Annotated in this window: 57 protein-coding genes (2 of these 57 running past the window's edge); 29 read left to right on the top strand and 28 right to left on the bottom strand. The window is 73.5% G+C overall.

All coding sequences use genetic code 11. The features are described from left to right. The 8 genes from FHX39_RS08405 to FHX39_RS08370 form a co-directional block, all read left to right on the top strand. Positions 1-112: the final stretch of an SDR family NAD(P)-dependent oxidoreductase gene (locus tag FHX39_RS08405; protein WP_183337632.1), read on the top strand. The gene continues 716 nt to the left of window position 1, outside the view; only the last 112 of its 828 coding nucleotides appear in the window; the start codon falls outside the window, past its left edge; its stop codon occupies positions 110-112. Continuing rightward, positions 109-828 carry an SDR family oxidoreductase gene (locus FHX39_RS08400; protein WP_183337631.1) on the top strand — a complete coding sequence of 240 codons (720 nt, stop codon included), beginning with the start codon at positions 109-111 and terminating at the stop codon, positions 826-828. The genes FHX39_RS08405 and FHX39_RS08400 overlap by 4 nt, the downstream gene beginning before the upstream one ends. Before the next feature lie 266 nt (positions 829-1,094). Then, on the top strand, positions 1,095-3,425 hold the full coding sequence (locus FHX39_RS08395; protein ID WP_183337630.1) for an FUSC family protein: 2,331 nt from the start codon (positions 1,095-1,097) through the stop codon (positions 3,423-3,425). After that, entirely contained in the window at positions 3,422-4,195 is a 774-nt protein-coding gene (locus tag FHX39_RS08390) for a PIG-L deacetylase family protein (protein ID WP_183337629.1), read from the top strand. The genes FHX39_RS08395 and FHX39_RS08390 overlap by 4 nt, the downstream gene beginning before the upstream one ends. A 119-nt stretch (positions 4,196-4,314) precedes the next feature. Beyond that, entirely contained in the window at positions 4,315-6,042 is a 1,728-nt protein-coding gene (locus tag FHX39_RS08385) for a CapA family protein (protein ID WP_183337628.1), read from the top strand. Positions 6,043-6,068: 26 nt separating this feature from the next. Beyond that, on the top strand, positions 6,069-6,362 hold the full coding sequence (locus tag FHX39_RS08380) for a hypothetical protein (protein WP_183337627.1): 294 nt from the start codon (positions 6,069-6,071) through the stop codon (positions 6,360-6,362). Positions 6,363-6,403: 41 nt separating this feature from the next. Beyond that, positions 6,404-7,033, top strand: coding sequence for a hypothetical protein (locus FHX39_RS08375; protein WP_183337626.1), 630 nt, complete (start codon positions 6,404-6,406; stop codon positions 7,031-7,033). Positions 7,034-7,212: 179 nt separating this feature from the next. Continuing rightward, positions 7,213-8,454 carry an MFS transporter gene (locus FHX39_RS08370; RefSeq protein WP_198423306.1) on the top strand — a complete coding sequence of 414 codons (1,242 nt, stop codon included), beginning with the start codon at positions 7,213-7,215 and terminating at the stop codon, positions 8,452-8,454. A 12-nt stretch (positions 8,455-8,466) separates the two neighbouring features. Here FHX39_RS08370 and FHX39_RS08365 read toward each other — a convergent pair whose 3' ends face one another. From FHX39_RS08365 to FHX39_RS22075, 7 genes are all read right to left on the bottom strand, one after another. Next, entirely contained in the window at positions 8,467-9,069 is a 603-nt protein-coding gene (locus FHX39_RS08365; RefSeq protein ID WP_183337625.1) for an HhH-GPD-type base excision DNA repair protein, read from the bottom strand. A 184-nt stretch (positions 9,070-9,253) separates the two neighbouring features. After that, complete coding sequence (locus FHX39_RS20650) at positions 9,254-9,853, bottom strand: MFS transporter (RefSeq protein ID WP_198423305.1); 600 nt, start codon at positions 9,851-9,853, stop codon at positions 9,254-9,256. Positions 9,854-9,871: 18 nt separating this feature from the next. Further along, positions 9,872-10,654 carry an MFS transporter gene (locus FHX39_RS20645; protein ID WP_198423304.1) on the bottom strand — a complete coding sequence of 261 codons (783 nt, stop codon included), beginning with the start codon at positions 10,652-10,654 and terminating at the stop codon, positions 9,872-9,874. Positions 10,655-10,710: 56 nt separating this feature from the next. Beyond that, positions 10,711-10,989, bottom strand: coding sequence for a Rossmann-fold NAD(P)-binding domain-containing protein (locus FHX39_RS08355; RefSeq protein ID WP_183341719.1), 279 nt, complete (start codon positions 10,987-10,989; stop codon positions 10,711-10,713). Next, positions 10,892-11,530, bottom strand: coding sequence for an SDR family oxidoreductase (locus FHX39_RS22410; protein ID WP_408631500.1), 639 nt, complete (start codon positions 11,528-11,530; stop codon positions 10,892-10,894). Before FHX39_RS22410 ends, FHX39_RS08355 begins: the two co-directional genes overlap by 98 nt. A 169-nt stretch (positions 11,531-11,699) precedes the next feature. Then, positions 11,700-12,536 carry an alpha/beta fold hydrolase gene (locus FHX39_RS08345; protein WP_198423303.1) on the bottom strand — a complete coding sequence of 279 codons (837 nt, stop codon included), beginning with the start codon at positions 12,534-12,536 and terminating at the stop codon, positions 11,700-11,702. A gap of 64 nt (positions 12,537-12,600) precedes the next feature. Next, complete coding sequence (locus FHX39_RS22075; RefSeq protein ID WP_198423302.1) at positions 12,601-13,308, bottom strand: matrixin family metalloprotease; 708 nt, start codon at positions 13,306-13,308, stop codon at positions 12,601-12,603. A 210-nt stretch (positions 13,309-13,518) separates the two neighbouring features. On the opposite strand from FHX39_RS22075, the gene FHX39_RS22070 reads away from it, so the two are divergent. Then, positions 13,519-14,676: a glycosyltransferase family 9 protein gene (locus FHX39_RS22070; RefSeq protein WP_198423301.1), complete on the top strand. Its 1,158-nt coding sequence runs from the start codon at positions 13,519-13,521 to the stop codon at positions 14,674-14,676. Between the two features lie 99 nt (positions 14,677-14,775). Here FHX39_RS22070 and FHX39_RS08335 read toward each other — a convergent pair whose 3' ends face one another. After that, positions 14,776-16,062 (bottom strand): MFS transporter, encoded by a 1,287-nt coding sequence (locus tag FHX39_RS08335; RefSeq protein WP_332836738.1) that lies wholly within the window; start codon positions 16,060-16,062, stop codon positions 14,776-14,778. A gap of 173 nt (positions 16,063-16,235) precedes the next feature. Between FHX39_RS08335 and FHX39_RS08330 the strand changes: the two genes are divergently transcribed. The 9 genes from FHX39_RS08330 to FHX39_RS08290 all read left to right on the top strand — a co-directional run bounded on the left by FHX39_RS08330 (position 16,236) and on the right by FHX39_RS08290 (position 24,137). Next, the gene (locus FHX39_RS08330) at positions 16,236-16,436 is read left to right on the top strand and encodes a hypothetical protein (protein ID WP_183337621.1); all 201 of its coding nucleotides are present in this window, start codon (positions 16,236-16,238) and stop codon (positions 16,434-16,436) included. Positions 16,437-16,522: 86 nt separating this feature from the next. Continuing rightward, entirely contained in the window at positions 16,523-17,515 is a 993-nt protein-coding gene (locus FHX39_RS08325) for a YihY/virulence factor BrkB family protein (protein ID WP_332836737.1), read from the top strand. Between the two features lie 271 nt (positions 17,516-17,786). Continuing rightward, positions 17,787-19,487, top strand: coding sequence for a nitrite/sulfite reductase (locus FHX39_RS08320; protein ID WP_183337620.1), 1,701 nt, complete (start codon positions 17,787-17,789; stop codon positions 19,485-19,487). Continuing rightward, positions 19,484-19,690, top strand: a complete 207-nt coding sequence (locus FHX39_RS08315) for a hypothetical protein (RefSeq protein ID WP_183341717.1) — start codon at positions 19,484-19,486, stop codon at positions 19,688-19,690. Before FHX39_RS08320 ends, FHX39_RS08315 begins: the two co-directional genes overlap by 4 nt. Next, a complete protein-coding gene (locus FHX39_RS08310) occupies positions 19,687-20,376 on the top strand; it encodes a phosphoadenylyl-sulfate reductase (RefSeq protein WP_183337619.1) in 690 nt (229 codons plus the stop codon). The genes FHX39_RS08315 and FHX39_RS08310 overlap by 4 nt, the downstream gene beginning before the upstream one ends. Continuing rightward, a complete protein-coding gene (gene cysC / locus FHX39_RS08305) occupies positions 20,373-20,927 on the top strand; it encodes an adenylyl-sulfate kinase (RefSeq protein ID WP_332836736.1) in 555 nt (184 codons plus the stop codon). The genes FHX39_RS08310 and cysC overlap by 4 nt, the downstream gene beginning before the upstream one ends. Further along, positions 20,924-21,868: a sulfate adenylyltransferase subunit CysD gene (cysD, locus tag FHX39_RS08300; protein WP_183337618.1), complete on the top strand. Its 945-nt coding sequence runs from the start codon at positions 20,924-20,926 to the stop codon at positions 21,866-21,868. Before cysC ends, cysD begins: the two co-directional genes overlap by 4 nt. Next, the gene (locus FHX39_RS08295; protein ID WP_183337617.1) at positions 21,868-23,265 is read left to right on the top strand and encodes a sulfate adenylyltransferase subunit 1; all 1,398 of its coding nucleotides are present in this window, start codon (positions 21,868-21,870) and stop codon (positions 23,263-23,265) included. The genes cysD and FHX39_RS08295 overlap by 1 nt, the downstream gene beginning before the upstream one ends. After that, entirely contained in the window at positions 23,262-24,137 is an 876-nt protein-coding gene (locus FHX39_RS08290) for a sirohydrochlorin chelatase (protein ID WP_183337616.1), read from the top strand. The genes FHX39_RS08295 and FHX39_RS08290 overlap by 4 nt, the downstream gene beginning before the upstream one ends. Before the next feature lie 351 nt (positions 24,138-24,488). On the opposite strand, the gene FHX39_RS08285 is transcribed toward FHX39_RS08290, so the two are convergent. From FHX39_RS08285 to FHX39_RS08275, 3 genes are all read right to left on the bottom strand, one after another. Continuing rightward, positions 24,489-24,713 carry a hypothetical protein gene (locus tag FHX39_RS08285; RefSeq protein ID WP_232530600.1) on the bottom strand — a complete coding sequence of 75 codons (225 nt, stop codon included), beginning with the start codon at positions 24,711-24,713 and terminating at the stop codon, positions 24,489-24,491. 2 nt (positions 24,714-24,715) lie between these two features. After that, a complete protein-coding gene (locus tag FHX39_RS08280; RefSeq protein WP_183337615.1) occupies positions 24,716-25,300 on the bottom strand; it encodes a hypothetical protein in 585 nt (194 codons plus the stop codon). A gap of 83 nt (positions 25,301-25,383) precedes the next feature. Continuing rightward, positions 25,384-26,238, bottom strand: coding sequence for a PPK2 family polyphosphate kinase (locus FHX39_RS08275; RefSeq protein WP_332836941.1), 855 nt, complete (start codon positions 26,236-26,238; stop codon positions 25,384-25,386). Between the two features lie 103 nt (positions 26,239-26,341). Here FHX39_RS08275 and FHX39_RS08270 point away from each other — a divergent pair, with 103 nt between their 5' ends. Beyond that, positions 26,342-27,130: a dihydrofolate reductase family protein gene (locus FHX39_RS08270; protein ID WP_332836735.1), complete on the top strand. Its 789-nt coding sequence runs from the start codon at positions 26,342-26,344 to the stop codon at positions 27,128-27,130. Between the two features lie 58 nt (positions 27,131-27,188). Next, on the top strand, positions 27,189-27,935 hold the full coding sequence (locus FHX39_RS08265; protein ID WP_332836734.1) for a class I SAM-dependent DNA methyltransferase: 747 nt from the start codon (positions 27,189-27,191) through the stop codon (positions 27,933-27,935). A 25-nt stretch (positions 27,936-27,960) separates the two neighbouring features. Here FHX39_RS08265 and FHX39_RS08260 read toward each other — a convergent pair whose 3' ends face one another. Both FHX39_RS08260 and FHX39_RS08255 read right to left on the bottom strand, forming a co-directional pair. Next, on the bottom strand, positions 27,961-28,713 hold the full coding sequence (locus FHX39_RS08260) for a sulfite exporter TauE/SafE family protein (protein WP_183337612.1): 753 nt from the start codon (positions 28,711-28,713) through the stop codon (positions 27,961-27,963). Between the two features lie 12 nt (positions 28,714-28,725). Beyond that, positions 28,726-30,255 (bottom strand): MFS transporter, encoded by a 1,530-nt coding sequence (locus FHX39_RS08255; protein WP_183337611.1) that lies wholly within the window; start codon positions 30,253-30,255, stop codon positions 28,726-28,728. 58 nt (positions 30,256-30,313) lie between these two features. On the opposite strand from FHX39_RS08255, the gene FHX39_RS08250 reads away from it, so the two are divergent. After that, positions 30,314-30,892, top strand: coding sequence for a TetR/AcrR family transcriptional regulator (locus tag FHX39_RS08250; protein ID WP_183337610.1), 579 nt, complete (start codon positions 30,314-30,316; stop codon positions 30,890-30,892). On the opposite strand, the gene FHX39_RS08245 is transcribed toward FHX39_RS08250, so the two are convergent. Beyond that, on the bottom strand, positions 30,861-31,769 hold the full coding sequence (locus tag FHX39_RS08245) for a LysR family transcriptional regulator (RefSeq protein ID WP_198423300.1): 909 nt from the start codon (positions 31,767-31,769) through the stop codon (positions 30,861-30,863). The two genes, FHX39_RS08250 and FHX39_RS08245, sit on opposite strands and share 32 nt — an antisense overlap. 72 nt (positions 31,770-31,841) lie before the next feature. Between FHX39_RS08245 and FHX39_RS08240 the strand changes: the two genes are divergently transcribed. Together FHX39_RS08240 and FHX39_RS08235 are read left to right on the top strand one after the other, a co-directional pair. Next, positions 31,842-33,095, top strand: a complete 1,254-nt coding sequence (locus FHX39_RS08240; protein ID WP_332836733.1) for an MFS transporter — start codon at positions 31,842-31,844, stop codon at positions 33,093-33,095. 10 nt (positions 33,096-33,105) lie between these two features. Beyond that, entirely contained in the window at positions 33,106-33,495 is a 390-nt protein-coding gene (locus FHX39_RS08235; protein ID WP_183337609.1) for an SRPBCC family protein, read from the top strand. Positions 33,496-33,516: 21 nt separating this feature from the next. Here FHX39_RS08235 and FHX39_RS08230 read toward each other — a convergent pair whose 3' ends face one another. After that, positions 33,517-34,446: a dioxygenase family protein gene (locus FHX39_RS08230; RefSeq protein ID WP_183337608.1), complete on the bottom strand. Its 930-nt coding sequence runs from the start codon at positions 34,444-34,446 to the stop codon at positions 33,517-33,519. 125 nt (positions 34,447-34,571) lie between these two features. Here FHX39_RS08230 and FHX39_RS08225 point away from each other — a divergent pair, with 125 nt between their 5' ends. After that, entirely contained in the window at positions 34,572-35,546 is a 975-nt protein-coding gene (locus FHX39_RS08225; RefSeq protein WP_183337607.1) for a serine hydrolase domain-containing protein, read from the top strand. A gap of 2 nt (positions 35,547-35,548) precedes the next feature. Here FHX39_RS08225 and FHX39_RS08220 read toward each other — a convergent pair whose 3' ends face one another. The 7 genes from FHX39_RS08220 to FHX39_RS08190 all read right to left on the bottom strand — a co-directional run bounded on the left by FHX39_RS08220 (position 35,549) and on the right by FHX39_RS08190 (position 43,825). Further along, a complete protein-coding gene (locus FHX39_RS08220; RefSeq protein ID WP_183337606.1) occupies positions 35,549-36,115 on the bottom strand; it encodes an NUDIX hydrolase in 567 nt (188 codons plus the stop codon). Between the two features lie 18 nt (positions 36,116-36,133). Next, complete coding sequence (locus FHX39_RS08215; protein WP_183337605.1) at positions 36,134-36,889, bottom strand: ThuA domain-containing protein; 756 nt, start codon at positions 36,887-36,889, stop codon at positions 36,134-36,136. After that, on the bottom strand, positions 36,889-38,076 hold the full coding sequence (locus FHX39_RS08210; protein WP_183337604.1) for a Gfo/Idh/MocA family protein: 1,188 nt from the start codon (positions 38,074-38,076) through the stop codon (positions 36,889-36,891). The genes FHX39_RS08215 and FHX39_RS08210 overlap by 1 nt, the downstream gene beginning before the upstream one ends. 182 nt (positions 38,077-38,258) lie before the next feature. Continuing rightward, positions 38,259-41,327, bottom strand: coding sequence for a fibronectin type III domain-containing protein (locus tag FHX39_RS08205; protein ID WP_183337603.1), 3,069 nt, complete (start codon positions 41,325-41,327; stop codon positions 38,259-38,261). 492 nt (positions 41,328-41,819) lie between these two features. Beyond that, positions 41,820-42,266 carry an RbsD/FucU family protein gene (locus FHX39_RS08200; RefSeq protein ID WP_183337602.1) on the bottom strand — a complete coding sequence of 149 codons (447 nt, stop codon included), beginning with the start codon at positions 42,264-42,266 and terminating at the stop codon, positions 41,820-41,822. A gap of 103 nt (positions 42,267-42,369) precedes the next feature. Next, positions 42,370-42,663 carry a hypothetical protein gene (locus tag FHX39_RS08195; protein ID WP_183337601.1) on the bottom strand — a complete coding sequence of 98 codons (294 nt, stop codon included), beginning with the start codon at positions 42,661-42,663 and terminating at the stop codon, positions 42,370-42,372. 55 nt (positions 42,664-42,718) lie between these two features. Next, a complete protein-coding gene (locus FHX39_RS08190) occupies positions 42,719-43,825 on the bottom strand; it encodes a DNA polymerase domain-containing protein (protein WP_183337600.1) in 1,107 nt (368 codons plus the stop codon). Positions 43,826-43,986: 161 nt separating this feature from the next. On the opposite strand from FHX39_RS08190, the gene msrB reads away from it, so the two are divergent. Then, positions 43,987-44,379, top strand: coding sequence for a peptide-methionine (R)-S-oxide reductase MsrB (gene msrB / locus FHX39_RS08185; RefSeq protein ID WP_332836940.1), 393 nt, complete (start codon positions 43,987-43,989; stop codon positions 44,377-44,379). A 75-nt stretch (positions 44,380-44,454) separates the two neighbouring features. On the opposite strand, the gene hemQ is transcribed toward msrB, so the two are convergent. The 3 genes from hemQ to hemE all read right to left on the bottom strand — a co-directional run bounded on the left by hemQ (position 44,455) and on the right by hemE (position 47,714). After that, positions 44,455-45,153 (bottom strand): hydrogen peroxide-dependent heme synthase, encoded by a 699-nt coding sequence (hemQ, locus tag FHX39_RS08180; RefSeq protein WP_183337598.1) that lies wholly within the window; start codon positions 45,151-45,153, stop codon positions 44,455-44,457. Between the two features lie 61 nt (positions 45,154-45,214). Further along, entirely contained in the window at positions 45,215-46,600 is a 1,386-nt protein-coding gene (gene hemG / locus FHX39_RS08175; protein ID WP_183337597.1) for a protoporphyrinogen oxidase, read from the bottom strand. Between the two features lie 13 nt (positions 46,601-46,613). Next, positions 46,614-47,714 (bottom strand): uroporphyrinogen decarboxylase, encoded by a 1,101-nt coding sequence (hemE, locus tag FHX39_RS08170; protein WP_183341108.1) that lies wholly within the window; start codon positions 47,712-47,714, stop codon positions 46,614-46,616. 92 nt (positions 47,715-47,806) lie between these two features. Here hemE and FHX39_RS08165 point away from each other — a divergent pair, with 92 nt between their 5' ends. From FHX39_RS08165 to FHX39_RS08150, 4 genes are read left to right on the top strand one after another with little or no spacing between them, the layout of a single operon-like run. Then, positions 47,807-48,418 carry a DUF3000 domain-containing protein gene (locus FHX39_RS08165; RefSeq protein WP_183337596.1) on the top strand — a complete coding sequence of 204 codons (612 nt, stop codon included), beginning with the start codon at positions 47,807-47,809 and terminating at the stop codon, positions 48,416-48,418. Continuing rightward, positions 48,415-49,773: an HRDC domain-containing protein gene (locus FHX39_RS08160; protein ID WP_232530599.1), complete on the top strand. Its 1,359-nt coding sequence runs from the start codon at positions 48,415-48,417 to the stop codon at positions 49,771-49,773. Before FHX39_RS08165 ends, FHX39_RS08160 begins: the two co-directional genes overlap by 4 nt. A gap of 9 nt (positions 49,774-49,782) precedes the next feature. Next, positions 49,783-50,985 (top strand): thiolase family protein, encoded by a 1,203-nt coding sequence (locus FHX39_RS08155; protein WP_183337595.1) that lies wholly within the window; start codon positions 49,783-49,785, stop codon positions 50,983-50,985. Next, a complete protein-coding gene (locus FHX39_RS08150; RefSeq protein WP_332836731.1) occupies positions 50,982-53,120 on the top strand; it encodes a 3-hydroxyacyl-CoA dehydrogenase NAD-binding domain-containing protein in 2,139 nt (712 codons plus the stop codon). The genes FHX39_RS08155 and FHX39_RS08150 overlap by 4 nt, the downstream gene beginning before the upstream one ends. Before the next feature lie 28 nt (positions 53,121-53,148). Here FHX39_RS08150 and FHX39_RS08145 read toward each other — a convergent pair whose 3' ends face one another. From FHX39_RS08145 to FHX39_RS08135, 3 genes are all read right to left on the bottom strand, one after another. Next, the gene (locus tag FHX39_RS08145; protein ID WP_183337594.1) at positions 53,149-53,829 is read right to left on the bottom strand and encodes an NADPH-dependent F420 reductase; all 681 of its coding nucleotides are present in this window, start codon (positions 53,827-53,829) and stop codon (positions 53,149-53,151) included. A gap of 185 nt (positions 53,830-54,014) precedes the next feature. Next, positions 54,015-55,943, bottom strand: coding sequence for a 1-deoxy-D-xylulose-5-phosphate synthase (gene dxs, locus FHX39_RS08140; RefSeq protein WP_183337593.1), 1,929 nt, complete (start codon positions 55,941-55,943; stop codon positions 54,015-54,017). Positions 55,944-56,078: 135 nt separating this feature from the next. Then, a protein-coding gene (locus FHX39_RS08135) for a hypothetical protein (RefSeq protein ID WP_183337592.1) crosses the window boundary here: on the bottom strand, positions 56,079-56,124 show its final stretch. It continues 326 nt past the right edge of the window; 46 of the gene's 372 nt are visible here — the last part of the coding sequence; its start codon lies beyond the right edge, outside the window; it ends in the stop codon at positions 56,079-56,081.

Below are 56,124 nucleotides of genomic sequence, written 5' to 3'. Positions count from 1 at the left end.
CACGCTGCTCGACGTCAGCGGGGGCAAGCTCGCCACGCAGCTGCCGCAGAAGGCGTACGAGCTGGCCGCCGCCGACGCGGCGTCCGACACCGAGCAGGGAGGCCCGGCGTGAGCGGCCGCGTGCTCTGGGTCACCGGCGCCGGGAGCGGCATGGGCCGAGCCGCCGCCGTCGCGGCCGCACAGGGTGGCCGCCGCGTCGCGCTGAGCGGACGTCGCGAGGACGCCCTCGCGGAGACGGCGGCGCTGGTCGAGCAGGCCGGCGGGGAGTCGTTCGTGGTGCCGCTCGAGGTCGGCGACCCGTCCGCGGTCGCCGGGGCGCACGCCGGGATCACCGACCGCTGGGGCCGGGTCGACGACCTCGTCCTCGCCGCCGGCCTCAACAGTCCGCAGCGGACCTGGGCCGACCAGTCGGTGACCGGCTTCGCCGACGTCGTCACCACGAACCTCTCCGGCGTGGTCAACGTCGTCGACGCCGCGCTGCCCGACCTGCGCGAGGCCGGTGGGCAGGTGGTCGTGGTGTCGTCGTACGCGGGCTGGCGCTTCTCCCCCGGCGCCGGCGTCGCCTACTCGGCCAGCAAGACCGCGCTCACCGCCGTGTGCCAGACGCTCAACGCGCAGGAGGCCTCGTACGGCGTCCGCGCCTGCCACCTCTGCCCGGGCGACGTGGACACCGACTTCCTGCGGATGCGGCCGCAGGTCCCGGGGGCCGAAGCCCGCGCGGTGATGCTCACCGCCGACGACGTCGCGCGCGCGGTCCTGTTCGTCCTCGACTCCCCCGCCCACGTCCGCATCGACGAGCTGGTGATCAGCCCGGTCTCGCAGACCTGACCCATCTGCGGGGATCGCCGCCTCCGGCCGGCACACCCTGCTCTCCGCGGCACACCCTCCTCGCGGCGGCACACCCTGCAGGGTGTGCCGTTGTTAGCTTGGGATGCCGGAGCAAGCAGGGTGTGCCGTCATGAGCCAGGGGTACCGAAACAAGCAGGGCGTGCCGGCTTGGGCAGGATGTGCCGGCCGGAGCCGCACAGCTCGGTGCCAGAGCGGGGCGACCGAACCTCTGTCCTCGCACCTGGCGCGCCGCTAGGTTGCTGATCATGAGCCCGCTGTCCTGGCTGCGCCGGCACGACCCGGGTCTGCGCGCGCTGCGGCGGGCCGGGCGGGTGGCGATCGTCATGCCGCTGCTCTTCGCCTTCGGCGCCCGCGTCCTGCAGAACGCCGACGTCGCGACCTTCGCCGCGTTCGGGTCGTTCGCCCTGCTCCTGCTGGTCGACCTGAACGGCTCCCGCGCGGAACGCGTCCAGGGCGTCGCCTGGCTGGCCGTGCTCGGCGCCCTGCTCGTGGCTCTCGCCACGGTCGTGTCGCGCCAGCCGGTGCTGGCGGCGGTGACGATGGCCGTCGTCGGCTTCGCGGTCCTCTTCGTCGGCGTGGTCAGCTCCGAGCTGGCGGGAGCCTCGACCGCCCTGCTGCTCGCCTTCGTCCTGCCGGTGGCCACGCCGGCGCCGCTGGGCGCGATCCCGGACCGGATGGCCGGCTGGCTCCTGGCCTCGGCCGTGGCGGCCTTCGCCGTCGCCTTCTGGTGGCCGGCGCCGCCGCGGAGCCCCCTGCGCGCGCCCTCCGCCCGGACCTGCCGGCTCCTCGCCGAACGTCTCGTCGCCGACCGTCGCGTCGCCCACGGCGAGCTGGGCCCGGCGGAGCGCGACGCGGTGACGCACCGGCTGACGACCGCGTACGGCGAGCTGCGGGACGCGTTCTACGCCACCACCAACCGCCCGACCGACCTCGGCACCTCGTCGCGGATCCTGGTCCGGCTGGTCGACGAGCTCGGCTGGCTGCTGACGGTGCTGCAGCAGCCGCCGGCGGTGGCGCCCGGTCACCGGGTCGACGACCGCGTCCTGGCCGTGAAGACCGCGGCGGCCGGCGCCCTCGCGGTGGCGGCGGACGAGCTCGACGTGATGAGCCGGGGGGCGGCCCGGGCCGAGCTCGACGCCGGGGAGGACCGGCTGCAGACCGCGATCGCCGCGCTGGTCGCGGCCGTCGACGCCCTCGAGACCGGCGCCGAGCGGCTCCCCCTCGGCGGTCCGGGCGCGTCCCACGACCTCGACGCGGGCCTGGTCGACGCGCTCGAGCCGACGTTCCGCGCGCAGGAGATCGGCTTCGCGGTGCTGGAGGTCGTCCGGAACGTGGAGCGCGCGCTCCAGGCCGAACGGCGTCCGTGGCTGCGCCGACTGCTCGGGCGCGATCCGGGCGGGACCGGCGGTGCCTTCGCCACGGCGGTCGACCGCGCCCGGACCCACCTCGACCGCCACTCGGTCTGGCTGCACAACAGCCTGCGCGGCGGACTTGCGCTGGGCGCCGCCGTCCTCGTCGCCGACCTCAGCGGCGTGCAGCACTCCTTCTGGGTGGTGCTCGGCACGCTCTCGGTGCTGCGCTCGAACGCCCTGAGCACCGGGCAGACGGCCCTGCGCGGGGTGCTCGGGACGGTCGTCGGCATCGTCGTGGGCGGGCTGGTCGTCACGCTCGTCGGGACGAACCAGGCGGTGCTCTGGATCCTGCTGCCGATCTCGATCCTCGTCGCCGGGCTCGCGCCGGCCGCGATCTCGTTCGCCGCGGGGCAGGCGGCCTTCACGCTGACGCTGACGATCTTCTTCAACATCATCCAACCGGTCGGCTACCGCATCGGCCTCGTACGCATCGAGGACATCGCGATCGGCTGCGCGGTGAGCCTGGTCTTCGGGGTCCTCTTCTGGCCGCGCGGCGCGGCCTCGGCGCTGGGCCGGGCGCTCGGGGAGGCGTACGAGACGACGGGCGACTACCTCGCCCGGGCCGTCCGCTACGGCGTCCACCGCTGCGAGCGCGGGGTGCCGTCGCTGCCCCGACCCGTGCCCGAGTCCACGCGGGCCGCGGCCGCCTCGCGCCGGTTGGACGACGCGTTCCGGGAGTACCTCGCCGAGCGCGGCCGCAAGCAGTCCGACCTCGCCACCGTCACCGCCCTGGTCACCGGTGTCGTCGCCCCGCGGCTGGCCGCCGACGCCGTGCTCGCGCTCTGGGAGCGGGAGGACGGAACGCTGGGCGGCGACCGTTCCGCGGCGGGCCGCGAGCTCGGTCACGACGCCGACGTGGTCGCGCGCTGGTACGCCCGCCTCGGCCAGGCACTCTCCGGTGCGGCCCCGCCGCCGCCCCCGGCCCGTCGGGACGCGGCCTCCGACGCGCGCCTCGTCGAGGCCGTGCGGCGCGACCTCGCGGTCGACACCGCCATGCCCAGCCCGACCGCCGTCCGGATGATCTGGACCGGCGACCACCTCGACGCCCTGCGCCGCCTGCAGCCCGCCCTCCTGGGTCCGGCCACGGACCTCGCCCGGCAGTCCGAACCACGGCTGCACGGGTGGCTCCCGGCCCCCGAGGGACGACCTAGGGTGAGCGCGTGACCGACCAGGCAGGCCCCGCGACACCTCCCGACCCCCTCGCGTGGGCCGAGCCCCTCCCCGACGGCGAGGTGGAGCGCGCCCTGGTGGTGGCGGCCCACCCCGACGACGCCGACTTCGGCGCGGCCGGGACGGTGGCCGGCTGGGTCGACGCCGGCATCGAGGTGACCCTCCTCGTCTGCACACGCGGCGACCAGGGCGGCTTCGACGACACCCCGCGCTCGGAGATGCCGCTGCTGCGCGAGCGGGAGCAGCGCGCCGCCTCCGCCGCCGTCGGCGTGACCGACGTCCGCTTCCTCGACGGCTTCCACGACGGCTGGCTGGAGCCGACCTGGGAGCTCCAGCACCAGATCGTCCGCGTCCTCCGCCAGGTCCGCCCCCGCCGGGTGCTGTGCCAGTCGCCGCAGCGCATGCTGCAGCGGCTGCAGGCGTCGCACCCCGACCACCTGGCCGCCGGCGAGGCGACGGTGCGCGCGGTCTACCCCGCGTCGGAGAACCCCTTCGCCTGGCCCGAGCTCCTCGACGAGGGCCTCGAGCCGTGGAAGGTCGTCGAGCTGTGGCTGATGGCCCACCCGGAGAGCTCGCACGTCGTCGACGTCACCGACCGCTTCGACCGCAAGGTCGCCGCGCTGAAGGCGCACACGTCGCAGACCGGGCACCTCGGCGACGGGCTGGAGCAGATGCTGCGCGGCTGGAACGAGGGCAACGCCCTTCGGGCCGGACTCGCACCGGGCCGGCAGGCCGAGACGTTCGCGGTGTCGCGGATCAACTGAGCGTGCGCATCCCTCCACCCGGACCCTGCTGAACCTTTTGCAGGTCCGGCGCGTTGTCGTGTCAGACACGGGGAACGAGGGGCCAGATGCTGCGTGCGACCAGGCGACGACCAGGGCTGGTGCCCGGCCTCGCGGTGGTGCTGGCGCTCGCCGGCTGCACACCCGACGTCGAGCCGCCACGCGACGAGACGTCCACCTCGACCAGCCCTTCCCCTTCGGCCCCGCCCACGCCGCGGGAGAGCGCCGCCGCGGCCCCGGGTTCCGGCCGGTCTGTGACCCTGGCGTTCGCCGGCGACGTCCACTTCGAGGGTGGCGTCGCCTCGCTCCTCGACGACCCGGACGCAACCCTCGGACCGCTGGGTGACGCCTTGGCGTCCGCCGACATCGGGGTGGTCAACCTCGAGAGCTCGCTGACGACCGGCGGCACGCCGGCTGACAAGGAGCTCGAGGACGCCGACAACCGCTACTGGTTCCGGAGCCCGCCGGCGGCGCTGGAGCTCCTGGACCGTTCCGGGGTCGACGTGGTGTCGATGGCCAACAACCACGGCGCCGACTACGGAGCCGCGGGTCTGCGGGACAGCCTCGAGGCCGCCGAGGACGCCGACGTCGACGTGATCGGCATCGGCGACGGGCGCGACCAGGCGTTCCGTCCCTCGGTGACCAAGGTCGGCGGCACCGACGTCGCCGTCCTGGCCGCGGACGCGTCGACGCTCGAGAGCGAGGCGTCGATCTGGGACGTCGGCCGGAGCGGTCCGGGGATCGCACGGGCCGGCAGCCGGCTGGTGACGGCGGTCAAGCAGGCCGCGAAGGCGAACGACGTCGTCGCCGTCTACCTCCACTGGGGTCGCGAGAACGTCGGGTGCCCGACCGCCGGTCAGCTCGACCTCGCGTCGGACCTGGCCGCCGCCGGCGCCGACGTGGTGGTCGGTGCGCACGCCCACCAGCCCCAGGGCGCCGGCCTCCTCGGCGACACCTACGTCAGCTACGGGCTCGGCAACTTCCTCTGGTACCACGGCAACCAGGCCGACACCGGGGTGCTCCGCGTGACGCTGCGCGACGGGGCCGTGGTCGACGACGCCTGGGTCCCGGGCGAGATCCCCGAGGAGGGCGGCCAGCCGCGTGCGCTGAGCGGGAGCGACCGGACCGACGCGGTGAAGGACTGGGAGGACCTGCGCGGGTGCACGAACCTCGCGCCCGTGCTGGCGCAGCCGAAGGCGCCTGCGGCGGACGACGCGGACGCGGACGACGCGAAGGCGGCGCTGCCCGCGTACGCGTCCTCGGTCCGCCGCCTGCCGGCCGCGCTGCGCGACCGGATGGACGACAGCAGCCACACCTCGTCGCGCTGCCCCGTCGACCTCGCGGACCTGCGGCTGCTCCTGCTGACCTACGTCGGCTACGACGGCAAGGCGCACGGCGGCCAGCTCGTCGTCCACTCCGACCACGCCAGCGACGTGGTGGCCGTGTTCCGTGAGCTCTACCGCGAACGGTTCCCGATCCGTCGCATGCAGCTCGTGGACGACTACGCCGGCGACGACGACCGGTCGATGGCCGCGAACAACACCTCGGCCTTCAACTGCCGCAACGTGGCCGGGCAGAGCTCGTTCTCCGCCCACGCGTACGGGGCCGCCGTCGACCTCAACCCGGTCGAGAACCCGTACGTGACGCCCGGCGACGTCGCGCCGGACGCCGGGCGGGAGTTCGTCGAGATCGACCGTTCCGCCGGGGCCGACGCCCCTCGCGGCGCGATCGTGGCCGACGACGTCGTCGTCCGGGCCTTCGCGCGTGTCGTCTGGTCGTGGGGCGGCACGTGGAACGACCCCGACTTCCAGCACTTCTTCGTCGCCTGACCCCACCGGTTCTCTAGCGTGGGTGCATGACCTCCGACGAGTTCCCGCTCTACGGCGACCAGGCGGCCGCCGAGCCGCGCGCCGGCCACGAGCCGCTGGCCGGCCACGCCGCACCGCCCTGCCCGAACTGCGGCTCGAACGAGTTCCAGGACGGCTTCGTCGAGGGCACGTCCGACTCGCTCGTCCGCTACTACGCCAGCCAGCGCGAGTCCGGCTTCTTCGGGGTGAAGCGCTTCGGCCTCGAGCGCCGCGCGGTCATCGCCCGCCGCTGCCTCCGCTGCGACCGGCTCGACCTCTTCGCCGGCGAGGTGACGACGTGACGGCCCCGGCCCGCCCGACCGTCGGCGGATAGTTTCGCCCGATGGCGAGCAAGCATCCGAAGGGCTGGGACCAGAAGTACACCGACCCCGACCTGCGCGGCCGGCTGAAGGACGAGGTCCAGGCCGACGACAAGGGCGGCAAGCCCGGGCAGTGGAGCGCGCGCAAGGCGCAGCTGCTGAAGGCCGCGTACGAGCGCGAGGGCGGCGGCTACCTCGGCGAGAAGGACGAGACCCAGCAGCACCTGTCGCAGTGGAGCGGCGAGGACTGGCAGACGTCCGACGGCAGCGCCGACGCCTCGACCGGGTCGAGCCGGGAGAAGGGCGGCGCGTCGAAGCGCTACCTGCCCAAGGCCGCCTGGGACGAGCTGTCGGACGCCGAGAAGCGGGAGACCGACGCGGCCAAGGCGGCGGGCAGCGCGGCGGGCGAGCAGTTCGTGGACAACCCCGAGGCGGCGAAGCAGGCCGGGCAGCACGCACGCGAGCACGACGACCCCGGCCTCCCCGGCTACGCCGACCTCGACGCCAAGGAGGCGGTCAAGGCCGTCGGGCAGGTCGACGACCTCGCTCTCCTCGACACCGTCGCCGCGTACGAGCGGGCCCACGCCCACCGCAAGACCGTGCTCGAGCGCGTGGACCGCGTCCGCGACCGTCTCCGCGCCAACGCTCCCTGAGCCTGTCGAAGGGCCGCCCGACGAACGCTCCCTGAGCCTGTCGAAGGGCCTCGAAGAGGTCGGCATCTCCTCCCGCCACGCCGGAATTTCGAAGTAGAAGTCTTCGTTGACGAACTTCGGTATTCGAAAGCAGGAGGTGGGACGTGCGGGGCAGTCGGTGGGTCGTCGGGGCATCAGCGGTGGCGATGCTGGGATGGGGCACGGTGCTGCCCTACCAGTACGCGTACGCGTCGGGCACCCGCGGCTGGGGCGGCGGGGTGGCGGCCGTCGCGGCCAGCCTGTTCTCGGTCGCCGCGCTGGTCGCCGGCCCGGTCGGCGGGCGGCTGGCCGACCGCTTCTCCCCCGTGCTCGTCGCCGTCGTCACCAAGCTCGCGGCCGCGCTGGCCGCCGGCGCGCTCGTCCTGGCCGACACGCCCACGACGTTCATCGCCGGCATGGCCGCCTTCGGCTTCGCGCTCGCGGCCGGCGGCCCGGCCCAGTCGGTCCTGCTGCTGGAGCGCAGCGCCAGCACGGACCGGCGGACGACCTTCGCCTGGCTCGCCGCCGGTCAGGCGCTCGGGATGGGAGTCGGCGCCTTCGCCGCCGGCTACCTCGTCGACCTCGCGCGGGCCGACGGGCTCGACGTCGCCTTCCTCGCGGCCGGGGCCGGGTTCCTGATCTCGGCCGGCATGCTCGCCACGCTGCCGCGCGGACCGCTGACCCACCCGTCCGGCTCTCCGGTGGACCACGGTCGTGGCCAGGCGACCGAGGCGCTGCGCCTGGTCCTGCGCCAGCCCGCGCTGCGCTGGACGGCCGTGCTGACCGTCGCCCTCGCGCTCGCCTTCTACGCCCAGTTCGACACAGGGCTGCCGGCGTACGCGCTGACGATCCTGGACGTGCCCGCGCGGACCGTCGGGCTCGCCGCCGCGGTCAACTGCTTCGTGCTGATCCTGCTCCAGCTCGCCGTCGTGCGCTGGACCGCGAACCGTCCCGCCGCACCCCTGCTGATGGCCGTCGGCGCGATCTGGCTCGCCTGCTGGGTCGGCCTGGGTGCCGTCGCCTCGTTCCCGGCGCTCGCACCCGTCGTGCTCGTCAGCACCTTCGGCGTCTTCGCGCTCGGCGAGACGATGTACGGCCCCGTGCTCAACCCGCTCGTGGCCAGCCTCGCACCCGAGGGCCACGTCGGTTCGACGCTCGGGCTGTTCACGGGGCTGCAGACCGGCGTCTCCGCCCTCGGGCCGCTGGTCGCCGGCGTCGTCCTGAGCGGTGGCCACGGGCGCGAGTTCGTCGCGCTGCACGTGCTGATCAGCGCGGTCGCGATCGCGGCCGCCTGGCGGCTGCAGCGGCACCTGGCCGGACGACGGAGTGTCGTCGACCCGAAGGCCGACGAGCTGACCGACGAGTCCCTGCAGACCGTGGTCCCGGGGGCCGGCGCCGTCTGACGCCGGTAGGTTCTAGCCGGCCTTCGCCTTGGCCGCCGCCTTCGCCTGCTTCTTGAAGGCCCGCACCTTCTGCAGCGACTCCGCGTCGACCACGTCGGCGACCGAGCGGAACTCCCCCTGGTTCCCGTACGCCCCGGCGGCCTCGCGCCACCCGTCGGGCCGTACGCCCCACCGCTTGCCGAGCAGCGCGACCATGATCGACGCCTTCTGGTCGCCGAAGCCGGGCAGCGCCGCGATCGCCTCCTTGAGCGCGACGCCGTCGGGCGCGGACGCCCACAGGTGGACGGCGTCGCCGTCGTGCTCCTCGACCAGGCGCCGCGCGACCTCGTGGACCCGCTTGCCCATCGAGCCGGGGAAGCGGTGCACCGCGGGCTTCTCGGCGCAGACCGCGACGAAGTCGTCGACCTCGAGCGCGGCGATCGCCGGGACGTCGAACGTCCCGCCCATGCGCGTGGCGATCACGTGCGGCCCCGCGAACGCCTTCTCCATCGGCACCTGCTGGTCCAGCGTCATGCCGATCAGCAGCGCGTTCCCGCTGGTGGTCAGCAGGTGATCAGCATCATGATCACCAGTGATCCACAGCTCGTGCGGGGCCCGGTCGTGCGTTGCGCTCATCCCGCCATCCTGCCCGTGGTCCACCGTCGCCGCGAGTCCCCTGCCTTGTCCCTGTCTGCTCGGGTTCGTGTCGTCTGCGCGGGTTCGAACGCGCGCAGACGACACGAGATCGAGCAGACGTGGCCGTTGTCGGTCCCGGCGCGGTCTGGTGCTGGCAGAGCAGACGACCGAGGTCGCTCGTGCGTCAGGCCGTGGACGCCCGCCGGATCCGCAGGCTGAGCAGCGCGGTGGCGAGCAGGAGGGCCGCAGCGACCACGAAGCTGATGCGGAGCCCGGTGACGAAGGTCTCCGGGTGGGCGACGAAGGCACCGAAGACGGCGATCGCGACGGCCCCGCCGACCTGGCGGAACGTGTTGAACACGGCGCTCGCCGTCCCGGCGAGGTCCGCCTCGACCCCGTCGAGCACGACCCCGGTGACCGGCGGCATGGCGAGCGAGCCGCCCGCCCCGATCGGGATGGTGAGCAGCGCGACGAGCAGGGGTGAGCCGAGCTGGGCCGTCAGGACCAGCCCGAGCAGACCACCGACCATGAGCAGGAGCCCGCCGACGATCGGCAGCCGCGGGCCGAACCGGTTGGTGATCGGCCCGCTCGAGAGGTTGCCCACGACCGCGAACGCGGCGGACGGCAGGAAGGCGAGCCCGGCGCGCAGCGGGCTCAGCCCGAGGTGCTGCTGGAGGAACAGGCTGGAGACGAAGACGTTGCCGTAGTTCCCGACCATGAACGCGAACCCGACGGGCAGGGCGATGCGGAAGCCGCGGGCGTGGAAGAGGCTGAGCGGCATCATCGGGTGGTCGCTCCGGGCCTAGACCAGGACGAATCCGGCGAGGCCGAGCACCGCCACACCCAGGGCGACGACCACCTGCAGGTCGCCGAAGCCGCGGTGACCGCCGTCGATGAGCCCGTAGACCAGCGCCGCCAGCGCGACGACGGCGAGCACCTGGCCGGGCCCGTCGAAGCGCACCGTCCGGGTGGCCGAGGGCTCGACCCGGGTGAGCAGCGCCAGCATCGCGAGGCAGACCGGCACGTTGATCAGGAACACCCAGCGCCAGTCCGCGGTGGTGAGCAGTCCTCCGAGCGGCTGGCCCACGAGCCCCGCGACGGCACCGCCGACCGCCCAGACGCCCAGCGCCCGGGCCCGGGCGGGTCCGTCCGGGAACGCCGCCCGCACCAGCGCCATGGAGGCCGGCAGCATGACCGCCGCCCCCACGCCCTGCACGCAACGCGCGGCGATGAGCGCCTCGGCGCTCGGCGCCACCGCGCAGGCGACGGACGCGAGCCCGAAGACGACGACCCCCAGCGCGAACGCCCGCCGGGCCCCGATGCGGTCCGCGAGGTTGCCCGCTGAGAGCAGCAGGGCCGCGAACAGCAGGGTGTAGCCGTCGATGATCCACTGCTGGCCGGCGGTGCCCCCGCCGAGCTCGCTCTGAATCTTCGCGAGCGCGACGTTGACGATCGAGATGTCCAGGGTGATGAGGAAGAAGCCCGCCGAGGCGACGGCCAGCACCGTACGGGCGTGCGCGGAGGTACGGGCCGGGGTCGTCGTCCGGTCGGCAGCGGTCGAGCTCGCGATGAGAGGTTCCTTCACGTCGTCGGGGGCGCAGGGTCGCCCCCCAACGGGGACGACCCTGCCACGTCGGACGCTCAGGCGAAGTCGGCGACGTGGTCGTGGGCCCACAGCCTGAACGGGGTCGCCGGGCGGCCGAGGACCTGCTCGACGGTGCCCGTCGCCGGCGAGCTCCCGGCGGCCGCGTCGTCGAGGAACCGGAGCACCGCCTCGGCCTCGTGCTCCGGCACGAACCGGGCGAGCCGCGTACGGGCAGCCTCACGGTCGAGCTCGTCGACCGCGAGCTCCGCGCCGATCGCGTCGGCGACCGCCGCCACCTGCGCTCGCTGGCTCAGCCGCTCGGGACCGGTCAGCATGGCGCTGACGTCGTCGGCGCCGAGGAGCGCCGCGACCGCGACCGCAGCGACGTCGCGCTCGTGGACCGGCGCCGTGAGGGCGTCGGGCCGGTAGAGCTGGACCCGACGCTCCCCCCCGGACCGACCTCGCCCAGCCCAGCGCGTTCGACGCGAGGACGAGCGGTCGGACCGGTACGAGCTCGAGGTCCGGCGCCGACCCGAACGCGTCCTCGACCGCGCGGTGCTCCTCGGTGATGGCGTTCCCGGCCGACGAGGGGTGCACGACGCTGCCGGAGGACATGAGGACGATCCGTCGGACGCCGGCCGAGCGGGCCGCCTCGACGACGCCACTCACCCCGACCGGCGTGGCGTAGAGGAACACCTGCCGCATCCCGTCGAAGGCGGGCCTCAGGGAGGCGGGGTCGGTCAGGTCGGCGGTCATGACGTCGACGCCGCCGGAGCCCGATCCCGGCCCGGGGCGGCGGCTGGACGCACGGACGGGCAGGCCGCGTCGTACGAGGTCGTCGAGCACGAGGCGGCCGACGCTGCCACGCGCCCCCATGACGAGGGTGGGCTGGTCGAGGTGGAGGGTCATCGGAGCTCCTGGAGCGTAGAAGGACTACGCGCCACGGGCCCCGGGGGGCGACGAGGCGTTCCGACGCCGCACCTCGCTGAGGTGAGCGTAGACGTTCGTCCCGGCCGACGAGCGACTCCGTCAGCGCGAGCCCGGGTCAGCCGCCCAGGAACGTCGCCGTCCGGCTCCCCCAGGTCCGCAGCTCCGTGACCGTGGCGGCCGTCCCCAGCTCCGCACCGTCGATCAGCTCGACGAGGCGCTCCCCGGTCTCGACCGGGTGGCCCGGGTCGTCGTGCCAGCTGAGGACCAGCACGGGCAGCTGGAGCGTCCGCAGCCGGGCGTCGTCGGGCAGGTCGGACGCGGCGGCTCCCCGCAGCACCGACGGCAGCAGGGCGTCGGAGACGCGCAGGCGGGGCGGGTAGTCGGGCAGGTCGCGGAACAGACCCTGCTTGGGCTGGGCGGACATGGCGCGCTCGAACGCCTCCACGCCGTGCTGCTCGACCAGGTCGGCCCCCTGGAGGTACGCGCCGGCCTGGGCCGCACGGGTCGCCCACGCGGTCGGTGGGCAGGTCAGGACGAGCCGCTCGAACCGGTCGGGAGCGGCCAGGGCGGCGTGGACCAGCGTGGCCGAGCCCATCGAGGCGCCCACCGCCCGGACGGGCCGGTCGGGCGACAGCACGTCGAGCAGCGCGAGCAGGTCGTCGGCCAGGTCCGGCCAGCGGTAGTCCTCCGCCACGGCCCGCCCGGTCGAGCGGCCGTGGCCGCGGGCGTCGTAGCGGAGCAGGCGCTGCCCGCCCGCCACGAGCGGCGACCAGTCGAGCAGGCCGGCGAGCTCACCGGACCACCGGTCGTTGGCCATGCCGTGGGCGAAGACGGTCAGCGGGCCCTCGCCCTCGGACGTCCAGCCGAGCTCCACGCCCCGGACGTCGGTGGTGCCGTCGCGACGTCCGGCCACCCGGTGGGCCGCCGCGTCCCTGGTCTCGTCGTCCGCCATCGTCCTGCCCCTCGTCGTCCGGTCGACCTCACCGTACGGCGGGGCGACGACGACGCCGGGTCGCCTAGGTCGTGCAGCCGGCGGGCTTGCCCACCTTGCGCAGGCCGGCCTTGTCGCCGGCGCCGAGGCTCGAGTGGGCACCCAGCGTGGCGTACATCAGCTGGCTCTTGTCCTTGACGTGGTTCAGCCCGACCGCGTGCCCGAGCTCGTGCTGCAGGAGCTCGCCCCGGGTCCCGCCCTTGACGTCGGCGAAGCCGCCGGGCAGCTTGTTGGCGGCGGTGTCGACGATGACGTACCCGTTCACGATGTGCACGCCGGAGACGGCGCCGCCCTTGGCCGTGGTCACGTAGGTGACGTTCCAGCCGCCGGTCCCCAGGACCGACCCTCCGGGCAGCAGGTCGCTCCTGCCCGTGCCGGTGCCGCGCCGGGCCCAGGCGATCGTGATCCCGTCGGCCCGCGGACCGGAGCTGGTGGGGATGGTGGTCGTGGGGCCGTCGTAGACGAACGTCAGCCCGCTCACCTTCGCGATCCGGGCCACCGCGGCCTGGGTGTCGGCGAGCGCGCCGGCCGGGGCGTAGGTGGTGTTGACCGTGTAGTGGACGGACTCGCACGGGTTCCAGCGGACGACGGACCCGCCGACCTTCTGCAGGCTGTAGCTCTTGGCCGAGCCCCGGTCGACACTCGCGCCGGCGACGGGTGCGGTGGTGGCGGTCGAGACGCCCACCAGGGCGGCGAGGGCGAGCAGGGCGGCTGCGGCGCGGGCGCGGGGCACGGGAGAGGTCCTTCCGGACGGAGGCTCCCGGCCGTCGTGCCGGAAGACGTGTGGTGCGCGTCCCCGGGCGCGGCCCGGCAGCACGAGGCTCGATCCGGGCAGGAACGAAATTACCATCGGCGAGCTCGGGAGGGGCAGGTTCCGGGCACCCGGAGCCGAGTCGTCCCGTCTCCGCGGCTGGACCGGGCGTGCCGGGGTAAGCCTCGCTCCGTGCCCGAACCCACGCCCACCGAACCCACGCCCACAGGACCCGCCCTCGACCTGCCCGCCCGTCCGGCCGGGCCGATCCCCGGCGTACGCCGCATCGCGGTGCTGCGGGCCAACGGCATCGGCGACTACGTCGTGTCCGAGCCCGCGCTCAGCGCGCTGCGCGAGGCGTACCCGGACGCCGAGATCACGCTGCTCGGCGCGGCCCACCACGCGGCCCTGCTCGACGGGCGGCCGGGACCGGTCGACCGGGTCGTCCGGCTGCCGCTGGTCAGCGGCGTGCGGGTCAAGTCCGACGTGCCGGACGCCTCGCCCGAGGAGCTCGAGGCGTGGTGCGCGGAGCAGCGGGCGTACGGCTACGACCTCGCGGTGCAGCTGCACGGCGGGGGCGGCAACTCCAACCCGCTGCTCCTGCGGCTCGGTGCCCGCGTCAGCGTCGGGGCGGCCGCCCCCGGAGCGCCACGCACCGACCGCTGGGTCCCGTACACCGCCTACCAGCACGACACCGTGCGCTGGCTCGAGGTCGTGGCCGCCGCCGGGGCCCGCAGCACCCGGCTCGAGCCCGGGCTCGCCGTGACGGCGGCCGACCTCGACGCCTCGGAGGCCGCCGTCCCGCACGACGACCGTCCACTCGTCGTCGTGCACCCGGGCGCGACGGACGCGCGCCGCTGCTACCCCGAGGACCGGCTGGGTCGGGTCGCCCGGGCGCTGGCCGACGACGGCGCCCGCGTCGTCGTGGTGGGCGGGCCCGCGGACGCCGAGCGCGTCGCCCGGGTCGCCGAGGGCTACGGCGCCGAGATGGAGACCGTCGTCGGGGGCCTGACCCTCGGCGGCCTGGTCGGCACCCTGGCCCGGGCATCGCTGATGATCGGCAACGACTCCGGTCCCCGGCACCTCGCGGGCGCGGTCGGCACGCCGACCGTGGGCGTCTTCACGTACGCGAACCTCGCCGACGTCGCGCCCCTGACCCGGACGTGGCACCGCGTCCTCGTGTCGTGGCACGGCGGCTGCCAGGTCTGCGGCATGCGCGTCCTCGACGGCTGGTGCGGCCACCACGCGAGCGCCACCCACGACGTCCCCGAGGCCGACCTGCTCGCCGCGACGCAGGAGCTGTGGCAGCAGGTCGTCGGGAGCGGCCGTACGCGTCCCTACGCTCCCTGAGCTTGTCGAAGGGCCCGGAACGGGTTGGCTTCGACATGCGATGAGAACGCTGACCTCGTCGAGGCCCTTCGACAGGCTCAGGGAGCGTTCTCCCGCCTCTCAGCGCGTAGTCGCGTCCGCGAGGGCGGAGCTCTCCTTCGAGCCGAAGGTGACGCCCCGGTTCTCGGGGCCGAGAGCGGTCAGGACCGCCACCGCGACCAGGACCGGCACGATGGTCACCGCCAACGCGAACGGGTAGCCGTGGGTCGAGGCGAGGGCCTCCTGAATCGGCAGGTTGAACGCCGCGAGGCAGTTGCCGAGCTGGTAGGTCACGCCCGGGTAGAAGCCGCGGACCTCGTCGGGCGACAGCTCGGTGAGGTGGGCCGGGATCACGCCCCAGGCGCCCTGGACGAAGAGCTGCATCAGGAACGAGCCGAGCACGAGCATCCCGGCAGAGTGGGAGTAGGCGAAGATCGGCACGACCGGCAGCCCGAGGACGGCGCAGAAGACGATGACGCGGCGGCGACCGAAGCGTTCCGAACGTCCGCCGAACACGAGCCCGCCGATGATCGCGCCGACGTTGTAGAGGATCGCGATGATCAAGGCGGTGTCGGCGGAGAAGCCGGCCCCGCCGTTCTCGGTCGCCTTGAGGAACGTCGGGTAGACGTCCTGGGTGCCGTGGCTCATCCAGTTGAACGCGGTCATCAGCACGATGAGGAAGACGAACCGGCGGATGACGGTCGGGTTCTTGAACACCGACGCGGCCGAGACGCTGCTCGACACCTTGCGGTCGCGGGTGGCCTCCCAGACCTCGGACTCCTTGACCCGGCTCCGGATGATCAGGCTGATCAGCGCGGGCAGGATCGAGAACGCGAAGAGGTAGCGCCAGCCCAGTCCGAACGCCTGGTGCAGGACCAGGTAGACGGCCGCCGCGAGCAGGTAGCCCGTCGAGTAGCCCTGCTGCAGCACCCCGGAGAAGAAGCCGCGGCGCGCCGTGGGGATCTTCTCCATCGCCAGCGCCGCGCCGAGGCCCCACTCGCCGCCCATGCCGATCCCGTACAGCAGGCGCAGCACGATGAGCACGGTGAAGTTCGGGGCGAAGGCGCACGCGAAGCCGACCGCGCTGTAGAAGCAGACGTCGACGATCAGCGGGATGCGTCGGCCCACGCGGTCGGCCCACAGCCCGAAGATCAGCGCCCCGACGGGCCGCATCAGCAGCGTCACCGTGGTGATGAAGGCCATCCGCGGCAGCGAGACGCCGAACTCCTTCGCGATGTCGGCGTAGACCAGCACGACGATGAAGTAGTCGAAGGCGTCCATGGTCCAGCCCAGGAACGCGGCCAGGAACGCGCTTCTTTGATCCCGGGTGAGCGGCACCCGTCCGCCGGAGGTCGTGGTCGTGGTCACGCTGCTCCTTCCCGGCGCCGACCCGGTGGTCCGGGACCGCGGCACCTGTGCCCGACGTCTGCCGAAGGACGTCTTTCGACGTCGGACGCTACGCCCGGCTATGGATCTCGGGGTGCGGGGGTAACGGTCAGGAACGGGTAAGGCGTGGACAGCAGACACCACCAGGAGGACACGTGAGCGAACCCGAGCAGGACCCCCGCGCGATGGACGACGAGGAGCTGGCCCAGGTGCCCGACCCGCCGCAGCCGGCCGACACCGACGTCGGTCAGGGCGTGGTCGTCGAGGACGACTACGCCGAGGGCTCGACGAACGACCCCGACGGAGCCCACCGACCGGCACCGGCCGGGGAGGACTACGCCGGCAGCGGCTTCTGAGGGTCGCCGTCCGCGGTCGCGGGAATCACCCGCGACGCGGGCCGCGTGCCACAGGTCGGCAGGCCCCGCCCCACTAGCCTGGAGCGGTGAGCGAGAGCCGGAGGTCGTCGACCCGCTCCGTGCCGCTCAAGACGCGGTGGCGACGGTCGAGAGCGGTCGCCGCGCTGGGTGCGGGCGGCCGCCGGTTCGGGGCGACCCGCGGCGCGCAGGCCGCCAAGGAGACGCTCCTCGCCTGCCTGCGCTACCGGGTCACCGGTCTGGCCGCCGAGGCCGCGTTCTTCACCGTGCTGTCGTTGCCGCCGCTGATCTTCGGGCTCGCCGGGGCGATCGGCTTCGTGGCCGGCGCGTTCGACGTCGTGGCCGTGGCGAACGTCCAGGCGCAGGTGCTCGCGCTCGCCCGTCGGGTCCTGACCGAGGACATCGTCAACTCGATCCTCGCCCCCACGCTGGAGAACGTGCTGGCCCAGGGCAGCGCCGCCGTAGTCTCCGTCGGGTTCCTGGTCGCGCTGTGGTCGGGCTCGCGCGCGGTCAACGTCTTCGTCGACACGATCACGATCATGTACGGGCTGGCCGGTCGTCGCGGCTTCGTGCAGCAGCGGCTGCTCTCGTTCGTCTTCTATCTCGTCCTGGTGATCATCGGCGTCGTGCTCGTGCCGCTCGTCCTGGCGGGCCCCGGCTTCGTGCAGCGGGTGCTGCCCGAGCGGCTCGAGTTCCTCGGCGGCCTCTACTGGCCGGTGGTCCTCCTCGGCGCCGGCGTCTTTCTGGCCGGCGTGTACGACCGGTCGCTGCCGCTGAAGAGCCGCCTGCGCAGCGGGCTTCCCGGTGCAGCGCTCGCCCTCCTGATCTGGGTCATCGGCAGCGTGCTGCTGCGCCTCACGCTGAGCGCCTCGACCGGGTCGTCGACCATCTACGGGCCTCTCGCGGCACCGATCGCCGTCCTCATCTGGCTGTACGTGATGTCGCTCGCCGTCCTCGTCGGGGCGGCCTTCAACGCCGCCGCCGACAAGCTCTGGCCGGGCCTCACCGGGATCGACCCGGCCGAGGAAGTCCGCGATGCGGACACGCGTCCCATCCAGTGAGATTTGGATTTGATCAGCGGCGCGCGCCGACGGATTGTGTGAGGGTGCGCGCCGCAGGAGGGGTCGATCGCTGCCGAGAGCTCTCGGCGGCGCGTTGCGCCGACCCCGCCGCTCGTCCCCGGCAGCTGACCACGCGCCGCGTGGTCGACCTCGCCCGGACCGCGTCGATGATGTGTCGGGTCTGGATGCCCGGGCACTGACGCCCGGAACGACCCCCGACCCGCCCCCGACGACCGCTCCGCGCGCCCCGGGCTGCCCCGCGAAGGAACCCATGAACGCCCTGCCCCCCAGCACGCCCGACGCACGAGCAGCCCGTCCCGCCCGCACCCGCAAGCCCCGCGGCGAGGGCCAGTGGGCCCTCGGCTACCGCGAGCCGCTCAACCCGAACGAGCAGTCCAAGAAGGACGACAACCCGCTCAACGTGCGGGCGCGCATCGAGAACATCTACGCCAAGGGCGGCTTCGCCTCGATCGACCCGGGCGACCTCCGCGGCCGGTTCCGCTGGTACGGCCTCTACACCCAGCGCAAGCCGGGCATCGACGGCGGCCGGACCGCGACGATGGAGCCCCACGAGCTCGACGACGAGTACTTCATGCTCCGGATCCGCATCGACGGCGGTGCCCTCACGAGTGAGCAGCTGCGGGTCATCGGCCAGATCTCGGTCGACTTCGCCCGCGGTACCGCCGACATCACGGACCGACAGAACGTGCAGCTGCACTGGATCCGGGTCGAGGACGTGCCGGAGATCTGGCGCCGCCTCGAGGCGGTCGGGCTCGACACCACCGAGGCCTGCGGCGACTGCCCCCGCGTGGTCCTCGGCTCCCCCGTCGCCGGGATCGCGGTCGACGAGATCATCGACCCCACGCCGGCCATCCGCGAGATCCGCGACCGCTTCGTCGGTAACCCGGAGTACTCCAACCTCCCGCGCAAGTTCAAGACCGCAATCACCGGCCACCCGCTGCAGGACGTGGTCCCCGAGATCAACGACATCGCCTTCGTCGGGGTCGAGCACCCCGAGCACGGACCCGGCTTCGACCTCTGGGTCGGCGGCGGGCTCTCGACCAACCCGATGTTCGCCCAGCGTCTCGGCGCCTGGGTGCCGCTCGACGAGGTCGCCGACGTCTGGGCCGGCGTGTGCGCCGTGTTCCGGGACTACGGCTACCGCCGGCTGCGGACGCGGGCCCGCATCAAGTTCCTGGTGGCCGACTGGGGCCCCGAGAAGTTCCGTGAGGTGCTGGAGAACGAGTACCTCCACCGCAGCCTCGTCGACGGCCCGGCGCCCGAGACGCCGGAACGTCCCGGCGACCACATCGGGGTCAACGACCAGAAGGACGGACGCAAGTTCGTCGGCCTGGCCGCCAAGGCCGGACGGGTGAGCGGAGCGACCCTCCTCGCGCTCGCCGAGCTCGCCGAGGCGCACGGCTCGCACCGGCTGCGGACCACGCCGATGCAGAAGATCCTCGTCCTCGACGTGGCGCCCGACCAGGTCGACTCGCTGGTCGCCGGGGCCGAGGCGCTGGACCTGTCCGCGCGTCCCGACGCCTGGCGCCGTTCGGTGATGGCCTGCACCGGCATCGAGTTCTGCAAGCTCGCGATCGTCGAGACCAAGGCGCAGGCCGCCCGCGTCGTCGACGAGCTGGAGAGCCGGCTCGGCGCGATGGACTCCCCCATCACCGTGCACATCAACGGCTGCCCCAACTCCTGCGCTCGCATCCAGACCGCCGACATCGGGCTCAAGGGCCAGCTGGTCCAGGGGCCGGCCGGCGACCAGGTCGAGGGCTTCCAGGTCCACCTGGGCGGCGGGCTCGGCCTCGACGCCGGCTTCGGGCGCAAGCTGCGCGGTCACAAGGTCACGGCCGAGGAGCTGCCCGACTACGTCGAGCGCCTGGCCAAGTCCTTCACCGCCGAGCGCACCGAGGGCGAGCGGTTCGCGCAGTGGGTCGCGAGGGCCGACGAGAGCGTCCTCGTATGAGCGCGGCCGCCGACGAAGGCAGCCCGACCGGCCACGCACCGCGGACCGAGCGGCAGTCGATCGGCTACTGCCCGTACTGCTCGGAGGAGAACCTCTTCCCCCTCGAGGGCGGCGGCTGGGAATGCCGTTCCTGCCTGCGTGCGTTCTCGGTCGTGTTCCGGGGTCTCGTCTCCCCGAGCCGTACGCGGGAGGTGTCGTCATGAGCACGCTGCTCGACCTGTCCGAGCTGGCCGTCCAGGCCAGCCACGAGCTGGAGGGCGCGACCGCGCTCGAGATCATGGGCTGGGCCCACGCCGAGTTCGGCGGCGGTCTCGTCGTCACGTCCTCGCTGGCCGACACCGTCATGATCAGCCTGGCCGAGCGCGTCGCGCCGGGCATCGACGTGATCTTCCTCGACACCGGCTACCACTTCGTCGAGACCATCGGCACGCGCGAGGCCGTCAAGCTCGTGCACGACGTCAACCTGATCAACGTCCTGCCCGAGCTGACGGTCGCCGAGCAGGACGCGGCGTACGGCAAGGACCTCTTCCGCACCGCCCCCGACCAGTGCTGCGCGATGCGCAAGGTCGCGCCGCTCGGCAAGGCTCTCGCGCCGTACACGGCCTGGGCCTCCGGCGTGCGTCGCGCCGACTCCGCCGCCCGCGCGAGCACCCCGGTGGTCGCCTGGGACCCGAAGCGCCGCCTGGTGAAGGTCTCCCCCATCGCCGCCTGGACCGACGAGGACGTGGCCGCCTACATCGAGGAGAACTCGCTGATGGTGAACCCGCTGCTCGAGGACGGCTACCCGTCCATCGGCTGCGAGCCCTGCACCGTCCGCGCCACCGGCCCCGACGCCCGCGCCGGTCGCTGGGCCGGGCTCGGCAAGACCGAGTGCGGTATCCACCTGTGAGGGGCGGGACGCTCTGGTTCACGGGGTTGCCGTCCGCCGGCAAGTCGACCGTGGCGCACGCGCTCGCCGACCGGCTGCGGGCCGAAGGGGTGGACGTCGAGGTCCTCGACGGCGACGAGGTGCGTCCGCACCTGTCCGCCGGGCTGGGCTTCACCCGCGCCGACCGCGACGTCAACGTCCGCCGCATCGGCTGGGTCGCCCGCCTGCTCGCGTCCCACGGCACCGTCGTGCTCGTGCCCGTCATCGCCCCGTACGCCGAGGCGCGCCGCAGCGTGCGCGACGACCACGACGCCCACGGCGTCCCCTTCGCCGAGGTCTTCGTCTCGACCAGCCTCGAGGTGGCCGAGCAGCGTGACGTCAAGGGCCTGTACGCCAAGGCGCGGCGCGGCGAGATCACCGGCATGACCGGCGTCGACGACCCGTACGAGCAGCCGGCCACGGCCGAGCTGGAGCTCGACACCGCCGCCCTCGACCTCGACACCGCCGCCGCGAGGGCGCGCGCGCTGCTGTCGACGATCCTCGACCGTCCCGTGGAGAGGACCTCCCGATGAGCACGACCCCCACCGCCGGCACCGCGCCGACGACCGCCCGCGCGCTGCGCCCGCTCAGCGAGCTGCAGGCGCTCGAGTCGGAGTCGATCCACATCTTCCGCGAGGTGGCGGCCACGTTCGCCAAGCCGGTGATGCTGTTCTCCGGCGGCAAGGACTCGGTCGTCATGCTGCACCTCGCGGCGAAGGCGTTCTGGCCGGCGCCCGTACCGTTCGAGCTGCTGCACGTCGACACCGGCCACAACTTCCCCGAGGTCCTCACCTACCGCGACGAGGCCAGCGAGTTCTACGGCGCGCGCCTCAAGGTCGCCTCGGTCCAGGACTACATCGACGACGGACGGCTGCGCGAGCGGCCCGACGGCCAGCGCAACCCGCTGCAGACCGTGCCGCTGCTCGACGCCATCACCAGCGGCAAGCACGACGCCGTCTTCGGCGGCGGGCGGCGCGACGAGGAACGGGCCCGGGCCAAGGAGCGGATCTTCAGCCTGCGCGACGAGTTCGGCCAGTGGGACCCGCGCAACCAGCGCCCCGAGCTCTGGTCGCTCTACAACGGGCGGCACCTGCCCGGCGAGCACGTCCGGGTCTTCCCGCTGTCCAACTGGACCGAGCTCGACATCTGGGACTACATCGAGGCCGAGAAGATCGCGCTGCCCTCGATCTACTACGCCCACGAGCGCGAGGTCGCCCTGCGCGACGGCATGTGGATGGCGATCACGCCCGTCACCCCGGTCCGCGACGGCGAGCCCACGACCCGACGCAGCGTCCGCTACCGGACCGTCGGCGACATGTCCTGCACCGCCGCGGTGCTGTCCGAGGCCACCACCGTGGCCGACGTCATCACCGAGGTCGGGCTGAGCTCGCTGACCGAGCGCGGCGCCACCCGCGCCGACGACCGGCTGAGCGAGGCCGCCATGGAAGACCGCAAGCGGGAAGGCTATTTCTGATGAGCCCCACACTCCAGGCGGAGCGCGAGGCTTCGCTGCAGGGGCGTCGTACGCTCCTCCGGCTCGCCACGGCGGGTTCCGTGGACGACGGCAAGTCGACCCTCGTCGGCCGGCTGCTCTTCGACACCAACTCCGTGCTGTCCGACACCCTCGACTCGATCGAGACGGCCAGCCGGCGCAAGGGCCTCGACCGGGCCGACCTCGCGCTGCTCACCGACGGCCTGCGGGCCGAGCGGGAGCAGGGCATCACGATCGACGTCGCCTACCGCTACTTCGCGACCGCGGGCCGCAAGTTCGTGCTGGCCGACTGCCCCGGGCACGTCCAGTACACGCGGAACACGGTGACGGGCGCGTCCACGGCCCACGTGATCATCCTGCTCGTCGACGCGCGCAAGGGCGTGATGGAGCAGACGCGGCGCCACCTCGCCGTCGCCGCGCTGCTGCGCGTGCCGCACGTCGTCCTCGCGGTGAACAAGATCGACCTCGTCGACTTCTCCGAGACGGTCTTCGACGAGATCGCCACGGACTTCGCGCTGCTGGCCCGCACCCTCGGGGTCCGCGACAGCCACGCGATCCCCGTCTCGGCGCTCGAGGGCGACAACGTCGTGACCCGCTCGTCGCGCATGCCCTGGTACGAGGGCCCGACCGTGCTCGGCTACCTCGAGAGCGTGGACGACACGTCGCTCGAGGTCGGCGAGGACTTCCGCTTCCCCGTCCAGAGCGTGGTCCGGCCCCAGTCCGCCGTCCAGGCCCCCTGGGCCGCGAGCGCACCGGTCGTGGACGGGGACTACCGCGGCTACGCGGGCCTCGTCGCCGCCGGCCGGGTCAGCGTCGGCGAGGAGGTCGTCGTGCTGCCCGTCGGCTCGCACGCGACGATCGCCGGGATCGACACCCCGGACGGGCCGCTCGACGTCGCGGTCGCGGGCCAGTCGGTCGTGCTGCGGCTCGACCGGGACCTCGACATCTCCCGCGGCGCCATCCTGACCTCGACCGACGCCCCGCCCGCCCCGACCCGTGACCTCACGGGCACGGTCAGCTGGCTCACCGACCGGACCCTGGCCGTGGGCCAGCGGGTCCTGGTGCAGCACGGGACGTCGCTCACCAAAGCCGTCGTGAAGCAGATCGACGGGGTGCTCGACCTCGACTTCGACGCGAGGTCGGCACCCACGTGGCGGGGCACCGACGCCCTGACGCTCAACGACATCGGGCGCGTCCGGCTCACGCTGGCCGCCCCCCTGCCGGTGGATCCCTACAAGGAGCACCGCGGGACCGGCTCGTTCATCCTCGTCGACGAGGCGGACGGCTGGACGCTCGCGGCCGGCATGGCCGGACCCACGAGCCTGCGCACCCTGGACGTCGACCCGCACGACACGACAGCAGAACCGGTGACCTCATGACCGCTCCCACCCTCGTGCTCCTCGGACCGGGCAGCCACGACCCCCGCACGCCCGAGATCAGCCGCCAGATCAGCAAGGGCCTGCGGGCCCTCCGGCCCTCGCTCGACGTGCACGCCGCCTACCTGGACGTGTCGGGCCCGACGGCCCACGACGTCGTCGCCCGCCTAGCGGCCCGCGGCGTCGAGGAGATCGTGCTCGTCCCGCTGCTGCTCTCCGATGCGTTCGGCGCCAAGGAGGAGGTGCCCGTCCTGGTCACGGAGCTGAACGCGGCCCACGACGGCCTGCGGGTCGGCGCCTCGCGGCCGATCGGTCCTGAGGCCCAGCTGCTCTCGATCGTCGACCGGCGCCTGCGGGACGCCCTGCGCGCCCGGCACGTGGCCGAGCTCGACGGCCTCGTCTTCGCGGCCGCCGGCAGCGTCGACGTCCGCAGCAACGCGATCATCGCCCGCCGCGCGCGCCAGTGGTCGACCCACCACCGGCTGCCGTGCGTCACCGCGTACGCCACCGGCTCCGGCCCGAGCACGGCCGAGGCCGTCCGGACGCTCCGGGCCCAGGGCCGCCGCCACGTCGCGGTCGGCAGCTGGTACCTCTCGCCCGGCGTGCTGTGGACGGCCGAGGCCGAGGCCGCGCTCGAGGCGGGCGCGTCGGCCGTCTCCGCGCCGATGGGGGGCGAGCCCGAGATCGTCGAGGCCGCGCTGACCCGCTACGTCGTCGCCGCCATGGAGCTCGTCGACGTCGACACGCCCGTCCCCTACGAGGGCGGGCTCGACTTCAGCGACGACGCGTACGAGCCCGCCGGCTACGACGACGGCTTCGAGGCCGAGGAGCTCGAGGAGCTGCCCGAGCGGCACCTCTCGATCGTCAGCGCCTGACCCTCGCTCACCCCCACCCGGGCTCCCGCAGCGGAGAACGCTGACTCCCGTCACCCGAGCTTGAAGGGGGATGACGGCGGTCAGCGTTTTCTGTTTGTGGTGGTGCTCGTGACTCCCGGTCGCCTGCGTCTTCAGACCATGGGCGGCATCGGCGAACCGTACGGGCCTTCCGTACGTCGCCCGCCCGCACTGGTCTGAAGACGCGAACCGAGGTGGCCCACCCGGGCCCAGGCGACAAAAAACGCTGACTCCCGCCACCTGATCTTGATCAGGTTCTGCCGGGAGTCAGCGTTTCTTGGTCGAACGGTGGTGCTGGTGCTGGTGTTGCGTCAGCGCTGGTGGTGCGAGGTCCTAGGACTGCGCCCCGGCGGCGGGGCCGTCGAGCTCGGCCTCCGGGTCGGAGGCCTCGCCCAGGACGTCGTCGAGAGCCTCGCGGACCGCCTGGCGCGTGGCCAGCCGGACCGAGGCCGCCTGCTGCAGCTCGGCGGTGTCGGCGTCGGCCAGCCGACGACGCTCCGTGCGCTCGGCCTCGAGGGCCTGATCGCGGGCGTAGGTGATCCGCTCGAAGATCTCCACGGTCAGAGGACCTTGCGGATGGCCTGCTTCACGCCGTGGAGCGCCTCGTCGGCCCCCAGGTCGAGGAGCCCGGACACGCCACGCTGCTGCTCGCCCTCGACCGCGCCGAGCACGATCAGGGTGCTGGTCAGCGCGGGGATGGCCCACTGGCAGACCTTGAGCTGCTGCTGCGCGCTGGCCAGCTCGCGGCTGCTCGACGCGCTCGGCTCGGTCGCGCCGGCGGCGCCCTCGTCCGCGTGCTTGGCGATCTTGGTGCCGAGGTAGCCCGAGTAGCCGGTGACGCCCGCGGCGACACCGGTCAGGACGAGCTTGACCGCGGTGGCCGACCCGGCGCCGGGCTGCTTGCCGAGGCGCTTGCGGTTGGAGACCATGAGGCCGATGCCACCGACGGCGTGCACGCCGACGGCGAGGATCTGCACGGGGGCCCACTTGGCCCAGCCGATGCTCGAGAGCCGCAGCCGCTCGGACGGGTCCTTCGCCGCACCGGCCGCACCGTTGACGCCGACGGCACCCATGAGGGATCCGCCGAACCAGGCGGCCATGCCGAGGTCGTGCAGGGAACGGATGAAGGTGTCGCGCTCAGCCATACGGAAGTGCTCCTTGTGTGTCGTGTGTGGTGCTCTCTAGTTCCCTACCCAGCCGAGCCGGGGCTAACCCTCGACACGCCCGCTCAGGACGCGGCGACCCGGGCCTGCTCGGTCGAGACGTCGAAGTCCGCCGCCGGCCAGGCGAGGTCCAGCCCACGCAGGTGCTCGACGAGCAGCTGGGCGACGGCCCAGTTCCGGTACCACTTGCGGTCGGCCGGCACGACGAACCAGGGCGCGTGCTGCGTGCTGCACTGCTCGAGCGCGGCCTCGTACGCCTCCGTGTACGCGGGCCAGTGCTGCCGCTCCTCGACGTCGCCGGGGTTGTACTTCCAGTACTTCGTGGGGTCGTCGAGCCGCTCGAGGAGACGTTCCTTCTGCTTGTCGTGGGAGACGTGCAGGAAGCACTTGACGACGGTCGTGCCGCCGGCGACGAGCGCCTCCTCCCACGCGTTGATCTCGGCGTAGCGGGCGCTCCACACCGCCTCGGGCACCAGGTCGTGCACCCGGACGATCAGCACGTCCTCGTAGTGCGAGCGGTCGAAGATGCCGACCATCCCCGGCGCCGGCAGCGCGCGCTCGATGCGCCAGAGGAAGGGGTGCGCCAGCTCGGTCTTCGTCGGTGACTTGAACGAGGTGATGTCGACGCCCTGCGGGTCGACCATGCCGATCGCGTGCTTGATCACGCCGCCCTTGCCGGAGGTGTCCATCCCCTGCAGGACGAGCAGCACGCGCGGCGCCGTCTCCGGCGTCGCCCGACCGTTGGCGAAGAGCCGCTCCTGGAGGTCCTCGAGCTCGGGCACGAGGGCGGCACCGACGGTGCCGACGTCGTCCTTCCCCCGGCCCGGGAAGCCGACGGTGGAGTCCGTGGCGATCGTCGAGAGGTCGACCGGGCCCGCCGGCAGGCGGAGGAGCTCCGCCAGCGGTCGCTGCTCGGCCACGGGGTCGGACCTGTCGTTGTGCTTCGCCACGTCGTGATCATGCCGCGTGGACGCGGGACCGCAGGGGCCGGGGTGGCGCCGGGGACCGTGCCAGGATGCGGGCGTGCACCTCCTCTTCGACCGCCGCGGCACCCCGGCCGGCGAGCTGACCCCGGCCGAGCTGGTCGAGCTGCTGCGCTTTCCCGTGCCCCCCTCGGACGCCTGGCTGCGGACGAACTTCGTCGCCACCGTCGACGGCTCGATCACCGGGGCGGACGCGGCGTCGGGCAGCATCAGCCCGGAGAGCGACCAGCACCACTTCGCCCTGCACCGGGCGCTCTGCGACGCCGTCGTCGTCGCCGGCGGGACGGCGCGGTCCGAGGGCTACCGGGCGGTCGACCTGGCCGACTGGCAGCGCGACGTCCGCGCCGCCGAGGGGCTGGCGCCCTACCCGACCCTGGTCGTCGTCACGGCCAGCGCCGACCTCGACCCGCAGATCGCCACGCCGGCCCACGGGACGGGCGGACCGGTGGTCGTCGCGACCACGACCTCGGCCCCCGCCGCCCGGCTCGACCCGCTCCGCGCAGCCGGGATCGAGGTCCTCCAGCTGGGGGCCGACGCGGTCGACCTGCGCGCCGTGCTCGACGACCTCGCCGGCCGGGGCCAGCCCCGCCTGCTCTGCGAGGGCGGCCCGGCGCTGCACCGCGACCTGCTCGCCCTCGGGCTGGTCGACGAGCTGCTCCTCACGCACGCCCCGCAGGTCGTCGGCGGACCAGGCTCGCGGACCACGCACGGGGACGGCCTCGAGGAGCCGGTCGACCTCGCGCTCGCGTACGTCCTCCACGCCGACGACGACGCCCTCTTCACGAGCTACCGCACCCTCCCCGAGAAGCCGGTCGGCCGCCTCGAGTGAGGTGACCCGCCCGTAAAACCCCGTGCCACGCGGGCCGGACGCTGGCAGGGTGCGGGGCGTGGAGCACGCGGACGTCTGGGACGAACGGACGGCGCAGGCGTACGACGCCGAGCTCGGGGCCATGGGCTCGGCCGCGGTGCTCGGGCCGACGCTGGACCGGCTCGTCGAGCTGGCCGAGGGCGGCGCTGCGCTGGAGCTGGCGATCGGCACGGGCCGGGTCGGGGTCCCGCTGGCCGCTCGCGGGATCCGGGTCAGCGGCATCGAGCTGTCGGAGCCGATGCTCGCCCGGTTGCGGACCAAGGCCGACGCGGAGCACGTCCCCGTGGTCGTGGGCGACATGGCGCACGCGCGGGTGCCGGGCGAGTTCGCGCTGGTCTACCTCGTCTTCAACACCATCTCCAACCTGCTCGAGCAGTCCGAGCAGGTCGCCTGCTTCCGGAACGCGGCCGCCCACCTCGCTCCGGGAGGGCGCTTCGTCGTCGAGCTGTGGGTGCCGGACCTGCAGCGGCTGCCGCCGGACCGGACGGCCGCGATCTTCAGCGTCGAGCCCGGACGCATCGGCCTCGACACCTACGACGTCCTGCTCCAGCACGTGGTGTCGCACCACTTCCGCTTCGGCGAGGGCACCGAGGCGGAGCTGTTCCGCAGCCGGCACCGCTACGTCTGGCCCGCCGAGCTCGACCTGATGGCGCAGCTGGCCGGCTTCGCGCTCGAGCACCGCTGGGCGGACTGGGACGGCTCCCCCTTCACCGCGACCTCCGGCTCGCACGTGTCCGTCTACCGCCTGCCCGTCGACGGCACCTGAGCACGGACACTCGGCCGGGACCCGCTCAGGCCCGGAGGAACAGGTACGCCGCGAGCGCCACACCGCAGCACCCGATGAGCACGCGCAGGAGCGCCTCCGGCAGCCGGCGGGCCACGGACGGACCGACCAGTCCCCCGGCGACGGCGCCCGCGGCGAGCGGGAGCGCGGCCCGCCAGACCACGGTGCCGACCGCGGCGAAGACGACGGCGGGCAGGACGTCGGCGGCCAGCAGGATCACGTTCTTGAGCCCGTTCGCGCGGTGCACGACCGACTCCGTCGTCAGCAGCAGGAGCGTGATCATCAAGATGCCGGACCCGGCGCCGAAGTAGCCGTTGTAGAGCGCGACGGCCGCACCCGCGGCGCCGACTACCACCGGGTGGAGCCCGCGGTCGCGCTTGCGCTGCCAGGCGGAGATCCGCGGCTGCAGGAGCAGCAGCACCGCCCCGGTCAGCACCAGGAACGGCACCAGCCGGTCGAAGAGGCCGGCCGGGGTGACGACCAGGAGCAGCGCACCCGCCAGCGAGAGCAGGACGGTCAAGGGGATCCAGCGCCGATGGGTGCGCGTGCGGCCCGTGACGTCGGGACCGGCTCGCAGCGCCGAGCTGGCCCCGCTGCCCAGCAGGGCGACGGAGCTGGTGACGTTGGCGGCGAGCGGCGGGATCCCCACCGCGAGCAGCGCCGGGTAGGCGACGAGCGACGTGATGCCGCCGGCCGTGCCGATCACCCCCGCGACGACCCCCGCCCCGGCCAGGAACGCCCCGGCCAGGATCTGGTGCACGGCCTCACGATGTCAGAGCGCGGTGCCCGGCGATCCCGCGGTCGGTCGGCCCGACGGGATCACGCGCCAGGCGATCACGCCGGCGACGGCGAGCAAGGCGGCGGCCACGACCGAGGTCACCTGCATGGCGTGCACGAACGACGTGACCGCGTCGGCCAGCTGCAGAGCGTCACCCGTCCCCGACGCGCTGGCCAGGGACTCGCGCACCGCCGGTGCCGCATCGGGGAGCCCCCGGCGGTAGAGCACGCTCAGCAGGCTGCCGAGGATGGCGATGCCGAGGGCGGTGCCGAGCTCGTACGCGGTCTCCGAGACGGCCGAGGCCGACCCGGCCCGCTCGCGCGGGACGGAAGACAGCACGGCGTCCGTGCTCAGGGTGAACGAGAACCCGACGCCGAGGCCGACCAGGACGAGGGCGGCGGCCACCCACCCGTAGCTCGGGGCGCTCTCCGCCGCGGCCAGGCCGAGCATGCCGGCCGACGCCAGGAACAGCCCGCCGCCGATCACCCGGCCGTAGCCGAGACGGCGCGCGCTGCGCCCGGCGACGGCGATGACCGCGATCGACGCCACCGTGATGGGGAGCTCGCGCAGCCCCGCCTGGAGCGGGGAGTAGCCGCGGACGAGCTGGAGGTACTGCGAGAAGAAGAAGAGCAGGCCGCTGAAGGCGAAGACCGAGACCAGGTTGGACAGGATCGAGCCGGAGAACGCGGGCCGCGCGAAGAGCGAGACGTCGATCAGCGGGGCGGCGAGGCGACGCTGCCGCCGGACGAAGGTCACCAGCGCGACCACCCCGACGACGGCCGCCACGAGGGCGTGGACCGACGGGCCGTGGCCCGCGACCTGCTTGACCGCGTACACGAGCGGCACGACGCCGGCCAACGACAGCCCGGCGCTGACCAGGTCGAACGCACCCGGTCGCGGGTCGCGCGACTCGGGAACCAGGAGCAGGGCCCCGACGACGATGATCACGATGATCGGGACGTTGATCAAGAAGACCGAGCCCCACCAGAAGTGCTCGAGCAGCGCCCCGCCCACGAGCGGCCCGAGGGCGGCACCGCCGGCGGCCGCGGCCGACCAGATCGAGATGGCGGTGGTGCGCTGGCGCCCGTCGAAGAGGTTCCGGATGATCGAGAGCGTCGAGGGCATCAGCGTCGCGCCGGCCACGCCGAGCAGCGCACGGGCCGCGATGAGCCACCCCGTGGAGGGGGCGAACGCCGCGAGCACCGAGGCGACGCCGAAAGCCGTGGCGCCGATGACCAGCAGCCGGCGTCGTCCGATCCGGTCGGCGACGCCGCCCATGGTCACCAGCAGGCCGGCCAGCGCGAACGAGTAGACGTCCCCGATCCACAGCAGCTGCTCCGCCGACGGGCTCAGGGCCGCGCTCAGCGCCGGGACGGCGAGGGCGAGCACGGTGGCGTCGACCGACAGCAGCACCACGGCCAGGACGAGGACGGCGAGGGCCGCCCAGCGACGCCGCGCGGACGGCACGTCGGCACCGGCGCCGGAGCGGCCCGAGGGACGACGGTCGAGAAGGCTGCTGCTCATGGAACTAGCCTACCGTCCAGACGGTCGGTTAATCACCACGTCCCGGTAGTCTCGTCTCGTGCCGTCCGAGCCCCGCCGTGTCCGCGACCCCGCCCGGACCCGGCTCGCCCTGCTCGAGGCCGCGTCGCGCGCCCTGGTGGAGCACGGCCCGCGGGCCAGCCTCGACGTCGTCGCCGCGGAGGCGGGCGTCTCCAAGGGCGGGCTGCTGCACCACTTCCCCAACCGGGAGGCGCTGATGCTGGCGCTGTCGGAGCATGTCGCCGAACGCTGGGCGGTCCTCGTGGACGCCCACCTGGACCCCGACGACCACGAACCGGGCCGACTGGTGCGCGCGTACGTGCGGGCGACGCTGCACGACCTCGCCGACGGGGCCGCGTTCCGCGAGGAGGCCACCGTGATGGCCGCGCTCAACACGTTCCCGGAGGTCGTGGCCGACGCTCAGCAGCACTCGCAGCGCTGGCGCGACGCCTTCGCCGAGGACGGTCTCGACCCGGAGCGCACGGCGGTGCTGACCCGCGCCGCGGACGGCGTCGCGCTCGCCACGCTCTTCGAGGGCCGGCTCGACCCGGCCGAGGTCGCCCGGATGCGCGACACCCTGCTGGCCCTCAGCCGGGAGCCGGGCCCGCTCGTCCGCTGACGACGAAGTCGAGGAACCGTTGCGCCGGCGGCGTCAGCTCGCGGTCGGTGCGCCAGGTCAGCCCGATGGTCCGCCGTGCGCCGGCGGCGGTGAGCCGCAGGCCGACCGTGCCCGAGTGCCCCGCGAACGCCTCCGGCACGACGGCGACGCCGAGGCCGGCCGCGACCAGCCCCTCGATCGTGGCGAGGTCCTGGCTCTCGAACGAGATCGACGGCGCCACGCCCGCCTGGCGCAGCAGGCCGTCGACGAGCTGGCGGTGCCCGAACCCCGCCGGGGTGGTGATCAGCTCCTCCGACCCCAGCTCGGCCAGCGCCACCTCCGTCCGACCGCGCCACGCGTGCGTGCCGGGCACGACGAGCACGAGCCGTTCCTGCTGCAGGACGTGCCAGCCGTACGGGCCCTCGGGCGCGGCCGAGGTGACCGCCAGGTCGACGGCGCCGAGCCCGAAGTCGCGGGCGATCTCGTGGCCCGGCTCCTGCCGCAGCTGGACGCGGACCTGGGGTGCGTGCGCGTGGAACGCGCGCAGCAGCGACGGCACCAGGGAGGTCGCCATGGAGTCGAGGAACGCGAGCCGCACGAGCCCCGTCCCGCTGTCCAGCACCCGGGCCAGCGAGCCCGTCAGCTGGGTCCAGCGTGAGGTCAGGTCGCGGGCCGCGTCGACCACGAGCGCGCCCGCCGGGGTGAGCCGGACGCCGTCGGGCACGCGCTCGAAGAGCCGCGCGCCGAGCTCGGCCTCGCACCGGGCCAAGGCCCGCGACAGGGTGGGTTGCGAGGTCCCGAGCGCGTCCGCGGCCGAGGAGACGTGCTGGTGGTCGGCGACGGTGACGAGCCAGCCGAGGTCGCGGATCTGCACGGCCTGACCGTAACGCGACGTCATGCGGTTCGCGTATGAAGCTCCGCCCGTTCGTGCATTGGACGCATCACCCCGCTCCGGGCAGATTGGTGCCACGTGAGCACGCAGATCGCGGCCGAGCTCGTGGGCCACCGGCCGGGCACGTCCGGCTACCGACGCATCGTGGTGGCGCTGTTCGCGGCCGGCGTCGCGACCTTCACCCTCCTCTACAGCACGCAGGCCGTGCTCCCGGCGCTGGCCGAGCAGTTCGGGGTAGGCGCGGGTGCGAGCGCCTGGTCGTTGTCGGCCACCACGCTCGGGCTCGCCGTCGCGCTGCTCGTGGCCGGGCCGCTGTCCGACCGCTACGGGCGTACGCCGCTCATCCACGCCTCGCTCGCCCTCTCCGCGCTCGTCGGCGTCGCCTGCGCCCTGGCACCGAGCTGGCCCGCCCTGCTCGCGCTGCGGACCCTCGAGGGCGTCGCGCTCGCCGGCCTCCCGGCGGTGGCGACGGCGTACCTGCGCGAGGAGCTGCACCCCGCGAGCCACGCCAGGGCGGTCGGCCTCTACGTCGGCGGTACGGCGCTCGGGGGCATGACCGGGCGGTTGCTGACCGGCGCGGTGGCCGAGGCGGCCGGCTGGCGCTGGGCCCTCGCGGCGGCCGCCGCCCTGGGGCTCGTGTGCGCGGTCGTGGTCCGCGTCCTGCTGCCGAGGTCCGAGCAGTTCGTCCCCCGGGCGGCCGGCTGGCGCTCCGTCTGGCAGACCACCCGGCTCGCCGTGACCGACCGCGGTCTGCTGGCGCTGTTCCTGATCGGCGGCTGCTCGATCGGGGTGCTGACCGTCGTGTTCAACACCGTCGGGTTCCGGCTCGCGCTCGACCCGTTCCACCTCGGCCTGGCCGCCGCCAGCCTGCTCTTCTGCGTCTACCCGCTCGGCTCGGTCAGCTCGGCGGTGTCCGGGCGCCTGGCCGACCGCTACGGGCGGCGGGCCGTGCTGCCGCTCGGGTGCGCCGTCGCCCTGCTCGGCGTGCTCCTGACCCTGCCGGCGTCGCTGCCCCTGCTCGTCGTCGGGCTCGCGCTGGTCATCACCGGCTTCTTCACCATCCACGGCGTGGCGAGCGGGTGGGTCCCCGCCCGCGCGCACGCGGCCGGGCTCGCGACCGGGCAGGCGGCCTCCCTCTACCTCAGCACCTACTACGTCGGGTCGTCGGTCTTCGGCGCCCTCGGCGGCCACGCCTGGAGCAGCGCCGGCTGGCCGCGCGTGGTGCTGCTCGCCGCCGGGCTGGTCGTCGTCGTCGGCGTGCTGGCGCTGGTCCTGCGGAAGACCCCGAGCCTGCTGCCGGGGTCGTCCGGAGCTGTCGTCGCCGTTCCCTAGCATCGGGTGGATGGAGAGCCGTCACGTCAGCGTCGTCGTCCACCGACCGCCGGACGAGGTGTACGCCTTCGCCGCCGAGCCGGACAACCTGGCCCGCTGGGCCGCGGGCCTGGCCTCGAGCGAGGTGACCCGGGAGGGCGACGCCCTGGTCGTGGCCGGGCCCATGGGCGAGGTGCGGGTCGTCTTCGCCGAGCGCAACGCGTACGGGGTCCTCGACCACGCGGTGACCACGCCCGACGGGACGACCACCTACAACCCCCTGCGCGCCGTCCCCCACCCCGACGGCACCGAGGTGGTGTTCAGCGTGCGGCAGCTGGCCATGACCGACGAGGAGCTCGAGCGCGACGCCGGCCTGGTGCGGGCCGACCTCGAACGGCTGCGTGAGCTGCTCGAGGGCTGACGCTCTTCTCCAGACGCTGCGCTACCGGGACGGTGGTGCCCCCGGAGGCCGGCCGCCGCCCCGCCCGCCGGGCGCCTGCCCGGCGGCGGGAGCGGTCCGGGTGTCGACCCCGACGTCGAGCGCGACGCGGTAGCCGGCCTCCACGTCGCCCGTCACGGTGCCGAGCTGGCTCGCCCCGTCGTCGTCGCCGAAGACGTTGTCGTCGGCCAGGCTGACCTGGGCCAGGGTCGACACCGACGTCGCGTAGCCGTCGGTGGCGTACACGGCGTCGCAGGCCTCCTTCGGCAGCGCGACCTGGGAGGTGGAGATCGCCTTCGTGCTGTCGACGATGCTGGCCTGGTCGGGGTAGACCTCGAAGTGGATGTGAGGCCAACGGCCCGTGTAGCAGGCCGGGAAGATGCTGGTGAACGTCACCGTCCCGTCGGCGCCGGCGACCTGGACCCCGCGCAGGTAGTTCTCGCCCGTGATCTGGTCGGAGTAGAGCGAGTAGCCACCGTCGCGGTCGCAGTGCCACACGTAGACCGCGGCGCCGGCGAAGGCGGCCCCGGCGTTCGCGAGGTCGCGGACCGTCAGGGCGATCGTCAGCGGCACGCCCTCGGCCGTCCCGTTCGCCTCCCCGAAGCTCGACCGGATGTCGCTCCGCACGATCCCGCTCTGCTCGAGCACGTCGGGCCCGTTCGAGCCGTCGCCGGGGTAGGGGCCGGCCGTCTCGTCGGGGATCTCGCCGGACGAGGTCGACGCCGACGAGCCCGTCGGGGTGCTCGAGGTGGTGGCGTCCGCCCCGCAGGCCGCCAGGGTCACGGCCGTCGCGCCGAGCCCGAGGGCGCGCAGCAGGTTCCGCCGGCTCAGCACCGTCACCACGTCGAACCGCAGCCCCTGGTCGGTGAGCTCCTCCTCGGGCCGGTCGTACGGCCGACCCTCGTAGGTCTGCGGCGATCGGTCGTCCTGCACGTCTGCTCCCCCGGGTCGGCGTCTGGGTGCGTTCACCGTAGGGAACGGGGATGTCCGTCCGCCCGGTCCGGCCTGTGCGTCTCCTGTGCGGGCCTCGGCGCGAGCCGTCACCGTACGGTCGGACCATGACGACCGACGCGCCCGTGAGCCCGCGCTGGTCGGGGACGGCCAAGGTGGTGCGGTCGGGCACCGTGCTCGAGGAGACGTCGGCCGGCTTCGCCGCGCAGGCCGGCGGGCCGCCGTGCTCGCCCCGGCTGCGCTTCCAGGCCGGCTCGATCAGCAAGCTCGTCGTCTCCGTCGTCGCCCTGCGCCTCGTGGAGCTGGGCACGCTGACCCTGGACGCGCCGATCCGTCGCTGGCTCGGCGACGTGCCGCCGCCCTGGGAGGCCGTCACGCTGCGCCAGCTCCTCGGTCAGACGTCCGGGCTGGGTCACTGGGGTGACGTCGAGGGCCTGCCCGGCACGTTCCTGACCAGCCCTCCCGCCCGCGACGAGCTACTCGCCCTGATCGCCGCGTCTCCCCCGGTGTCCTCGCCCGGGCGCGACTGGCGCTACAGCGGACCCGGCTTCCTGGTCGCCGCCCTCGTGGTCGAGGCGGCCGCCGGCACCGACTACGGCGCCGTCGCCGCCGAGCTCGTCCTCGCCCCCGCCGGGCTCCGCGCCACCACGTCGGGCCAGGTCCCGCCGACCGACGACGTCGCCCTCGGCCACCGTGGCGGGGAGCTCGTGCCGCTGGACGAGGGGTTCACGCGCCTCCCCGGGACGGGCGACCTCTGGACGACCGTCGACGACCTCGTCGCGCTGAACCAGGCCCTCCGGAGGGGGCTCCTCCTCGGCTCCGACACCGCCGAGCAGCTGTGGACGCCGTACGCCGTCACCGGCTCGGCCGGGCCGGAGGGTGCGGTCGTCACCGAGGCGTACGGCTACGGCACGTTCCTCGGTCGCGTGAGGGGTCACCCCGCGCGGATCCACCCGGGCGACAACCCCGGCTACCAGTCCCTGCTGGCCTACCTGCCCGACCAGGACCTCGACGTCGTCGTCCTCGCCAACGACGAGGCCCCCAGCGTCGACGTGGCGCTCGCGAGCCTCCGCAGCCTCTGACGTCAGCCCTGCCGTACGGCGTCGCGCAGGTGCCGGAGCCGGTCGGAGACCCGGGAGGCGAGCGGCGCGGGCAGGTCGTCGACCGGGAACCAGCCCACCTGCTCGCTCTCGTCGCTCACCCGCGGGAGGTCGCTGCCCGCGGTCAGGGCCGCGAACCCGACGTCCCAGTGGGTCCGGCACGCCCCGAAGGCGCCCGACAGGGCGTGGCGGTCGAGGTCCAGGACACCGGGCACGAGCGTCAGCCCCGTCAGACCCGCCTCCTCCCGGGCCTCGCGCAGCGCGGCCGCCGGTACCGAGGCGTCGTCGGGCTCCACGTGTCCCCCCGTCTGCACCCAGAAGCGACCCTTGCGGTGGTAGCAGAGGACCGTCCGCTCCAGGTCGGCGGAGAAGACGAAGCAGCTGGCGGTGACGTGGTCCGCCCCTCGCTCACGACGCAGGGCAGCCGCCCCCTCGCCGTCGAGGAAGCGCTCGTACGCCTCGCGCAGGCGCCCCTGCTGCTCGGTGGGAGCCGCCCAGGCCCGCAGGCGGCTCAGCAGGTCGTCGGCCGCGCTCAACTCGCTCAAATCCATCCGGCGGTCGCGCCCACCTCAGGCGTACGGGGCGTCCGACCCCCGGGACGCCCAGAGCAGCCCACGCTCGACCAGGGTGCGCACGCTCGGGTGGTCGAGGACGTCGAGGCTGTGCCCCGGCGTGGCGACGAACACGCGGCCCTCGCCCCAGCTGCGGGTCCAGACGGCGGGCGAGACGACGGGACGGTGCCACGGGTCGCCGGGCCGGGCGGCCTGGGTCGTCGTCGCCAGCACGTCGATGTAGTCGTCCGAGATCACCCAGTACTGCTCGGTGTAGAGCTCGAAGTCCTCGAGCCCAGCCATGACCGGGTGGTCGGCGTGCTCGGGCAGCACGTTCACGACGTACGACACGTAGTTGTCGGTCTGGTCGCCCATCTTGTGCTCGGGGTCGCGGGCCGGGTGGCAGGCGAACGAGCCGCCCACCAGGTGGAGGTAGTCGCTGGTGTTGCGGAACGAGTCGGCGATGCCGCCGTGCCAGCCGGCGAACCCCGTGCCCGCCTCGATCGCGGCCCGGAGCCCGGCCACGGCCTCGTTGCTGGCCGTGCCCATCGTGTAGCACTGCAGGACCAGGTCGGTCGCAGCCATCGCCGCGGCGTCGGTGTAGACCTCGGGGCTGTCCTCGACGCGCACGTCGAAGCCCTGCTCCTCGAGGAACGGGAGGAAGCGGTCCGTGGCCTCGATCGGGACGTGCCCGTCCCACCCGCCGCGGACGACGAGGGCACGCCGCTTCGGTCGATCGGTGGCTGCGCCCGAGGTCGTGGGGAGGTCGGTCATCAGACTCCTGTCCAGGTGGAACGGTCGGCCGCGCTGCGCTCGACGGCGTCGAGCACGCGCTGCACCGCGAGGGCGTCGGCGAAGCCGGGCTGCGGCTGCTCGCCGGCCCCGATCGCGCGCACGAGGTCGACGACCTGGTGGGTGAAGCCGTGCTCGTAGCCGAGCCCGTGGCCCGGCGGCCACCAGGCGCCGACGTACGGGTGGTCGGGCTCGGTGACGTAGATCCGTGTGAAGCCCTGCAGCCGGGACGGCTGGGTCCCGTCGTAGAAGTTCAGGACGTTCATGTCCTCGAAGTCGAAGGCGAGCGAGCCGTCGGTCCCGTTGATCTCGATGCGGATCGCGTTCTTGCGGCCCAGCGCGAACCGGGTGGCCTCGAAGGACCCGATCGCACCGCCGTCGAAGCGGGCGGTGAACAGGGCGGCGTCGTCGACGGTGACCGGACCGCGCTCCCCCGTCGCGTCGCCGACGCCCCCGAGCCCCGACGCCTGGCCGGCGACCGGGCGGCTGGTCACGAAGGTCTCGAGCAGCCCGGACACGCCGGTGATCGACTGGCCGGTGATCCACTGCGTCGCGTCGATCACGTGCGCGCCGGTGTCGCCGAGCGCGCCGGACCCCGCCAGCGACTTGTCCATCCGCCAGGTGAGCGGGACGTCGGCGTCGGCCAGCCAGTCCTGCAGGTACTGCGCCCGGACCTGCCGGATGGTGCCGAGGCGCCCCTCGGCGACCAGCTCACGGGCCAGCGACAGCGCCGGGACGCGGCGGTAGGTGAAGCCGCACATCGCGTACACGCCCCGGGCGACGGCCGCGTCCGCCGCGGCCGTCATCTCCTCGGCCTCGGCGACCGAGTTGGCCAGCGGCTTCTCGCAGAGCACGTGCTTGCCCGCGGCCAGCGCGGCCAGGGCGATGTCGTGGTGGGTGTCGCCCGGCGTGCAGATGTCGACGAGGTCCACGTCCTCGCGCTCGACGACCGCGCGCCAGTCGGTGCTGGCCTCGGCCCAGCCGAGCTGGTCGGCGGCCTGCTGCGTACGCGCCTCGTTGCGGCCCACCACGACCTGCATCACGGGCAGCCGGGGGAGGTCGAAGAAGCGGTGGGCGCTGCGCCAGGCGTGCGAGTGGGCGGCTCCCATGAAGGCGCTGCCGATCATGGCGACCCGCAGCGGCGCGAGGGACGTGGTGGGCGTGGTCATCGCACGATCGTCTCAGCCGCGCCGACGGCGGGACCGAGCAGGTCGGGCTCCGACGCCCTCACCGTGGTCACGGGACACCGTCCGCGGACAGCAAGAAGCCGGCACCGACGCCACGCTGCGTCGGTGCCGGCTCTCCGTGCTGGTTCACCGGCCAAGGACCCCTCCCGCCGGTGGCACGCGCCCTAGTTCTGGCAGGTCTTGTTGCTCATGCCCAGGGCGGCTCGGGAGGCGGCGTTGTCGCAGCCGACGACGTTGCCCCCGTCGTTGTAGGGCATCCGGACGCCGTAGCCCGGGAGAGCGTCGGGGACCGCGTTGCCGTAGACGATGTTGTTCAGGCCGTAGTCCGTGTCGGTGTTCCACACCTGGATCGCGTCGTTGGGCGTGTGGGCCCCGGTGTTGCCGGCGATGACCCAGCCGTTGCCCATGACCTGCACCAGGGAGTCGGTGTCGGAGGAGGTGATCGCGGCGCCGTCGAGGGTGTTCTTCCACATCGTGCCGTCGCTCGTCCCCGCCTTCGCCTCCATGGGCTCCGCCGTGGTGGCGCGGATGTCGTTGAAGGCCACGAGGTTGCGGTCGCTGGTGTCGGGCTCGCACCCGTTGTAGAGGCACCAGTTGCCCTGGGCGGTCCCGATGTAGACGCCCTCGCCGTAGTTCGGCGAGTTGAGCCCGGTGGTGGCGATCGAGTTGCCGATGACGGTGGAGTCGGTGGTCTGGTTCTTGAGGTGGATGGCCTCGTCGCCGATGTTCTCGACGCGGAGGTCGGCGACCGTGACGGCCTTGCTGTTGAGGACGGCGACGCCCTTCTGGACGTTGCGGACGGTCATGCCGGCGATGACGAGGTTGCTGGCGCCGTTGACGCGGAAGCCGTAGCCCCTGGTGATGTCGGCGTTGTCGATGACCGCGGTCCGCGGCCCGCAGATCCAGATCGGCTTGTCGGGCGTCCCCTTGGCGGTGTAGACGTCGATGTTCGCGCCGTAGCTCCCCGGGGTGAGCCGGATGACGGTGCCCGCGGTCGCCGAGGAGACTGCGTTGAGGAGCTGAGCCCGGGTGGAGACGGTCACCGTGGCGGTCGGGCAGGTGGCGTAGCGCTGCGGGAAGGCCGCGTACACGTCGCCGGCGTTGGTGAAGGCCGCGCCGAGCGACGGCGTCGAGTCGTTGCCGCTGGTGTCGCGGGCGACCACGGTCCAGGTGTAGCTGGCGCCGTCGGCCAGGCCGACGTCGGCGAACGAGGTGGTGCCGGCCGGGACCTCGCCGACGAGGACGTCGGTGGTCGACCCGGCGGCGCGGCGGAAGATGCGGTTCGAGGCGACGTCGTCCGCGGCGCTCGGGGTCCAGGTCAGCTTGGCGCCGGTCCGGGTGCCGGTCGCCTTGAGGGCGCTCGGGGCGGCCGGGGCGTAGACGTCGGGGGCCACCAGCGCGTCGAGGGTGATGTTGCGACCGACCGACGCGGCGTTCTTGTTGCCGGTGCGGACGATCCGGATGGTGTGGCCGGTCTCGGGGAGCCCGTCGACCTCGAAGACGTTCTGGGCGAACTTCGTGCTCGAGGAGTACAGGTCGACCGTGGTCCGCTTGACGCCGTCGAGGTAGACGTCGGCCTGGCCCGAGGAGCTGTTCGTGCGGGCCAGCCAGCGGACGCCGCTGGTGGCGAAGGACATCTCGACGTAGCCGGTGTCGCCGAGGCTGGAGAAGGAGCCCCCGCTGTCGGTGTTCGCGCCGGTGGACGTCGTGCGGGACCACGGGCCCTTCAGCGTCAGGGCGTCGGTGTCGTCGTCCTCGTAGGTGCCGGCCGGCAGGGCCTTCATGGGCACCGTCGCGGTGACGACGGCCGAGACGGGCGACTCGTTGCCGCCCTGGTCGAGCGCGGTGACCTGGTAGCGGTAGGTCGCGCCGGGCAGCAGGCCGTCGTCGGTCCAGCCCGTGTCGGTGACGGGCTTCGTCGTCACGGCGGTCGGCGCACCGGTCGCCGCGCCCCGGTAGACCCGGTAGCCGATGACGTCGCTCTCCGGGCTCGCGGTCCAGCCGAGCTGGACGCTGCCGGTCTTCGGGGTCGCGGTCAGCCCGACCGGGGCCGCCGGCGGGTAGATGTCGGGGGCGACGAAGGCGTCGAGCGTGATCGAGGTGCTGCTGGAGCTCGCGTTCTTGGTGCCGGTGCGCACGACCCGCAGGGTGTGGTCGGTCTCGGTCAGGCCCTTGGCCTCGTAGGCGACCTGCTGGTAGCGGGTGGTCGAGGAGTAGAGGTCGACCGAGGCCTTCTTGACCCCGTCGAGGTAGACGTCCGCAATGCCGGAGTAGCTGTTGAGCCGCGAGATCCAGCGGATGCCGCTCGTCTTGAAGGAGATCTCCGCGTAGCCCGCGCCGTTCAGGCTGGCGTACGAGCCGCCCGAGTCCATGCCGGACTTCACGGTCGACCAAGCGCCGCTCAGCGTGAGGGCCGCGTCGTCGTCCTCGTACGTGCCCGCGCCCTTGGCCGAGATCGGCATCGTCACCGAGGCCGCGCTGGAGTAGGGCGAGACGAGGTCCGAGGTGTCCACCGCGACCAGGTCGTAGGTGTAGGTGACGCCGGGGCTCCGGGACGGGTCCTTCAGCGTCCGGACGTCGGTCGTCGTGCTGCCGATCTGGGTGCGGGTGGTGCTCGAGCCCTCGCGCCGGTAGACCCGGTAGCCCTTCACGTCGGTCTCGGGGTTGGCGGTCCAGGACAGGTTCACGTCCGTGCCGGAGACGACGGCCCGGAGACCGGACGGTGCCGCCGGCTTGTGGACGTCCGGGGCCACGAAGGCGTCCAGCTGGATGTTCGTGCTGCTCGAGCCGGCGTTCTTGGTCCCGGTGCGGACGACCCGGATGGTGTGGGCCGACTCGGGCAGGCCGGTCACCTCGTACGCCACCTGCTGGGTCTTCGTCGTCGAGGAGTAGAGGTCGACGGTCGCCTTCTTGACCCCGTCCAGGTAGACGTCCGCCATCCCGGAGTAGCTGTTCTTGCGGGTGACCCAGCGGATGCCCGAGGTCTTGAAGGAGAGCTCGGCGTAGCCGGCGCCGCTCAGGCTGCTCGTGGAGCCTCCCGAGTCCTGGTTGGAGGCGACCCTGCTCCACGACCCGTTGAGCGTGACGGCCGGGTCGTCGTTCTCGTACGTGCCCTGGCCGACGACGGTGGCGGCCTCGGCCGGGGTGGCGACCAGCGACCCGGCGACCATCGCGAAGACGGCGACGGCACCGGTGCACGCGATCCGTGCGGCGCAGGAGGAAGTGGGCAGCACAAACAGAGCTGAGCGCATGAGGGGGCCTCTCGATGACGAGCCGCGTGGGGCGGGCTCTCAACCGGATTCGTGCCCCCGAGGGCTCTGCCGTCCCCCGTCGACCGGGGGCCGTCCAGTGCCGGCCCCCGAACTGTAGGCAGCCTCGAACCGGGCGTTCAGGCCGAAATCAGTCAATTCAGACATGAAGGTCGGACTCAGGAAGAGGGACCTCTTCATGTCTGAAGAACGCTTACCGAAAGGTGGGGGTAGAGGTGTCCGATCACGTTGTCAAAGGGTCCATTCCCAGAATGTCTCAGCGAGCTTCAGCAAGCCGCTCCGTACAACTCTTAGGTTGCTTCTCTTGCTTTCGAGCGGGTCCCCGTGCACGTCTTCTTGACCACGTTGTCGACGCTGAGGGACTGCGTTTAGATCCAACTGCTTCCTGATCGGACCATGCCCTTCAGGAAGTCACGTCCCTCTGGCGTCACCCCGTCCCGACGACGAGCGACGGGGTCAGCGCGGAACCGCGGGCGTCTGCACGACGCCCTTGGTGATGACGAAGCACGCGTAGCTGCGGGTCTCCCCCGTCAGCACGACGGCGAAGGCCTTCTTCGCGAGCTCGTAGAAGTCGGACCGCTCGACCGGGCCGATCGTCACCGCCCGACCTTCGGTGCCCGACAGCACCGCCGCCACCGCGGCGTGGGACTCGATCGCGGCCCCGGGCTCGCCGTCGGGCGCCATCGCGAAGACGGCGGGCTCGACCGCGGTGTCCACGGGGACGACGGCCCCGATCGCCGCCACCGCGTCGGTGATGTCCACGCCGGCCAGCGGGAGGACCCGGCTGTGCAGCGCGTACGCGGGGTAGTTCGCGTCGACCACGGCGAGCGTGTCGCCGTGACCCATCGCCGAGAGCGCCCAGAGCAGGTCGGGGGTGAGCGCGGCGGGGATGCCCTTGAGCATGGGTGACGTCCTTCTCTCTCGGTGCGGCCCGGGTCAGGGCCTGAGGCCCTCGGTCTCCCGGGTCGCCTGCGCGGCAGCGTAGTGAGGATGGCCCGCCGGAGCGTCAGGGGACCCGGCGTCCGGAGGGACCCCCGAGCTGCACCTGCACGTCGTCGATCTCGAACCGGCCGTGGTAGCGCGTCGCCAGGTTCCGCACGACCTCGACGACCCCGCCGACGGCGGACGCGTTCGTGCCCACCGTGAAGGCGACCTGGACCATGGCGAGGGAACCCGCGTCGTCCCTCAGCTCCGCCGGCGGCTCGTAGCGGGGCGCCAGTCCTTCCTCCGTCAGCCGCAGGGCCAGCAGACGGGCGAAGGCGGCGGGCCCCACGAAGGTGAAGGTCACGGCGGTGCTCATCCCGCCATGCTCGTCCCCGTCGGACACGTCTTGCGGCAGACCTGCCGCGGATGCCCTACGCCAGACCCTCGTTCTCCCGGGTCGCGGCGGTCATCCGGCTCGGCTGGACCCGCGCGGGCTCGCCGGGCATCTTCGGGTAGTCGGGCGGGTACGGCATCTCGGCGCCGCCGGCCTTGCCCGTGCCGAGCTCGGCGACGTCGCGGTCGTACAGCTCGAGGGCGGCGTCGAGGGTGCCCGGCGGCTGGGCGTAGAACGGGGCCCAGACGTCCCCGAGGGCCGCGAACCGGGCCGGCATCGACCGGACGGTGAAGTCCTCCGGTGCGGCGTCGGTGAGCTCGTCCCACGTCAGCGGCGCGGAGACGCGGGCGTCCGTGGTCGGCCGGATGGAGTAGGCCGAGGCGATGGTGCGGTCGCGGGCCATCTGGTTGAAGTCGATGAACACCCGCTCGCCGCGCTCCTCCTTCCACCAGCTGATCGTGACCTCGTCGGGCATCCGCCGGGCCAGCTCGCGCCCGAGGGCGATCACCGCGTGCCGGGCCTCGACGAAGCCGTACGAGGGCTCGACCGGGACGAAGACGTGCACCCCGCGCCCCCCGCTGGTCTTGGCGAAGCCGTGCAGCCCGGCGTCGGACAGCACCTCCCGCAGCACCAGGGCCGCCCGCGCGGCGTCGGCGAAGTCCGTGCCGGGCTGGGGGTCGAGGTCGATCCGCAGCTGGTCGACGAGGTCGGGCGCGGCCCGGGTCACCGGCCACGGGTGGTAGCGCAGGGTGCCGAGGTTGGCCATCCAGGCGATCGTCGCGAGCTCGGTCGCGCAGACCTCGTCGGCCGTCCGCCCCGACGGGAACGTGACCGTGCAGGTCTCGACCCAGTCCGGCATGCCCCGGCTCGGCGCGCGCTTCTGGTAGAACGCGTCGTACCCGCCCTTGGGCGGCGGCCCGCCACGCGTGCTCAGCTCGATCTCGGGGCGGTAGCCGCCCGGCCACCGTTCCATGGTCACCGGCCGGTCGCGCAGCGCGGCGAAGATGCCATCGCCCACGCCCAGCACGTACTCGACGACGTCGAGCTTGGTCAGCCCTACCTCGGGGAAATACAGCTTGTCCGGGCTGGTGACGCGCACGACGCGCTCGCCGACCTGGAGCTCGACAGCGGGCGTGGCAGCCATGGGCGCAGCATAGGAGGCGGCACCGACGGTGCCGGCGTCCGGGGAACAGCGGCCACGAGAAGACCGTTGGACACCTCGGACAACCAGAAGGAGACATCGTGAGCGATCTCGACAACACCCAGACCAGCACGTCGACCAATCCCGCCGCCCAGGTCGGCAAGGTGGTCAAGTCCGAGGACGAGTGGCGCGCGCAGCTCAGCCGGGCCGAGTACCGCGTGCTGCGCGAGGCGGGCACCGAGCGGGCCTTCACCGGCGAGTACACCGACACCAAGACCGAGGGCGTCTACGCCTGCCGTGCGTGCGGCACCGAGCTGTTCCGCAGCGACACCAAGTTCGACAGCCACTGCGGCTGGCCGTCCTTCTTCGCGCCCCTGGCCGAGGAGCGCGTGCGCTACATCGAGGACAGCAGCATGTTCATGAAGCGCGTCGAGGTGCGCTGCGCGACCTGCGACTCCCACCTTGGGCACGTCTTCCCCGACGGCTACGGCACCCCGACCGGCCAGCGCTACTGCATCAACTCGATCAGCCTCACGCTGGAGCCGGCGAAGGCCTGAGCCTTCACCCTCTTCTGACAACGGGGTGGATCTGACCGCGTCTACGCGGTCGGATCCACCCCGTTGTCGTCGGAACTACCAGCGGGCGAGGATCTGCGACAGCTCCTGGCGCCGTCCGGTGTAGAACGGCACCTCCTCGCGCGTGTGGCGACGGGCCTCGGCGGAGCGGAGCGCGCGCATCAGGTCGACGATGCGGTGCAGCTCGTCGGCCTCGAAGGCCAGCATCCACTCGTAGTCGCCGAGCGCGAACGAGCTGACCGTGTTCGCCCGGACGTCCGGGTACGGGCGGGCCAGCATGCCGTGCTCGGTGAGCATCCGGCGGCGGTCCTCCTCCGGCAGCAGGTACCACTCCAGCGACCGTACGAAGGGGTAGACGCAGAGGTAGCCCTTGGGGTCCTCCCCCGACATGAACGCCGGCACGTGGCCCTTGTTGAACTCGGCGGGCCGGTGCAGCGCGACCTGGGACCACACGGGCTCGAGGCCGCGGCCGAGGTCGGAGCGGCGCAGCGCGTGGTAGGCGTCCTGGAGGGTGTCCGAGCTCTCGGCATGCCACCAGACCATGAGGTCGGCGTCGGCCCGCAGGCCGGAGACGTCGTACCAGCCGCGGATCTCGAAGTCGGTGTTGTGGTGGTGCTCCGCGTCGCGCGTGCCGCGCTCGATGGACCGCAGCGCGCCGTCGGCGACCTCCTCGGCCGCGTCGTCGAGCGGTCGGGTCGCCCGGAACACCGACCACATCGTGTAGCGGATGGTGTCGTTGATCTCCCGCGCCTTCATGCTGCTCCTGCTTCTTCTGCCGTGCTCCCCGCCGGACGGCGGAGACCAATCCTGCCACCCGTCAGGACGCCGGCCGGTCCGTCAGGTCTGCCAGCACCTTGGCCACCGCCGCTTCGGCGCTCGCCAGGCACGCGGGCACGCCGACCCCGTCGAGGTAGGCGCCCGCGACGGCCACCCCGGGCACGCCCGCGACCTCGAGCCGGAGGCGGTCGACGAGCGGGACGTGGCCGAGCCCGTACTGCGGCAGCCCACCACCCCAGCGGGTCACGGTCGCGTCGAGCAGGGTGGCCCGCTCCCACCCGGACAGCGTCGCGGTCTCGGCGAACGTCCGCCGCACCAGCGTCGCGTCGTCCACCTGCAGCACCCCGACGTCGCCCGCCCTCCCCACGCTCGCCCGCAGGGCCGCGACGTCGTCCCCGTACGCCTCCCGCGTCCGGTCACCGACCCAGGCCCACTTCGCCGAGGAGTAGGTCAGTGCCTTGACGCTGGGCAGCTCGCCGGGCGGGACGAGCAGGCCCGAGTCGGTCGGGACGAGACCGCGGACGAGCATCGAGACGACGGCGACCGACGCGTACGGGACCGCCGCGAGCTCCGCGAGCACGGGTGCCCCCGGGGCCGCCCCGGCCAGCAGCCGGCTCGCCGCCGCCGCCGGGGCCGCGAGGACCACGGTGTCGGCGCGGACGTCACCGGCGGAGGTCGTCAGGACGAGCTGACCGCCGGCTCGCCGCAGGCCGGTGACGGTCGTGGCCGTGCGCAGCTCCACCCCGAGGTCGACCAGCCGGGTGACCAGCGCGTCCACGATCGTGCTGACCCCGCCGACCACCCCGGCGAACACCGGCCCGGCGCCCGGGCGCAGGGCGGCGCGGGCGTGCCCGGCCAGGGAACCTCCCGTCCGGGCCGCCGCGAACAACGCCGGCGCGACCGCCTCGAAGGACAGCGTCCGCGAACGTCCCGCGTACACGCCGCCGAGCAGCGGCTCGAGCAGCCGGTCGGTCACCTGGGGTCCGAAGCGCTCGTCGACGTACGACCCGATGGTGACGTCGTGAGCCAGCGGTGGGGCCTCACGCCCGGTCTCCCCCGCCGCGTACGCGGCCGCCTCGGGGGTGAGCAGCGGCGCCAGGGCCGCGGGGTCGGTCGGGACGCCTTGCAGCGACGGCGGAAGTCGCCGCGGACCGCCCTCCACGAGGATCCGGGGCGACGCCGACGTCGGGGTGGTCCGTCGCTGACCGAGCCCGACGGCCTCGACCAGCCCGACGGCCTCGGGACGGCGGGCCAGCAGCGACTCCACGCCGCCGTCGAGCATGAGCTCGCCGAGCCGGACGGGCGCGAGCTTGCCGCCCCACCGCGGCCCGGCCTCGAGGACGGTCACGTCCAGACCCGCCTCGCTCAGCCGGAGGGCGGCGGACAGCCCGCTGATGCCACCGCCGACGACGACGGCGCCGGTCACCGGGACCCCTCCGTCACGGGGTCAGCGCGTCCGCGCGGATCCCCGGCCCCTCGGCGTGGACGAGGTCGACGACGCGGGCGAGGACGTCGGGGTCGGTCTCGGGCGGCACGCCGTGGCCGAGGTTGAAGATGTGGCCGGGCGCGGAGGCACCGGACCGGATCGCCTCGCGCACGCGGTTGGCGACGAGGGGCCACGGGGCGCCGAGCACGGCGGGGTCGAGGTTGCCCTGGACCGCGTACGCCGGGCCGAGACGCTCGCTGGCCGAGCCCAGCGGGATGCGCCAGTCGACCCCGACCACGTCGGCGCCGGCCTCCCCCATCAGCCCGAGCAGCTCACCCGTGCCGACCCCGAAGTGGATGCGTGGGACGTCGGCGACGGCGGCGAGCACGCGGGTGGAGTGCGGGGCCGCCGAGGCGGTGTAGTCGGCGGCGCTGAGGCTGCCCGCCCACGAGTCGAAGAGCTGGACGGCCGACGCGCCGGCGTCGACCTGCGTCCGCAGGAAGTGCGCGGAGAGGGTGGCGAGCCGCTCGCACAGGTCGTCCCACAGCTCCGGGTCGCCGACCATCAGCGCCTTGGTCCGCGCGTAGTCCTTGCTCGGCCCGCCCTCGACGAGATAGCTGGCCAGGGTGAACGGGGCGCCGGCGAAACCGATCAGCGGGGTCGCTCCGAGCTCGGCGACGAGCAGGCCGACGGCCTCGGTGACGAAGGAGAGGTCACCGGGCTCACGGGGCACCAGCCGGTCGAGGCCGGCCCGGTCGCGGACGGGTTCCGCGACGACCGGGCCGCGGCCGGGGACGATGTCGAGGTCCACGCCCGCCGCCTTCAGCGGCACCATGATGTCGGAGTAGAAGATCGCCGCGTCGACGCCGTAGCGCCGGACCGGCTGCAGGGTGATCTCGGCGACGAGGTCGGGCCGCGCGCAGCTGTCGAGCATCGCGATGCCCTGGCGGACCCGCTTGTACTCGGGCAGCGAGCGCCCCGCCTGCCGCATGAACCACACCGGCAGGCCCTCGCCCTGCGAGCGGCGGCACGCCCGGACCAGCAGGGAGGACGAGGGGTCCGCCGCGGTGTCCGTCCGGGCGTCGACCGCCGTCGTGGCAGGCGTGGTCGTCATCGCGTCGGGCACCCCACGATCCTTCCACGCTTCTCGTACGGCCCCTGGCGCGCCAGCCCCCATACGAGGTGGCGCGCCCGTACGCTCCACGGGTGGTCGCGCACACGGAGGCCGTCGTCGCGCCGGACGAGTTCCGGCGGGCGGTCGAGGCGATCACGGCCGCGGTCTGGCGGCCCGAGCTCGCGATCGAGGACATCCCGGCGCCGACGCGCATCGCGCCGTGGTCCAAGGCGCTCACCGCCGACGTGCTGGTCGGCGACGACGAGATCGGGAACGGTCGCCTCGTCCTGCTGCACGACCCGGCCGGCAACGACGCGTGGCAGGGGACGTTCCGCTGCGTCACCTTCGCCCGCGCCGACGTCGACCCCGAGATGGTCACCGACCCCCTGCTGGCCCGGGTCGGCTGGTCCTGGCTGCTCGACGCGCTCGAGGCGCACGGCGCCGAGTACACCGCGCCCAGCGGCACCGTGACGTCGGTGGCCAGCGAGTCGTTCGGCGGCATGGCCGACCACGACCCGCGCGCCGAGGTCGAGGTGCGGGCGTCCTGGACCCCGGTGCTCGAGGACGGCGACGGCCTCGCCGCCCACCTCGCCGCGTGGGCGGAATTACTCTGTACGACGGCGGGCCTTCCCCCGCTGCCCGCGGGCGTGGTGATGATGCCGTCCCGCCGGGGTACCCCGAGCCGAAGCCCCCGGAGACGTTGACCGCCCCACACCAGCCCGCAGCCCCCACCGCCCCGACCGACGCGCTGCCTGACGCCGCCCACGAGACCGCCGCCGTGGACGAGACCGTCGCTGAGGTCCCGCTGCTGACCGAGCCCGCCGACGGCGTGCCCGACGTCGTGGCGACGCCCGAGGCGCTGCTGCGCACGATCGAGGCCCTGGCCGGGGGCACCGGACCGGTCGCCGTCGACGCGGAACGCGCCCACGGCTTCCGCTACAGCCAGCGGGCGTACCTGCTGCAGCTCCGCCGGGCCGGTTCCGGGACGCACCTGATCGACCCGATCGCCTTCGGCCACACCGACGAGGACGACACCTTCGTCGCCGCCGACCTGTCGGAGCTGCGCCGCGCGATCGTCGACGCCGAGTGGGTCGTGCACGCGGCCAGCCAGGACCTGCCGTGCCTGTTCGAGGTCGGCCTGCTGCCGACGGCCATCTTCGACACCGAGCTCGCCGCCCGCCTGCTGGGCTACCCCCGCGTGGCGCTCGGCACGATGGTCGAGCAGACCTTCGGCGTCCGCCTGCTCAAGGAGCACTCGGCGGCCGACTGGTCCACCCGCCCGCTGCCGGCCGACTGGCTGCGCTACGCCGCGCTGGACGTCGAGCTGCTGGTCGAGCTGCGCGACGCGCTGGCCGCCGAGCTCGACGCCCAGGGCAAGCGCGCGTGGGCCGAGCAGGAGTTCGCCGCGCTGGTCGCCGGCGCGGGCGTCCCGGCCCGTCGGCGCACCGACCCGTGGCGGCGTACGTCCGGCATCCACCGCGTCCGGACCCGTCGGGGTCTCGGCCTGGTCGAGTCCCTCTGGAACGCCCGCGACGGCATCGCCCGGCGCCTCGACCGCGCGCCGGGGCGGATCCTGCCCGACGCGGCCATCAGCGAGGTCGCCGAGTCCGCCACCCCGGGGCGCGACGCGCTCCGCCGCATCCCCGCCTTCTCCCGGCGCCAGGCCAAGCGCTTCGAGGCCGAGTGGCTGGCCGCCATCGGCGCGGTCGAGCAGCTCACCGACAAGGAGCTGCCGACCCTGCACCTCGCGGCCGACGGACCCCCGCAGACCCGCGTCTGGGCGGCGAAGAACCCGGAGGCCGCCACCCGGCTCGCCCGGGTCCGGGAGGCCCTCACCGCCCGCGCCGACGAGCTGGGGCTGCCCGTCGAGAACCTGCTCACCCCCGAGCACGTCCGCCGGCTGACCTGGACGCCGCCCGCCGAGCTGACCCCCGCATCGGTCGACGCCGTCCTCGTCGCCTGCGGTGCCCGCCCCTGGCAGCGCGAGCACACCGTCGACATCCTGACGGCCGCGCTGGCGGAGCCGCTGGCTGAGTCGCCGGAAGTTACCGCCGAGTAATCTGCGGGCATGCCGCGCGTCTCCCGTGACGTCGTCTTCGTCGACGGCGTCCGTACCCCCTTCGGCAAGGCGGGCTCGATGTACGCCGAGACCCGCGCCGACGACCTCGTCGTCAGCTGCATCCGGGAGCTGGTGCGCCGTCACCCGGAGCTGCCGCTCGACCGCGTCGACGAGGTCGCCATCGCCGCGACCACGCAGACGGGCGACCAGGGGCTGACGCTGGGCCGGACCACCGCGCTGCTGGCCGGGCTGCCCCGCAGCGTCCCCGGCTACGCGATCGACCGGATGTGCGCCGGTGCCATGACGGCCGTGACCAACGTCGCGTCGGGCATCGCGTTCGGCGCCTACGACGTCGCGATCGCCGGCGGCGTCGAGCACATGACGCACCACCCGATGGGCTTCGACGCCGACGTGAACCCGCGGTTCGTCGCCGAGCGCCTCGTCGACCCCTCCGCCCTGGTGATGGGTGCGACGGCCGAGAACATCCACGACCGTTACCCGGCGATCACGCGCGAGCGCTCCGACGCGTACGCCGCGCTGAGCCAGCAGCGCGTCGGGCGGGCGTACGAGGACGGCATCATCCAGGAGTCCCTCGTCGGCGTCGCGCTGCGCAGCGCCGAGCTGGGCTGGGGCCTCGCCTCGGCCGACGAACCACCCCGGCCCGGGACGACGAGGGAGGCCCTGGCCACGCTGCGGACCCCGTTCCGCCCGCACGGCCGGGTCACCGCCGGGAACGCCGCCGGCCTCAACGACGGCGCCACCGCCTGCCTGGTCGCGGCCGAGGACGTGGCCGGCGAGCTCGGGCTGCCCGCGGCGATGCGGCTCGTGTCGTACGCCTTCGCGGGCGTCGACCCCGAGGTGATGGGCGTCGGGCCGGTGCCGAGCACCGAGAAGGCCCTCGCCAAGGCCGGGCTGGCCATCGCCGACATCGGCGCGATCGAGATCAACGAGGCGTTCGCCGTGCAGGTGCTCGCCTTCCTCGACCACTTCGGCGTCGACGCCGAGGACCCGCGCGTCAACCCGTACGGCGGGGCCATCGCGCTCGGCCACCCGCTCGCCAGCTCGGGGGTGCGGCTGATGATCCACCTGGCCCGCGCGTTCCGCGACCACCCCGAGGTGCGCTACGGCATCACGACGATGTGCATCGGGCTCGGGATGGGCGGCACGGTCGTCTGGGAGAACCCGGCCTACACCGGTGGGGTCGCCGCGTGAGCGCGGTGCTGGGTCGCGAGGAGCTCGCCGCGCTCCTCGAGCAGACCGCGGCCGCGACGCCGGACGAGGTCGTCACGCACGCTCTCAGCCGCGACGTGGCGCTCCCCCACGGCGCCGGCACGGCCGTGCTGATCACCCTCGACAACGGGCTCGACCACCGCCGGCCGAACTCCTTCGGGGCGCGCGGCCTGGCCGCGCTCGACGCCGCCCTCGACGCCGCGCTGGGCCGTGACGACGTGGCCGCGGTGGCCGTCACCGGCAAGCCGTTCGTGCTCGCCGCCGGCGCGGACCTCAGCGCGATCCCCGGGATGACGGACCGGGCCCAGGCCCTGGCGATCGCGCGGATCGGGCACGCCGTGTTCGACCGCCTGCACACCGCCGCCGTGCCGACCTTCGTCTTCGTCAACGGGCTCGCGCTCGGCGGCGGCTTCGAGCTGGCGCTGCACGCGCACCACCGCACCGTCTCGAGCGCCGCCGCGGGCCTCGCCCTGCCCGAGTGCTTCCTCGGCATCGTGCCGGCCTGGGGCGGCTGCTACCTGCTGCCGAACCTGATCGGCGCGGACCGGGCGGTCAAGGTGATCATCGAGAACCCGCTCAGTCAGAACCGGATGCTCACCGGCCCCCAGTACGCCGACCTCGGGGTCGCGGACGTGCTGCTGGACGGGGCGGACTTCCTCGAGCGCTCGCTGGAGTGGGCGGCCCGCGTCGTGGTCGGCGACGTGGTCGTCGAGCGGCCCGAGCCCGACCGTGGCGAGGCCTGGGACGCTGCCGTGGCCCGGGGCCGGGCGATCGCCGACGCCAAGGTGCACGGGGCCGCGCCGGCCCCGTACCGGGCGCTCGACCTGGTGGCCAGCGCGAAGACCGCCGACCGCTACGCCGTGTTCGCGGCCGAGGACGAGGCGCTCGCCGACCTGATCATGGGCCCGGAGCTGCGGTCCGGCCTCTACGCCTTCGACCTCGTGCAGAAGCGGGCCCGCCGGCCCGCCGGGGCGCCCGACCAGCAGCTCGCCAGGCCCGTGACCAAGGTCGGCGTCGTCGGCGCGGGCCTGATGGCCGCTCAGCTCGCGGTGCTGTTCCTGCGCCGGCTCCGGGTGCCCGTGGTGATCTCCGACCTCGACCACGCCCGGGTGGACCGCGCCGTCGCCGGGATCCACGGCGAGATCGACACGCTGCTGGCCAAGCGCAGGATCGGCCCGGACGAGGCCAACCGGCTGCACGGGCTCATCAGCGGGAGCACCGACCTCGCCGCGTACGCCGACTGCGCCGTCGTCATCGAGGCCGTGTTCGAGGAGCTCGAGGTCAAGCGGCAGGTCTTCGCCGAGCTCGAGCGTCACGTCGGGCCCGAGACCGTGCTCGCGACGAACACGTCGTCCCTCTCGGTCGCCGCCATGGCCGCGGGGCTGGAGCACCCGGAGCGGGTGGTCGGGTTCCACTTCTTCAACCCCGTCGCGGTCCTGCCGCTCGTCGAGGTCGTCCGGGCGCCGACGACCGACGACGCCACGGTCGCGACGGCCCTGGGGCTGGCGAAGGCGCTCAAGAAGAACGCCGTGCTCGTCGCCGACGCCCCGGGCTTCGTGGTCAACCGGGTGCTCCTGCGCCTCATGGGCGAGGTGATGGGGGCGGTCGACGAGGGCACGCCGGTGGAGGTCGCCGACCTGGCGCTCCAGCCGCTCGGGCTGCCGATGTCGACCTTCACGCTGCTGCAGCTCGTCGGGCCCGGCGTCGCGCTGCACGTGGCCGAGACGCTCCACGCCGACCTGGGCGAACGCTTCGTCGTGTCGCCGAACCTGCAGGCGCTGGTCGCGGCCAGGCGTCCCGGCCTCTACGACTGGGACGCCGACGGGAGCCCGTACGTCTCCGCGGAGACCACCGCGCTGCTGACGGTGGGCGACGTTCCCAGCACCGCCGAGCAGGTGCGGGACCGGGTGCTGACCGCGGTGACCGAGGAGATCGGCGCGATGCTGGCCGAGGGTGTGGTCGCCGCGCCCATGGACGTCGACCTGTGCCTGATCCTCGGGGCGGGCTGGCCGTTCCACCTCGGGGGCATCACGCCGTACCTCGACCGTTCGGGCTACGCCGAGCGCGTCCTCGGGCGTCGGTTCCTGCCCCCGGGTGTCGCGAGCGTCCCGGCCTGAGAGCTCAGACCGGGACGCCCGCGGCGGTTCAGCGGATGGAGCGGTCGCCCTGGGCGAGCAGCGACTCGATGCGCTCGACCGTGGGCGGCGTGGGGTTCGCGAAGTCGCCGTCCGGGGTGTAGACGCCGACGTACCCGGCCTGGTCGCGCTGGAAGCGCCAGCTGTCGGCGAGGCTGCCCGCGTCGTAGACGTCGTAGCCGATCGACTCGATGAAGTCGGTCGCGGTCTTCTTGGCCCCTGCGTCGTCGCCGGCGATCAGCAGCGTGCTGCGGTCGGCCGCACCGGCCGGACGCTGCATCGAGCCGAGGTGCTGGAAGAAGATGTTGTTGAACGCCTTGACGACGTGCGACTGCGGCAGGTGCTGCTGCACGAGGCCGCTGGTGGTCGTCTGCTTGTCGTCGAGGGCGGCGATGTCGCCGTCACGCTCCGGGTAGTAGTTGCAGGTGTCGATGACGACCTTGCCCGCGAGGGGCGCGGGGTCGACCTGGTCGACCTTGCCGAGCGGGATGGTCAGCACCACGAGGTCGCCGGCTGCGGCGGCCTCGTCGGCCGTGACCGCGCGGGCCTTGGGGCCGAGCTTCGCGGCGAGGTCGGTCAGGGTCTCGGGGCCGCGGGAGTTGGACACCACGACGTCGTAGCCGGCGTCGACCGCGAGCTGCGCGACGGTGCTGCCGATGTTTCCGCTGCCGATGAAGGAGATCGTTGTCATGTCAACTGCAACCGGCTGCTTAGCCCCGCTATTTCAACCGTTCGCGGTGGGGTGGATCACGCCTCCGGTCGGTTTCCCACGTTCACGTGAAAGACCCTCGCTCACCACGGCATATCTGCCGCGGTCAGCAGCAGTTTTTCACGTGAACGTGAAAAACCTGGGGCTCGTGGGACGTAGAGACCCGGTCAGCGGCGGGGAGCCTGCTCCGGGCTGAGGGTCGACTCCTGGGCCACGATCGTCTCGACGACCGTACGGGCGATGTCCTGCGGGGCGAGGCCCAGCTGGGTCAGGAGCTCGGAGCGCGTGCCGTGCTCGAGGAACTCCTGCGCGATGCCGAACTCGCGCAGCGGCGTGAGGATGCCGGCCAGGCGGAGCTCCTGGGCGAGGCGGGCGCCGCAGCCGCCGACGATCCCGTTGTCCTCCACCGTGACCACCAGCTGGTGCGCGGTCGCGAGCCGGAGCAGCGCGGGGTTGACCGGCAGGGCCCAGACCGGGTCGACGACCGTCACTCCGACGCCGTGGTCGGACAGGCGCCGACCGACCTCGAGGGCCGTGCCGACCATCTGCCCGAACGCGACGAGCAGGACCTGCGGCGGCTCGGTCTCCGCCCGGAGCAGGACGTCGACGCCGTCGACCACGTCGACCGCCGGGATGTCGGCGGGGACGGCTTCCTTGGAGTACCGGATGACGGTCGGGGCGTCGTCGACCTGCGAGGCCACGTCGAGCGCCTCGCGCAGCCGGGTCGCGTCCCGCGGCGCGGCGAGCCGGAGCCCGGGCACCAGCTGGAGCAGCGACATGTCCCACATGCCGTGGTGGCTCGGCCCGTCCGGCCCGGTGACGCCGGCGCGGTCGAGCACGAACGTCACGCCGCAGCGGTGCAGGGCCACGTCCAGCAGCAGCTGGTCGAAGGCTCGGTTGAGGAACGTCGCGTAGAGGGCGACGACGGGGTGCAGCCCGCCCATCGCGAGCCCGGCCGCGGAGGTCACCGCGTGCTGCTCGGCGATGCCGACGTCGAAGACGCGGTCGGGGAATGCAGCCGCGAACTTGTGCAGGCCGGTCGGGTAGGTCATGGCCGCCGTGATGGCGACGATCCGCTCGTCTCGGGCCCCGATGCGGACGAGCTCGTCGGAGAAGACCTCGGTCCAGGTGAGGGGGCCGGGTGCGCCGAGCGGGCGGCCCGTGACGGCGTCGATCTTGCCGACCGCGTGGAAGCGGTCCTCCTCGTGCGCCTCGGCCGCCTCGAAGCCGTTGCCCTTGCGGGTCAGGCAGTGCACGAGCACCGGACCGCCGAACTGCTTGGCGTGCACGAGGGCCTGCTCGACCGCCTCGGTGTCGTGACCGTCGATCGGACCGACGTACTTGAGGCCCAGGTCGGCGAACAACCCCTGCGGGGCCAGCACGTCCTTGAGCCCGCTCTTGACCCCGTGCAGGACGTCGTACGCCGTGCTGCCGACGACGGGCGCCTTGCTGACGCCGCGCTTGACCAGGTCGAGCACCTGCTCGTAGCGCCGGTGCGTCCGCAGGCTCGTCAGGTGGCGGGCGAGCCCGCCGACCGTCGGGGTGTACGAGCGCCCGTTGTCGTTGACCAGGACCACCAGCGGCAGGTCGGTGGTCTCGGCGATGTTGTTGAGCGCCTCCCAGGCCATCCCGCCGGTCAGCGACCCGTCGCCGACGAAGGCGAGGACCGTCCCGGGGCGGTGCTGGAGCCGGATCGCCTTGGCCAGGCCGTCGGCGTACGAGAGGGCGGTCGAGGCGTGCGAGTTCTCGACCCAGTCGTGCTCGGACTCGGCCGGGCTCGGGTAGCCCGTGAGCCCACCCTTCTGCCGCAGGCTGGGGAACGCGTCCTGCCGACCCGTGAGGATCTTGTGGACGTAGCTCTGGTGGCCGGTGTCGAAGACGATCGGGTCGGTCGGCGAGTCGAACGCGCGGTGGAGCGCGATCGTGAGCTCGACGACACCGAGGTTGGGACCGAGGTGGCCGCCGGTCCGGCTGACGTTCTCGATGAGGAACGTGCGGATCTCGGCCGCGAGCTGAGGCAGCTGCTCGGGGGCGAGGGCCTTGAGGTCCCCGGGGCTCTGGACCTGTCGCAGCAGGCCGTCGGGGGCGGGCACCATGCCCCCAGGATAGGGGGCGCCCGGTCGACGGACATCAACCCGCGGTCGTACGTCCTGTCGTGCCCGCCAGGACCGAGACGACGTGGGCCACGGCCCGGATCGACCGCGCGTGGGCCCGCCGCCAGCGCTGGCCCGTCACAGCCGCGCCAGGAACGTACGTCCGCGCAGGGCCTCGCCGATC

The organism is Microlunatus antarcticus, assembly GCF_014193425.1.
Lineage (GTDB): Bacteria > Actinomycetota > Actinomycetes > Propionibacteriales > Propionibacteriaceae > Microlunatus > Microlunatus antarcticus.
This window is presented reverse-complemented; position numbering and strand designations above follow the sequence as displayed.

Excerpts from the sequence above, each read along its gene's own strand:
- FHX39_RS08395 (WP_183337630.1), top strand. The coding sequence starts at position 1,095 with ATGAGCCCGCTGTCCTGGCTGCGCCGGCACGACCCGGGTCTGCGCGCG.
- FHX39_RS08380 (WP_183337627.1), top strand. The coding sequence starts at position 6,069 with ATGACCTCCGACGAGTTCCCGCTCTACGGCGACCAGGCGGCCGCCGAG.
- FHX39_RS08375 (WP_183337626.1), top strand. The coding sequence starts at position 6,404 with ATGGCGAGCAAGCATCCGAAGGGCTGGGACCAGAAGTACACCGACCCC.
- FHX39_RS08365 (WP_183337625.1), bottom strand. The coding sequence starts at position 9,069 with ATGAGCGCAACGCACGACCGGGCCCCGCACGAGCTGTGGATCACTGGT.
- FHX39_RS20650 (WP_198423305.1), bottom strand. The coding sequence starts at position 9,853 with ATGATGCCGCTCAGCCTCTTCCACGCCCGCGGCTTCCGCATCGCCCTG.
- FHX39_RS08355 (WP_183341719.1), bottom strand. The coding sequence starts at position 10,989 with ATGCTGACCGGTCCCGAGCGGCTGAGCCAGCGAGCGCAGGTGGCGGCG.
- FHX39_RS22410 (WP_408631500.1), bottom strand. The coding sequence starts at position 11,530 with ATGGGGGCGCGTGGCAGCGTCGGCCGCCTCGTGCTCGACGACCTCGTA.
- FHX39_RS08345 (WP_198423303.1), bottom strand. The coding sequence starts at position 12,536 with ATGGCGGACGACGAGACCAGGGACGCGGCGGCCCACCGGGTGGCCGGA.
- FHX39_RS08320 (WP_183337620.1), top strand. The coding sequence starts at position 17,787 with ATGAACGCCCTGCCCCCCAGCACGCCCGACGCACGAGCAGCCCGTCCC.
- FHX39_RS08315 (WP_183341717.1), top strand. The coding sequence starts at position 19,484 with ATGAGCGCGGCCGCCGACGAAGGCAGCCCGACCGGCCACGCACCGCGG.
- FHX39_RS08310 (WP_183337619.1), top strand. The coding sequence starts at position 19,687 with ATGAGCACGCTGCTCGACCTGTCCGAGCTGGCCGTCCAGGCCAGCCAC.
- cysD (WP_183337618.1), top strand. The coding sequence starts at position 20,924 with ATGAGCACGACCCCCACCGCCGGCACCGCGCCGACGACCGCCCGCGCG.
- FHX39_RS08295 (WP_183337617.1), top strand. The coding sequence starts at position 21,868 with ATGAGCCCCACACTCCAGGCGGAGCGCGAGGCTTCGCTGCAGGGGCGT.
- FHX39_RS08290 (WP_183337616.1), top strand. The coding sequence starts at position 23,262 with ATGACCGCTCCCACCCTCGTGCTCCTCGGACCGGGCAGCCACGACCCC.
- FHX39_RS08280 (WP_183337615.1), bottom strand. The coding sequence starts at position 25,300 with ATGGCTGAGCGCGACACCTTCATCCGTTCCCTGCACGACCTCGGCATG.
- FHX39_RS08255 (WP_183337611.1), bottom strand. The coding sequence starts at position 30,255 with ATGAGCAGCAGCCTTCTCGACCGTCGTCCCTCGGGCCGCTCCGGCGCC.
- FHX39_RS08245 (WP_198423300.1), bottom strand. The coding sequence starts at position 31,769 with ATGACGTCGCGTTACGGTCAGGCCGTGCAGATCCGCGACCTCGGCTGG.
- FHX39_RS08235 (WP_183337609.1), top strand. The coding sequence starts at position 33,106 with ATGGAGAGCCGTCACGTCAGCGTCGTCGTCCACCGACCGCCGGACGAG.
- FHX39_RS08225 (WP_183337607.1), top strand. The coding sequence starts at position 34,572 with ATGACGACCGACGCGCCCGTGAGCCCGCGCTGGTCGGGGACGGCCAAG.
- FHX39_RS08220 (WP_183337606.1), bottom strand. The coding sequence starts at position 36,115 with ATGGATTTGAGCGAGTTGAGCGCGGCCGACGACCTGCTGAGCCGCCTG.
- FHX39_RS08215 (WP_183337605.1), bottom strand. The coding sequence starts at position 36,889 with ATGACCGACCTCCCCACGACCTCGGGCGCAGCCACCGATCGACCGAAG.
- FHX39_RS08210 (WP_183337604.1), bottom strand. The coding sequence starts at position 38,076 with ATGACCACGCCCACCACGTCCCTCGCGCCGCTGCGGGTCGCCATGATC.
- FHX39_RS08200 (WP_183337602.1), bottom strand. The coding sequence starts at position 42,266 with ATGCTCAAGGGCATCCCCGCCGCGCTCACCCCCGACCTGCTCTGGGCG.
- FHX39_RS08195 (WP_183337601.1), bottom strand. The coding sequence starts at position 42,663 with ATGAGCACCGCCGTGACCTTCACCTTCGTGGGGCCCGCCGCCTTCGCC.
- FHX39_RS08190 (WP_183337600.1), bottom strand. The coding sequence starts at position 43,825 with ATGGCTGCCACGCCCGCTGTCGAGCTCCAGGTCGGCGAGCGCGTCGTG.
- hemQ (WP_183337598.1), bottom strand. The coding sequence starts at position 45,153 with ATGAAGGCGCGGGAGATCAACGACACCATCCGCTACACGATGTGGTCG.
- hemE (WP_183341108.1), bottom strand. The coding sequence starts at position 47,714 with ATGACGACCACGCCTGCCACGACGGCGGTCGACGCCCGGACGGACACC.
- FHX39_RS08155 (WP_183337595.1), top strand. The coding sequence starts at position 49,783 with ATGCCGCGCGTCTCCCGTGACGTCGTCTTCGTCGACGGCGTCCGTACC.
- FHX39_RS08145 (WP_183337594.1), bottom strand. The coding sequence starts at position 53,829 with ATGACAACGATCTCCTTCATCGGCAGCGGAAACATCGGCAGCACCGTC.
- dxs (WP_183337593.1), bottom strand. The coding sequence starts at position 55,943 with ATGGTGCCCGCCCCCGACGGCCTGCTGCGACAGGTCCAGAGCCCCGGG.